Genomic DNA, 56,179 nt, shown 5'->3' on the forward strand with positions numbered 1-56,179 from the left:
CGTACCAAGCCAGGCTGGTTGATGGTGAACAGGGCGTCGTCGATCGGACGGTCGTCGTGCACAGAGGTGGCTGCCGACAGCCGGACCGACGGGTCGAGCGCGTTCATTCCGGTGGCCAATTCATCGAACGGGTGGGTTCCGGTGCGCTTGCGCAGCGACGGCACGGTGACCCGCAGCGCGACCGGGCAGCCTACGATCTTCCCGATGCAGGGCTCATGAAGAACGATGCCCAGGAACAAGATTCGGCTGATGACGGTCTGCAACCGCCGTCGCACCGCTGGCATCGGATCGTCCTTGTAGTGGCGCAGCATGTTGCCCGACTGCTGGGAATTGATGCCATAGGCCAGGCAGGCCACGAGGTCGGCGATGCCGGCGGTCGATATTGCGTGCTGACAGCGGTAGCAGCGGTTGTAGCCGTCAACGGGGCCCCGGCAGACCGAACAGGTCACGGTCGGGATGTGAAGAGTGTTGTGCAAGTACCCCCCGGCGGAACTGATCAGCTCTGTACGTGTGCGATTGACGAGTTCAACGCGACTTGCGGACGTCATGGCTATCTAAGGTCCCTCAAGCTCGGTGCCATCGTTGAGGTGTTGACGGGCATATCGAGGATGTCGTCGATGATGCCGAGCACTTCGGTGACACTGCCTGCCTCGTACACGCCAGGTCGGCCGAGCAGGGACTTCCCCCAATCAGTTTTCTGCACTACGAGATCACTCAGGACAACCGGTCGGCCGTGCTCGACCGCCACTCGTGCCTGTATGCGGGCACCGCTTATCTCCGACGCCTCGACCACGACCGATGCCCTGCCCAGGCCAGACATGGTGGCATTGCGCATCGGAAAGGTCTGCTTGTTTGGTGGCGCGTCGGGCCAGAACTGCGACACCAGCGCACCCGATTCCGCCACCTGCACGTGTAACTGCTTGTTCTGGGCGGGATAGGTACGGTTAATCCCTGTGCCGATCACACCGATAGGACGACCTCCGTGGTCGATTGCAGCCTGGTGAGCGGCAGTGTCGATGCCTGCGGCTAACCCTGACAGAACCGCGATCCCCCGGTCGGCCAGCCCGTGTGCGACGCGGCTTGCGATATCTAGCCCGCGCGGCGAAGCCTGTCGAGAACCGACCACCGACACCCCGATCTGCGCAGGATCGAGGCTGCCCCGGACGAACAGGACTGGAGGCAGTTGGTGGATCTCTCGTAGCGCCAACGGATAGTCGGCGTCGAGGACGGTGACGAGTGTGAAGTCGGCGTCGGACCACTCGGCGAGCTGCTTCACAGCGGCGGCGATGTGGCCGTCAGGGTCTGAGTGGGCCTCGTGGCCGCGAGGATAGTGTTCGTCCCACAGGGCCGTAGCCGATCGTCGCAGCGCCACATCCGAAGCGATCTCGGGCCATCGCATCTTGGCCGGGCGGGCGTTGAGCAGCGCGAGCAGAACCGCTGTTTCAATGTCGGTGTGCGCCACGACGGTCAGCATAAGGTTCTGCGTCGCGGTCTGAGGGGCTCTTGCCGGTGTCGGACGAAATATGTTGCTACACAGAAAACTTCGCCTCGATCAGCTCCAGTAGCAGTGGTGGTGTAACCCGAGGCAACGTGATCGGTCTAGCAAAGGTTACGAAACTCCAGCTCAGAGCAGCCTGCGACGATCTGAAGCAGCCGCGATGCCGAGTAGCGCCGCTGCGGCTGTGAGGTGCCTGCGCCCGAGCGCTGACACCTCTTGATCACTGATGCGGAGGCGTGGTTTTGGGTGCGAACGCGAACCCCATTCGCCCTGATCACGCCGGCCTCGCTGGTTCTCATCCGATCTCGCCAGTGGGGCCCGGCGATAACCGCGCTGCTGCCTCATCTGAAGCGGTGGGTGTGCCAAACTCGCGATGGCCAACTCGCTACTCGTGACCCAAATCGTTGTCGCGGTCGTACAACCGCCGGTCGACAGTGTCACGCCGGAGCGGGTGGCGCCTTGGACGACTCGGGCCTGTGAGTAGTCGACGGCGCCCGTTCCGCGAATCGTTAACGCGGTTCGTTCGAGGGCACAGGCAAGCCATCCATAAGCTTTCCTGGCGTGGTTTCCAGCCCACTAGCGAATTTCATGATGTTCTCCACGCGTGGGCTGCGCCGACCGCGTTCGACCTGGCCAAGGTAGGTCCAGTGAACACCGCAGGCGTGGGCAGCCGCTTCCTGACTCCAACCGAGCTCCGTCCGCCGGGCACGCACCCGCGCTCCGAACGCCGCAGCGGTCGGATTGAGCGGAGCCTTGCCTGGGCTGGACATACCGAGCCAAGCAAAAACGTCCCGCGCGTAATGATCCAGAGCGTAATCGTCCTAGGCTCTTCCATCTCATGTGTAAACGTCGTACTATGCTCGACTTGATCGCCACGTGCGGCCCTCTCGACCGGACCATTCATCGGTCCGCGCAACCGGAGCTCGGCGCGTGGCGGTCTTTCGAGCTGCTCGCACCGAGTGAATGTCCACCTCACACGAGATCGGAGCTCGAGCATTGTCCACAGTGATATTGAAAGGTCGGCACGACGGCATCGACCCCGCAGCCGAGACATGGCTGGCAGCAACAGACTTGGCGGGAGATATCGACGCGAGTCTCCGGCTGTCCCGCGCCGCCGACCCAGCCCGGTATGGCTTCGTCAAGCGCGAGCCGCTAGACCTGACCAGCTGCACCGGCCCGGCTGCGGCGACAGTCATCGCCTTACTGAAAGCTGGCCAGGTACCCACTCCTGATGCCATCACAGCTGCCGAGGCCAACCCGCCGAACACCGACACACTCGAAGCCAAAGCAGCATTGGCCGCCGAGGCCAAGCGAATCGAGTCGATTATTCGCACCCACCAGGATTGGCTCGGAGAGGTTCTGTCATCGACTGTTGCGATGCACTGGGTCAGCTATGGGGTAGGGCCCACATGGCAGGAAGCCTGGCAGTCCGACAGGGTGTCGACCTGGTGGATCGCGGCCCATGGCGGCGTGCCCGACTATCGCGTGGCGCACCAAGCGATGTTCTCGACGCTCGAAAAAGCTGGATGGATTGCCTCGAATACCACCGCGCGTTCGCTGTGTCCCGGCCGACGCTTCCATATCCACTTCTTCGGCGACCACGTCTCACAAGAGCCCGCACACAGCATTGGCTACCTGGTTGCCCGCTATATCGGGGTCTACCGACGTCTCCATGATGACCGCAGCCCAACATGGGCCGAGGTCGCCACATCCACAACTGACGCGAAAGGAGTGCCCCTGTTCTTCAACAGCTACGACGCCCGAGCGCAGCAAGAGTGGTTGGAAACCCAAGGATGGATCCGCGTCGAGAACAACCAACTCCGCCGCGGCGAACGGGCCAAAGCGGAAACTCGTCGACGCGCAGATCTCAGGAAAGCTGCGGCCTCTGGATCGCATGCAGCCTGACACCTTCCAACAACGAGTCGCGGCGCCACACAAGAAGCAGCCGCACGGGGACTCCTGCTGAGCGGTTCTGCGGACCAACCCCGCAGAGAGCAACTCACACATTAAGTGCTTCTCGATCAGCGAGCTGTTCTAGCTCAAACGGCGGGCAATGGACCCCGAACAATGTTCGGGGTCACCAGCTCCCCGCCAGTCTTGATGCGAGGTTTCCCGCGAGAACCGACGACACCGCAGCCGAGCAGGGTCAACCGGCTGGCCTTGGCCGAACCGAGGCGCCCTCACCTGGATGGGTGACCGCGTTCACGCGCTGGAAGCCGTCGCCCTGCACCGCTACGGTGTGGACCTTGCCTTCGCCTGGCTCCGCCTGTGGCTTCTGTTCCCCCACACCACCCGCACCGAGATCACTACTGCGCACGCAGCATTCGCCGCCGCCGTGGCTACCGTGATCACGGTTTGCCGGAGGCAGCTTGTGTAGGTCACGGCTGTCTTGCGGGCACCGATGCCGCCGTGTGGGTGAGCATTAGCTGCGAGACCCACTGCAAGGTCATGTGCGAGAACAGGATTGGGCAGCCCTGCGAAGGGTGTTGTCAATCTGCTGTCATCGGGAAAGACGAACTCTGCTCGCACCTGTGGGTGTATCACCGACTACCGCGTGCGATGCAGCGGCAACTGCAAACCCGGTCACGACTCCGACGGCAGCGCATTCATGATCTGCCAGAAGTGCCAGTTCTTCACGTGCATCCAATGCTCGGGACCGATCACCTCGGCACTCAAGTTCTGCGATGGCTGCACCGAATCGTTCATCTACGAGGTCGACGAGCCACCACCGGATGCCTACCTGGATGATGATGGGAAGCTACGCGATGACGATGAACTGCGTCTCGCAGGTACAGGGTCCGGCCCATTTGTTGTCCGATCCGCCTCCGTTCTGAGCCAGTCGCGACCCACCGCGAGCAGCATCGGACCGCGCTGCTGCTCTGACCAATTCAACAACACCAGATTCCCAGGACTCCAACGGCGAGCGTTGACCGGCGGTGCTGGGCAATGATTGTGTTCGTCCAATTACGGCGTTGCAGTTGTCAACTCTGTCCCCCGCGGGATCGGGACCGCGGAACAATACGACTACCTGTCGGCGGCCCGATACGTTCGATCGGCTTGAAGCCACTTGGCCCTTCCAGGCATTCCGTACGTGTGGAAGACACGTGTCAGTCGAGCGGCATCGGAGGGCGGGTACAGAATGTCAGATCTCACTGTGCGCCAACGTGGTTCGGCCAGCCTGCAAAATCGGTGAGCGTGTTCGTAAGGGTCGTCAGCGAACACCAGTGGACCCGCGACCCGCAGGACCGCAGCCATAACCAGTCGTTCGTCTGCGGGCTCGATTCGTATGTGATCCATTCGGGCTGATTGGACTGTGAGAACGGCGTCGCGCTGGCGGCAGAACCGCGCGAATGCGGCGTGCACATCCGGGTCAGCATCCTCGATCAGGCGTTCCGACCCTACCTGGAGCATCAGTTGCATCGCCCAGTTGAGTTCGGGCGCTTCGATATTGGTGAGGCGTTGATCTATCTGCTGTTGGACAACGGCGAAGTAGTGGTCGTCCATCGCGATTGCGGGCAGGTCGGCGACGAGGCGCCCGCATCGGCCTCGGCGGCCATGATTAGAGGACTTGCCGACGCATGCCGTCCGGCTGTCGCTGCCGCGCTGGATCTCGTGCAACCGGCGCCCACAGACGCATTGACTAACCAGGTAGCAACGATGCCGGGGACAAGCCGCGGTCACGGCCAATCTCTCCAATTGAGCTGCCAGCGCCCGCCAGTCTCGGCAATGCATCGCGGGCATGCCGGACTGTGGTTTTCCACGAACTGCGGCACGCCGTTGTAGCGGTATCGACCGCGCCCTTCCAAGAAACGCTTGGCCAGTCCGGAGGCCGCGGTCATCGCGGTTAGTTCAGCCACCGTGAGCCCGGTCCGCCCCTCCACGTAGGGCAGGTATTGGTGGCCGATGCGGTCCAGCTGATTTGCCCCCGGACCGAAGCCCAGCCCCATCTGCTGAGTGACGTCCGTGCGGGATAGACCGAACAACGAGCTGGCGCAGTCGATCCAGCTCAACAATGACTCGCCTGGAAGTGGGCGCGGACATATCGCCAACCTCGGAGGGCGTGCAACTGGCCGTGACGCGCGTATCTGTGTCACGGCGACAGATTTTTCCACGATGCGGACGACGGTCTCCGAGATCGACCGATCATCGTCAGCTGCCTGTTCGGCGCCATCCCAACACCGCGCAGAAGTGGGGGCCGATTCCGGGCGAGGCCGGTGTGTTGCGCTGCATGGTGGTGCTGCTTTCCCTGTTCGCAGGGTCGCTGAATAGCGCGGACCCGCCCAACGGGGTCCGCGCTGCTTGTCGTCTGGGGTGTCGCGCCTAGGAGGCGGTTTTCCTACTTAGCGGCGGGTCTCTTTGGCGTCACGCTTCGGCGGCGCCTTCGTCGACCGGCTGACCGTCTTTGTCGAGCCATTGGCCCGTTTTCGGGTCTCGGGTCCAGCCCTCGAATTCGGTGCCCGACAGATCGTCGGAGAACCGGCCGCCGAAACCCGGTGATGTCCCTTCGGGTGCGATACCGGCCGCCGCGCGGGCCTGATCGAACTGGTCGAACATCGCTTGATTGCGTGCCCGTTCCTCTGCGGTGTACACCATTCCCAGTTTTTCGGCTTCTTCGTCGGTGTAGAAAAGTTTGCCACCGATTTTATCTGGCATGTCTGTTGCTCCTATAGCTCTGCCATGCGGATTACCCACCGCCCCGCGGCCTCGTTGAATACCTTGCTGTGGACAAAGAAATCTGTTCCCGATGCGAACAGAACCTCATCCGGAGTGCCGTACTGGCTAAAATCACGGCCGGTCTTGCTGATGATCTGAAACTCGACATTCGAGCTGTTGACGATGAGCTCGTTCGCGCCTTTCGGATTGGGGGTGGTGGAAGTGAACCCCAACTCTGTGTTTGGTTTTCCCTCCACGTATCGGGCCAGCTGTTGTTCGGTGAGCTGGGTGTGCCGGACCACCGGCCCCTCATGAGCAGGCAGCTTGGCCAATGCCGAGTTGAGCGCGTCTATCTGGCGTTGCTGCTCTGGAGTCACATGGCCTTCCCGCAGGGCCGTGGTCAGTGAGTTGGCGCGAGAATCGCTCGGGCCTTGCCGCAATATCCCCATCTCCTCCGCGCTCAGCCCCGGCCGCGTCGGGTCTGTTTTCGGTCTGAGCCGCCCGCCCGGCGCGAGGTCTTCGAGCCGTTCCATTTCCTTGACGTGCCGCGCGAGGTCTGCCTCCATTTTGACCCCGGCCTTGATACCGCGCGCTTGCTTCCACGCCTCGATGCTCAGTCGCATCGGGCGCGCGTAGCGGGCCGCGATCGCAGCAGCACCGGCCGCGCCGATAGCGATGCTGGTACCAAGGGTGATCCACGATGACGCGATGGCAACCGCGGCATTGATGGCCAGCTCCGTCAGCAGCGCTTCGCTGCACGCCACCAGCTGCTGGCGTAGATTCTCGCGGAGTTCGTCGAGGGCCTGGCGGTGATCACGGCAGGACACGGCGAGTTCGCCCATGGCCGTAAGGACAGCCTCTGCGGCTGCCTTGACCGCGCGCAGATCCTCGTCGATGAAAGCCGAGTCCGGCGCGGTGATGGCTTCGAACGCTACTGCGGAAGCTTCCAGTGCAAGGGGGAATCCGGCCACGTCGGCGGCGGTGCGGATGCGGTCCCAGGTGTCGGCGGCGTTGCTGATCGTGGTGGCGTTGCCGTCGGGCACGGTCAGCCCGATCTTCTCGACCAATCCCAGGCCGGAATCGAGCAGTCCGGACCCGGGGCCGCCGGCCGATGGCAGCGGGATCCGGCACAAGAACACAGGCGGCAGCGGCGCGGCCGGACGTTCGGGGGCGGCTCCGGCGTCGATGGTGGCTATCCACTCAGCGGTGGCGTGGTTGTAGCCGATTTCCTGCAAGATCAGGGCATATCCGTGAGCGGCGGTCGCTGCTTTGGTGACCATGCGCAGAATCTCGGCAGAGCGAGTGTCGTAGGTCGCGCCCCAGGCTTTACCTTCCTCGTAAGACCCCGCCATGTCAGTGGCTTTGGCCAGTTCGGGCCACTGCGCGTCGACCGCAGCCCACCACGCCGCAGCTGCGTCGGCGACCTTGATGGCGGTGTCGTAGTAGACGTTGACGTCTACATCGAGGACGGTCACTGTGTGGCCCGGTCGCCGCGCCCGAGCATGGTGATATCGGCCGTCGAGGTTTCCTTGTAGGACCGGTGCGCTTCGGCAGCGGTGGCGGTCCATTCGGCGTGCGCGTCGGCGACCTGTCCGGTCCAGTTCGTCTGGATTGTGGCTATGCGCTCCTCCAACTCGGTCAGTGAGGTTTCGATGGCAGCGGTGGATAGGGCGACATCCAGGGCGGTAGTCATGCTTGCCCCAGCATCCGCAGGTTGGCGGCGATGCCAGCGGTGTAGGCACCGTGGGCGGTGGCCGCGGCTTTGCGCATGGTCTCGATGCCATCGTGGACATCAGCTGCGGCTTGCGCCCATTCCCTGTGCGCTTCGGCGTGCCGGTCGGCGGCCGCGCCGCTCCAGGTGAGGTGCATGGCGGTGACCCGTTGATCGACACCGGTCAACGACTCCTGAACGAACCCTTGCAGCCCCGCAATGCGCGTGGTCACCTGGTCGAGGTGGTCGAGGTCGACTCGAAATCCCATCGGCCCGCCCCTCACAGATCCAGGGAGAACGTCGGCGAGGCCGTGACGTCGGCGCGGGCCTGGTCGAGGTCGACGACCTGCGCCACCGCCACACCCAGTAACTCGCCCATGTCGTGCAGCGCCTCGAGGATCTGCACCGCACCACGGCGGGTTTCCTCCCAGCCCGCAAGGTATGCGGTCGCGGCCGCCCCCTGCCAGGAAGTCATGAGCCCGGATACTTCGGCGTCGGCCGATCGGATGCCGTTGATGAGTGCTGTCGCGGTCTGCTGCACGTACCGACCGGCGTCGGTCACCTCAGCAGGCACTAAAGAGAAGTCCTGCACCGCAGGGGGATTCGACACTGTCCGTCCTTTCGCCCCCCCGGGTTGTTGGTCCTGATCTCTTCGACGCGCGCTGGCGCCGTTTGGTTCCATCCGAACTGAAACTTGCGCAACGGATTTCGCTACCAGCGAGTAGCAACCTCGATATCTGGAATGAAACTCGACAGAACCAGTTTCTCACCCGGTGATGGCTAATCTTCGGCGCATCAGCAAGTAGCCGTCGCCCTGGTGCGTCCGCTGGCCATTGATCGACCGGCGGGCGCACGACATCCCACGGCACCCAGTGACGCAGCGTCACCGCGGTCACGCCTGCATGAGCTGATGGAGGGAGTGGTGACGGGCGACCGAGCACCAGAAGAGGTGGCCCTCCCGCATACGGCGCCCACTGTGGCATCCAATTGCGCTGGGCAGCAGGCACGGTAGGGTCTGCCGCGCCATTCGGGGAACCATAGCCCCGACGCTTATCGAATGGTTGTGACGATCTTGATGGATGCACGAGGGCTTTGCGTAGTCGCGGTGAGTGTGGCGGGTGGGCTGACAGGATGCGGGTCCGAGGCTAAGCCAGTGGAGACACCGCTGTTCAGCGGCATGTCTGATTCCTCCGCAAAACTGGCGGCACCGGCCATGGACGCCATCCGGCAGTCCACTGGCAAACTCTTCAGCGTGGACGTCGCGTTCGAGGATGAGGGCAACCAGCCCGCGTCGGAGCCCGGCCAGTCGGTAAAGGTCTGTGGCACATTGTATTTGGCCCCCCACACACGTCGGGGCCCAGTTGATCAATGCGGCGGAACGCCCCTTCATCACCTTGACGTTCTCGCTCCATTCCGACGATGAAGCGGTCGCCTCCGCCAAGCGCCAATTCGGTTTCGTCCGTGACCAGGTCAAAGGCCGCGGCTGCCTCAGGCCTCGGCAACGAGTCACTCGAAGGTGCAAACGGAAGCGTCAAGGTCACCCGAGCCATCACCGCCTTCCGCAAAAGCAACGCGGTTGTCGACGTGGCCGTTTCCGGATTGGACAGTTCCGGCAAGGACGTGGACGTTTCCGAACGCGTGCCCGGATCACGCACGATCGCAAGGGCATTGGCCGACAACATTGGCGCTGCCCTCAACCTCGAGTAGCCCTCCGCCGAGCCACAGCTGAGCCAGGCTAGGGCCACAGTGGTGCGGCCCTAGCTTATGTCCGGCGCGGTGTGCCATTGCGGTACGGCGGGTTTCCAAGTGACAGTGCGCACCGCCGATAAGTGAACCGAATCGGAGGCTTGCCCGCGAACGGCGATGCGCTGGCGATTTTTTCGCGAGAATCGGGCGATGACGGGGAGGATAAGTCGGGGCCGTACATCGATCGCCCACGCGGCACGAAGGACGTCCAAGTCCGCCCAGGCGGCTTCGCGCCGCATCGCCGCGAATGGACTGTTGTGGTCGATCATCGTGGCGCTGGTGCTCGGGTTCGTGCTCGCGGTGACCGCACAGTGGATGCTGAACCGACTCATCGAGACCGGCGGCCAGCCCGCCGCACCGATCGACATCACCAAATTGTCGCTGACCGTGGTCGCCGGCGTCGGCGGTGTCGTCGCCCTGGTGGTCGCCTACCGCCGCCAGCGTGACCTCGAGCAAGGCCGGTTCGTCGAACGGTTCGGTGCCGCCGCCGCCCAGCTCGGCGCCACCGACGTTGCGGTCCGCATCGCGGGTGTGTACGCAATGGCTGGTGTCGCGGACGAGTCCCGGGGGCTGCGCCGTCAGCAGTGCATCGATGTGCTGTGCGGCTACCTGCGTCTGCCTTACACACCCGAATTTGGCGGCAATCATCAGAACAGAAGCGTTCGAAAGCGGCGCGGGCGCGGCGGTGCGGGTGAGAACGAGGATCACTTTGATTACCGCCAGAACGACCGCGCCGTCCGCGACACCATCGTCCGAGTCATCGCCGCCCACCTGCGCCCCACAGCCGAACGTAGCTGGACTACAAACGACTTCGACTTTCGCGATGCCTATTTCGAAGACGCAGACTTCCACATGACGACGTTCTCCAGCGCCGCCAAGTTTGAAGGCGCCACCTTCTCCGGCGCCACGGAGTTCAGAGGTGCGACCTTCTCCAGCGAAGCCGGGTTCGACCGTACGACCTTCTCTGGTAGTGCCGTGTTCGACCGTACGACCTTCTCCGGCGAAGCTTGGTTCATCGGCGCAACGTTCTCCGGCAACGCCTTGTTCGGGGGCGCAAGGTTCTCCGGCATCACCCGGTTCAGTCGCGCGAGGTTCTCCAGCATCGCGGATTTCGACCGCACGACGTTCTCCGGTGTCACCTGGTTCCGCGACGCGAGGTTCTCCGGCGAAGCTTGGTTCGCCCGCACGACGTTCTCCAGCACCGCCTGGTTAGGGGGCGCGAAGTTCTCCGGCACCACCAGGTTCAACCACGCGAGGTTCTCCGGCGCCGCCTCATTCGAGAAGGTGGACTTCGGCACCAGCCCCATCTCGTTCGGCAGCCCGAAGCAGTGGGGTCCTCCGGCGCCGGTATTCGACTGGGACCAAGATGTCAGCCAGAAGCCCGCCAATGTTGAGCCACAGGATTGGCCACCTGCTATGGCACCAGCCTTGTAACCCACATATTGGGGTGTCGGGAATCGTTCGTTTGTTGAACACCGGCCCGGTAGGACAGAATCGGCAGGATATCCGCGCCGGAGCGGTGTTCAACAAACGTGTCGAAAATGGTTGGTGTTCAACAAGTCCTGTCGGACCTTTCTCGTACAGTCACGGCCCATGACCGCAACGACCGACCAACCCGATGCGCTCGCGCTCGACGGTGATGCGCTCGATCCGATCGGCGGGGGTGGTGCCCTCGTCGGCTATGGACGGGTCTCGACCAAGGGCCAGCTGCTCGATCGCCAGATCGCCGCACTCGTCGCGGCCGGATGCCAGCGGATCTTCACCGACAAGAAGTCTGGCAAGAACGCAGAGCGAGAAGAACTGTGGGCGTGTCTGGACTACCTGCGTCCCGGCGACACTCTCGTGGTGCCGTCACTGGATCGGCTCGGCCGCTCGCTGCAGGACCTCATCTCCATCGTGGCCGGACTCCGTAAGCGCGGCATCGGATTCCGATCCCTGCACGAAGCCCTCGACACCACCACACCTGGTGGGCGCTTGGTGTTCCACGTATTCGCCGCGCTCGCCGAGTTCATCCGCGAGTTGATCGTCGACGGCACCAACGAGGGCTTGGCCGCCGCCCGCGCACGCGGACAACGCCTCGGCCGGCCACCGGCCATGACCGCCGAACAGATCCGCCAGGCCCGCGCCATCCTCACCCGCCCGGAGGAAACCGTGTCGTCGGTAGCGCGGCTGCTCGGAGTCTCACGCGGCACCCTCTACAAAAACATCCCCGAACTCGGCAGCCGAACACGCGTGGCCATCGAGAGCTGACCACCCCCGCTCACGACTGCTCGAGCATTCATGAGCGGGTTGGCGGCTGCTCGCGCGATCCTTCCGGCCCATCCCCTCACGCGGCGTACAGGGCTCCGGTGATCTTGCTGGTCATCGCGGCCACAGTGGGGCTGGGCTGGCTCTGGTGGCGGGTCGCGGCGTCGACAGCGACGAGGACGGTGCTGCGGAAGTTCTCGGCCTCGGCCGGATCCTGCTGCCCGAGAAGGCTCATGGCCGCGGTGAGGGCCGGCAGCACCTGGTCGGCGAGTTCGGCGACGTTCTTGCCCTTCAGGTTGATGTCCTTGGACTTCGCGGCGAGTACGTGCCCGACCTGGCCGGTCGCGGCGTACAGGGCGTTGCTGCCGTTGGTGGCGGCCTTGTGGGGCTTGCCGGTCGCGTCAGCGGCGGCGATCAGCGAGACGGCACCGTAGGCGGCGGTCCGCAGCGTGGCCTTGTCCTGGTCGGTGAGGGTGATGGTGATCGACATGGTGGTTGCTCCCTTGAATCTGTTGCGTTCGAGTCGGCGTATGTAGTACTCGCCGAACTGATTACGGAAGCAACAATCGCCCGCTGTCCTGACACCAGACTGATCCCGGGCTGACACGACCGCTGACACAGCCCACATGAGGGCCGGTGGCGGGAAAAAGGCCACGCTCGGCGAGACCCCTCGTGCCATACCCTGCTCGCCGACAAGGTCGCCGACAACGAGATCCGCACCGTCCGACGTCGATCCGACGAACCGGCAACAGCGATAAGACCGGCCCATACCAGCGTGCCAAGCCATATCCGCCCACAAAATTCGGCCGATGCTACGGCGACCCAAGCGGTTGACAGACCCGACCAGATAGCAATCGGGGTTCCGCTGCGCAGCGGAACCCCGATTGCATTGTTATCTTTCAGCCCTTGGACGAGCTGGGGTCGTTGCCCGGCGGGATGGTGTCCTGACGGCCGATAGTGCCGTCGAGGCGGCGCACCTGAAGCTCTCCTCCGCCGCTTTTGCCGAGAATGTCGCGGGCGCGATCAATGCCGGCCGCCTGGGTCGGAACAACCGCGCTGGCGCGGTCGGCGCCCGGTGCGCGAACCTCCCAGTCGCCGTCATCGCGCTTCTGAACGATGCGCTTGTTGGTCATAAATCCTCCTGAAGGAGTCGAGCTTCCGCCCATTCAGGATCGTGAACGCAGACGCATTCGGTGTCGACCACGTGGGCCGACGTCGAATGTCCTACCATCGGAAGAGTCTGGCCAAAGACAAATCCGAGGTCCTGCCCGAGTCCACGCTCTGGCAGGGCCTCGGCGTTTATCACGGAGATCCCAATCCCCGCCCGCCCCATTGAGAACGGTCTCTCGATCATAGATCTGGTGGGCGACAAGTCCGTGCAGCACAACACCTTGTGTCGTGGCCGGAAAATGTCGACCTGCGAGAACGGTCGGCAACACGCGGCGACTCGCCGATCCGCGTTATCGAAGTGAGCTGACCGGGACCCGCGAACTGGTTGACGGTATGGACGCTCAACCACACCGTTCGCCCTGGGTTGTAGGGCGAACGCATGCAACTACTTCGGGGCCTCGGAAGTCGTGGATGCGATGGCCGCGTTGATGGTGACCTCCGGAACGGGCGCGCCAGGCGCCGGCGGGGTCTGGATCTGATCCACCATCGGCGCCAACGTGTCGTAGACGGTGGCCGCCAACGACCTATCGGTGGCAAACGCTCCGCCGTGCGCGTTGTAGTCCAGCAGCTTGAGGTAGTCGACCATCTGCGGACCGGTCAACTCGATGGTCGCCGTCGTCCCGTTCGGGTCTTCGGCCAGACTCCGCGGCTCCCCGACCCCGAGGCCGCCGGACTGCCGACTGGTTCGGCTCCACAAGTCCTTGGCCATGTGGAGCTTGAACACCTGCACGCTCGCTGCTTTGCGTTCGCGATCGGGTTGCTCCTTCGGGGAGTCGGTATCACACCCCGTGATAGTCAAGACCAGAACCGTCGCAGTGACGGCACCGGCGAGAATTCGACGGACCGACGCGCTCTGAATGACCATCCCCGCACCCCTTTTCGCAGATTGATCTCCACGTTCGATCCGCTCAGCGTACGCAACACCACCGACAACCGGCCTGAATATCAAGGCGAAACCAGTTGGTGCGCCACGGCATTCGAGACATCGCGCTCAGCTCGCGCGCGGGTACGACAAGGGTTCGTCCTCGGCGGCGGCGCACCGGCGATGGCCAACGCAGTCGGTGCAGGTCGAACACCCGTCACACCACGCCATCAGGTGGTGTCCGCGGTCGGGACTCCACTCGTCATCGAAGGTGACCAGGTGCGCGATCAGAGGGCGCCCTGGTCGTACGGGCGAGGCTCATACCCGAATCATCTCCGCACCCACCGACAACCCTGCACGACCGCGGGCCTCACTTCGCCCAACGGCTCGGCGCCGGCCATGACGGCCACAGCCACCGGCTTCGGCCGCCACCACATCAATCAGCGCCACGCCTCCTCGCCTGATCAACAGAAGAAGGCCTCACAGGTTCCCGAAAACGGGTGCCTGTGAGGCCTTCTGTCGTGTGGCGGGTCCGCGGGAACGGACGACGCCAGCTCCCGGTTGCTCGGCCATCTCAAAAGCGATCATCCGGGGGGCTTATGGGCCGCGCCTCGAAATTACCCGTGGGTAACAGCGGCTTTGTTGCTATAACTCTAGGCCACCGAACATGTCCATAGTGTTCACGGGACCCTAAATTTGGGCGTTGAACAGGCAAGGGGCCAAAACGAACAAGGTAGCCAAGGGTGTGGCTTAAGTCACAAACTGTCCAGCAAGTCGCAGGCTGGAAGGGTTGTTGAACATCAATGAGACACCCATCTGACGGATGGACACCATATTTTGCGGCACCGACAATTCTGGGCGACTGACCAGTTGGACGCGAAATTTACGAATTTTCGCCGTGCGGGCGCAGACGTTTCGCAATCGTCGTGTGGCGGTGCAAAATGGGCACCTGCTGACCCCCTATGTGAGGGCCAGTCCTCCTCCGAGCGGGAACTCGGAGACGGGGGAGTCGTGGCTTGCTCTTCAAAGTCTCGGCCATCTCATTGAAGTGGTAGCCCGAGGAGCAGGCCAGCCCTGCCCCGACGGTCGAAGTTCCGAGCGTGTGTAGGGATGTCGGTAGACCGCCTGCTCCCCGGGCTACCGCCAGAGCGAAAGCGCGAAGTGTTTTGACCCTCTATGCATTCCGGCGGCGACGCCTTGCTCAGCAGATCGCTGAGCCTCCAACTGTTAGTCCTCCTCCTCTTGCGAGCTCGCCGCCACCGTCGGTGTCATGGCCTGCGGCGTTCTTGGCATCGGTCATCGTGGTGGCTGGCTTCTGCTACCACTACGCGCTGATGAATCGGGGCATCCCTCCGATGCAGGCCGTTCAGTACTTGATGGTGATCGAAGTTCCTCTCGTGGCACTGGTGTTGCCAGCCAGTTCAATTGGTGCGGCTGCGCGGTCGATGTGTCGACTGCTGAGCGCAGCGTTCGCAACCCTGGGCGGCGGAGGGGCTCGGTGACGACCACTTCGACCTCGCTCAGTCGAGAACCTGAAGGCACACCGGAGGATCCAGCTGCCGCCTACATGGCGATGCTGCGCCGGATCCACGCACTTTCAGGCCGGACCGCCGGGCAGATCGCTGCCACCTCCAGACTCCCCCGGTCGACGGCATATCGGTTCATAGATCCGAAGAACAACGCGCTACCCAAGAACCGTTCTCAGTTGCGAGCGTTCCTCATCGGATGCCGACTGCCCGATGAGACGGTGACTCACATGCTGCAGCTGTGGGGCGAGGTCAGTGGCAACACGGTCAAGCAGGCCATCGCAGCCACGCACGCCCCCGAGGCGCTGAGCGCTGCACCGATCCCGCCGCACGCCGACAGGGCAGGCCTGGTCATCCAGGACCGGAGAGGGGGCATGCGTGGCCGCCGGGACGAAGATGCGCTGCAGATACGGGAACTGGCTCTGCCTGAGTTCCTGAACCTGAAGTTGCTCATGGCGCGGCGCGAACCCGATATGACGCTCGCAGACCCGACTACCTGCCCTCATCCCGGCCACTGCCGCGATTGCCTAGGCCTCGGGACTCAGCAACCGGAGATTCACTCTCGGAGAAGGTCTTTGACCACGATCCAAGCTGGGGTGGCCCGCGCCTTTCCGCTGATGCTGCTTGTCATCACCCTCTACCCGATGGCAATGACGGTCCTGCTCGGCCACGTCTTCACCGACAAGTTCGTCGGCGTCTCAACGACGGGCTCACTTGTGTTGATGCTGTTGTTCGTCACCTCGAGGTGGGTGCACAGCCCCTACTCGCCGCGGCTGCTGACTCCGGTCCGTCTGACTGCGGCGGCACTGGTCGGCGTCAGTGTCGGAGTGCTCGCATGGCTGGCTGTGGCGTCCCCACTGATCGGCGTGCTGACCGGATTCACGGTGTTCACCGTGACGCCGTTGTGGATCGACATAACCAAACTGTCCGGCATGACCACCAACGCCCGTGGCTTGTTCGTGGTCACCGCCGCAACATGGTGCGGAATCACGCTGGGCTACGCCGTATTCCTCGCCGAGTTTCCTCCGCTCGGGTCCGTCCTTGTCGGGGTAGGCGGATCCGCAGTGGCCGTCACATTGCTGTCCAACAACGTCCTCGACGAACCAGATCCCAAGGGGACCAACGTATGACGCATTGAGATAGACGCTGGCGTCTCGGGAGATTGGTTACATGTGCCGGTCCGGTCAGCGGCGTCGCTTGCTGGCCCAGGTAGGGCGAAACGTCACGTTCCTCGATGTGCCATTTGGTCGGCGGGTACAGCTGCCGGACAGTGGCCAGGGGCTGGGCTCAAACTCTGAGCTAAATCCATCCCCTCAGCTCACCTTCAGGAGGCGTGCGCGGGCCCGGCGGTCAACCCGTAGCGGTCGGTACCGATATGCCGGATCGTGTCGGACTCTCGCGCCATACTGACGGTCATGGGGTATGAGGCCGTGCGGCGGCATTCTCGCAGGGGACGGATAGGCGGAAGCTACGCGAGCGAGGGTGGGCAGCCGTGAGCGCCCGCGCACGGCCGGGGCGTTACCGGTCCCTGAACTACCACGGCGTCCGCAGTGCATCGCCGATCCCGATCCTGTGGGGTCTCGGGGCGGTCGTGGGCGGTGTGATGCTCCTGCTGGTCGTGCTGACCCTCACCCACATGGGGTCCACTGACAGACCTGCCGACACCGCCGTGGTGTCCTCGACCGTCGCGCCCGTGCAGCCGACTGCCCCACCGCAGCCGTGCTTTCCGTTCCAGGCGTCCTCCTGCTGACCTGGGTGATCACCCACAGATGGATCGTGTATCAGCTCGCCGACCCGGATATCTCGGACATAGCCAGCCTTCGCTGGTTCCGGTCGGATTGAATTCGATTGGACCAGTGGCGATCTGGCCTATCGTAATGCCGATGGATATCGATGCCCTGCGAGTGGCACGTGAGCAGCTGCACTACGCGATGGTTGCCAACTCGGTACCGATGACCTTGGAGATGCGGTTGCAGCTGGGCCTGCTCGCCGCACAGGTCGCCCTGGCCGAGCGCCTACCACCGCGAACCAACGGCACGCTGCAGCCCGGGAGCATCGCCGAAGAGGACAAGTTCGTGTGGGACGAGGTCACGGTACGGCGGTTCATAGGCAATCTCGGCCCAACCGGCCTACAGGCAGTTCGAGCATTGGTAGCTGCCGGGGGCACTGCGACACCGGACCAGCTCAAACGAGCTATCGGCGCCAAGAACCTGGGAGGGATGACCTCGAACATGCGCCGCGCCGGCCACCGCACATCCGACAGGGTGCCGCGGCCGTCACTGGTCGAGTCGCGGCATGAGGGCAATTCGCAGGCCGAGCCGATTCGGGAATACCGCCTCGCCGCAGAAACTCTGCCACTGGTCATCGCGGCACTGGAACAGCTCGGCGACTGACCGGGACACGGGAGTAAATCCGCCGAACTTGCACCAAGCGGTGGTTCTGCGGCAGGTACTGCACCCGAGGGATCGCCAGGGTTCGGTGGCCGATCAGAAGACGTCATCATCGGCCGCGCCCACATTCCGAGTGTGTTCCTCGCGCAGCGGCGGGTCAGGCGGCCTGGGCGCGGTCGTTGCAACCGTGGCAGTACCAGGCTGGCCCGCTGTCGATCCGCGCCGCGTGCCGCAGCTCTCCGCATTCGGGGCACAGGGATTCCCGGGCGTTGGCCCACTCGTCGATCACCACGACGAGCGGGCCGCCGGCGCCGTCGACCGCCAGCAGTTCCGCGGATCGGTCGTAGATCCGGATCTGCTGGGTGTGGAGTTGGTCCTGCAGCACCCAGAGCCGGGCGTGCTCGATCAGGTCATCGAGATCGGGCAGTTCGAGCCGGATGGTCAAGGTGCCGTGACCCGGTATCGGGGCGTGGGCTTCCAGACGAAACCGCGCCATCACTCACCTCCGGTGTCCGCATCCGCCGCGACGAGCTCGGACACACGCGCGCTCCACCGGTAGCGGCCTGGTGCGTCCTGGGCGGACTCGACGACCGCGTCGTCGCCCTCGATCTCGACGACCCGGAACACCGATACGCCACCGGCCACCAGCAACACCTGATCGCCAACCTTCACCATGCCCACAGCCTATCTCTAACAAACCGCGCGGTATGTGGAATCATCGAACTTATGTTCGAGTATTGGAGTGAGGATTTCACAGCGTCGCTCCGCCACGTCGTCGACCCGCCGACGCCGGTCCGCGTCGACCTGAACACCGCGATCTCGCCCCAGGGCGCATTCCGCAAAGACGCAGTGTCGATGCGCGTGAAGGCCGGCGGGCTCGACCTCACGACCGCCGTGCCCGGACTGCTCTACGCCTGGGCCCGCTGCACCGACGGCTCCTGGATCGGGTTGATCGGGTTCGCCATCCCCGCAGGCCAAAAGGGCAAGGGCGAGTCGAGACCAAGCAGTGGTGCGCGAGCCGAGCGATATCCGAGCGAGACGGCCCGAACCGGCGCCGCCGGTAGCCCGACGTTCAATGGGTTCTCGAGTATGTGCGCACGCGGGCACGCGCTTACGCGGGCACGCGCGTACGTACGGAGGTGTACGCGTCCACTCGTACACGCGCACGGACGCACGCTCGTCAGCGCGTCCTCCCGCACGGGTGCTCGCGAGTGTGCGATCGTGCTCCTGACGGCGAGTCACCGAATACCCGCCCGGGCGACAAAAGCGAAGTCGTCCAGGCCGGTCCGTGAAACAACACGGGCAAGAACGGCCTAGGCGAGCTTCTCTAGATCACGAGATAGCAGTCGACCCCGCTTCCTCTGCAACCCCAACGGCTCCACGGCCTCCCTACGCGTGATGCCGAAACTGACGCCCACGTGATCAACCCAGCTCAGCAACGACTCACCGGGCAGCGGCCGCCAGCTGATCAACGGAACCGCCGAACGAGGGATGCGTCTCAAAGCCCAAATCCGCATATTGCCACCACACTGACCGAAAGACCCAGTTACTGAACTCTTTCTGACAGGCACTGAACTTTTCACTGTCCTGATCAATGACAGACTGTCCTTTTCGATGACGTCTCACAGGGCGGGTTGCATCACATCATGGTCGCCGCACGCGACGAGGAGGTACACCTCCGCCCCTGAGCGGGGCCGGATCTGTCTCAAAACCATGGCCAATTGGCCATCGAGTGGCCACGCTTTTTGAGATTTGGCCACGACTTTTGAGACCCTACAAATGCGCCTATCCGCGGGCCATATCCACAAACCGGCTCAGGTGCAGTTGGTGCGCGACAGTGATGGTTGCGGTGGGGCCGTTACGGTGCTTACCGAGAATCAGATCGGCCTCGCCGCCGCGTGGGTCGTCCCGTTCGATTGCGTCGGGGCGATGCAGCAGGATGACCATATCGGCATCCTGTTCGAGCGAGCCGGATTCGCGCAGGTCAGAGACCATGGGGCGCTTATCGGTTCGCTGTTCGGGACCACGGTTCAGCTGACTGATGGCGACGACGGGTACTTCGAGTTCTTTGGCGAGCAGCTTCAGGTTTCGCGAGAAATCCGAGACTTCCTGCTGTCGGGATTCGACTTTTTTACCGGACGTCATCAGTTGGAGGTAGTCGACGACAACGAGTTTCAGGTCGTGGCGTTGCTTGAGTCGACGCGCCTTTGCTCGAATTTCCATCATGGTGAGGTTGGGTGAATCATCGACGAACAACGGCGCCTCACTGATCTCACTCATCCGCCGCGCCAACTTGGTCCAGTCGTCATCACTCATCCGACCGGAACGCATATCGCCCAGCTTGATCTTCGCCTCGGCCGAGAGCAGACGCATGACAATCTCGGTACGGCTCATTTCCAAGGAAAAGATGACACTTGGTAGCCCATGTTTGATGGAGCAGCTGCGCATAAAATCCATTCCCAGGGTCGATTTGCCGACGCCGGGTCGAGCCGCGACGATGATCATCTGGCCGGGGTGCAGGCCGTTGGTGACCTCGTCGAGTTCGGTGAAGCCGGTGGGGACGCCGAGGGAGATGCCGCCGCGGCTGGCGATGGAGTCGATTTCGTCCATCGTCGGCTGGAGGAGTTCTTCGAGCGGGAGGAAGTCTTCGGTGGTGCGGCGTTCGGTGACCTCGTAGACCTCGGCCTGGGCGCGGTCGACCACCTCGGCGATGTCCTGGCCGTCGGCGCCCGCGTAGCCGTATTGGACGATGCGGGTGCCTGCCTCGACGAGGCGGCGCAGGATGGCCTTCTCGGCGACGATCTCGGCGTAGTAGCCGGCGTTGGCGGCGGTCGGGACGGTTTGGGTGAGGGTGACGATGTAGGGGGCGCCGCCGATGCGCTTGAGTTCGCCGCGGCGGTCGAGACCCGCGGCGACGGTCACCGGGTCGGCGGGTTCGCCGCGGCCGTATAGATCGAGGATCGTATCGAAGATGGCCTGGTGGGCGGGACGGTAGAAATCTCCTGGCCGTAGCGCCTCGATGACGTCGGCGATGGCGTCCTTGCTGAGCAGCATGCCGCCGAGCACCGACTGCTCGGCCGCGAGGTCGTGCGGAGGCTGCCTGCCGAAGTCTTCGCCGGGCGGCTCGGAGTATTCCGCGTGTCCGCGGTCGTCGACGACTGCCACCAGACTCGACCGTCCTTTCCCCACCGGGATTCACATATCGATGACTCGTTGTACTCCCGGGTACCGACACGTTGGGCGTGCAGCAGCGGGTGCGCTGCCACCGTTCGCGGGCGCCGTCAGCGGGTTCCAGCAACCGTTGCGGCAAGGTACCGAATCATGACGTTCCTGCTGGTTCGTTCATGACATTGCGACGAACCTAGGCGACCGGATGGGCGGTCGCCAAACCGGACTGTGCACACATCTGTGGATAAGTTGGGGACTGTTTACTCAACGGTGTGCACCCCCTGTGTACTACTTGGGGAAAACCCAGGTCACTGCATTCAAACGCGCTGATAGATATTGATTTCCGAATCTATCCACGTGTGGATGAATCTCGGGTCGGCGTGTCGGTCCAGTTGAACAGCCGGGCGTGTTGAGTAAAACAGTGTGGATTACTGATATGGCCTAGGTCACATTGCGGACGGTTGGTTTTCTCGACGATCCACAAGTGGAATAACCGGAGGTAGAACCGTTGCGGCGATTTGCCGAGAATGACCCAGATCACCCTTTTGCCGAGTGGCAAACATTTAGCTATTACAATCGAAGGCCACTCTCGTGCCGAACACGAGAGTGGCCTTCGGAGCGAACTCAGTTCGCGGCGACCTGAAGGTCGAACTTGGCGATCACGTCGGGGTGCAGGTGCACCACAACGCCGTGCTTGCCGGTCGACTTGATGTGCGACTTCGGCAGCTCGATGCTGCGCTTGTCGACAACAGGGCCGCCCGCCGACTTGATGGCCGCGGCGACATCCGCCTGGGTCACCGAGCCGAACAGCTTGCCGGTGCCCGCGGTCTTCACCGACAGCGACACGGCCTCGAGGCCTTCGATGGCCTGCTTCAGCTCGTTGGCGTGATCGAGGTTGCGCACCTTGCGGGCGTCCTGCGCCCGGCGGATGCCCTCGACCTGCTTCTGAGCGCCTCGGCTGGCAACGATCGCCAGGCCGCGGGGCAGCAGGTAGTTGCGGCCGTAGCCGTCCTTGACTTCCACGGTGTCGCCGGGAGCACCGAGGTTGTCCACATCAGCAGTCAGAATCAACTTCATTGCGATGCCTCCCTGTCTCAGCGAGCCGTCGACACGTAAGGCAGCAGTGCAACCTCACGCGAGTTCTTCACGGCAACGGCGACATCGCGCTGGTGCTGCACGCAGTTGCCGGTCACCCGGCGAGCGCGGATCTTGCCGCGATCACTGACGTACTTACGCAGCAGCTGCGTGTCCTTGTAATCGATATTGACGGTGCCGGTCTTGGCTTCCTTGCAGAAGGTGCAAGCCTTCTTCTTCAGCACCTTCTCGCGCGCTGGCGCTTTAGGCATGTCTTACTCCGTAATCATTGATGGCCCAAGTGGATCCGGGCCGATGAATGCCGTTCTCAGAACGGCGGTTCGTCGTCTACGCGGCTGTTGCCCCCGAAGGAACCTGCCGCAGGTGCGCTGCCCCAAGGGTCGTCCTCGGCGCCGCCGGAACGCCCTCCGCCACCACTGCCACCGGCAGGGGCGAAGTTGCCACCGCCGCCACCGCTGCCGCCGGAACCGAATCCGCCGCCACCGCCGCCGCCGCGATTGGCCTTGGCGACCTTCGCGGTGGCGTAACGCAGCGAGGGACCGACCTCGTCGACCTCGAGCTCGACGACCGTGCGCTTCTCACCCTCGCGGGTTTCATAGGAGCGCTGCTTCAGTCGTCCGCTCACGATGACGCGGGAACCACGTGTCAGGCTTTCAGCGACATTTTCCGCAGCTTCACGCCAGATGTTGCAGCGCAGGAAGAGCGCTTCGCCGTCTTTCCATTCGTTCGAATTACGGTCGAACACGCGGGGAGTCGAAGCGACGGTGAAATTCGCCACCGCTGCGCCCGCGGGCGTGAATCGAAGCTCGGGGTCGGCCGTCAAGTTTCCGATGACGGTGATGACCGTGTCGCCTGCCATGTGGTTCCTCCTGCTCGGTTGCAGTCCGCAATGCACTCGCTGTTGCGCTAGAGCCTAGAGACAGGCTCCGACGCAATCGAGAGTCACTTGCCGTGGCGCAGAACCTTGGTGCGCAGCACCGACTCGTTGAGGCCCAGCTGGCGGTCGAGTTCCTTGACCGTGGCGGGCTCAGCGGTCAGATCGACCACCGCGTAGATGCCTTCGGCCTGCTTGGCGATCTCGTAGGCGAGACGACGGCGGCCCCAGATGTCGACCTTGTCGACCTTGCCGCCTTCGGTACGAACCACGCCGAGCATGGTCTCCAGGGACGGGGCTACGGTGCGCTCGTCCAGGCTCGGATCGAGGATAACCATCACTTCGTAATGACGCACGGACCAATCACCTCCTGTGGACTAGGAAACGGCCACGGACTTTCCGTGGCAGGAGGGTCGTTGCGTCAGCAACCCGACAAGGCTACATGAGCAGCTGCTGAGCGCCGAAACGCCCCCACAGCTGCCTGGGTCCCGCGGATTTTGCCCTGGTGTGGGTGGTGCGCGGGCGATCGCATCCGCGGGGGACGCAAACGTGGCCCGGCCCGGCCACTTAGGGTGGTCGTCATGCCGACCGGACTGGCCGCCAGCGACAGGATCGCAGGCCGCGTGACGCGCACTGCGGCGCTCTCCGCCGTGGTGGTGTTGCTGTGCGGGCTCACGCTGGCGCTCGCCTACCTGAACAAGGCGCGCTGTGCGGGTGCACCGTTTGCCGAGGACGGTCGCAGCTCGGTGTTCGACGTGCTCAAGGATTCGGATGTCTGTTATTCCGATATCCAGTTCCTGTGGCTCGGGCGCGACATCGACAACCATGTTTTTCCGTATATCGACGGCGGCATCACCGAGGACGGCATGCTGACCGGGGGTGCGGTCGAATATCCGGTGCTCAGCGGTGTGCTGATGTGGCTCGGTGCGGTCGGAGCCCACAATGACGCCGAATTTCTGCTGCACTCCGCGCTGCTGCTGGCGCCGTTCGCGCTGCTGACCGCGTGGTTGCTCGTTCGACTGTCCGGACGTGCGGCGCTGCTGTGGGCGGCGGGGCCGCCGTTGGTGCTGTACGCATTCCACAACTGGGAGCTCCCCGTGGTGTGCACGGCGGTGGCCGCCGTGTACGTGGTCACCGCGATGACCCGATATTCATTGCGCACCAGGGGAATACTGGCCGCGGTACTGCTCGGCGTCGGGTTCTGTTTCAAGCTGTACCCGGGCATCTTCGTGCTGCCGTTGCTGGCCTATGTGCTCACCGGTGGCCGGCGCGAGGTGGAAGATCTCGAGCCGGCGCGGCTCGATGTGCGCGGCGCATTGATGGCGGCTGCCGCTGCCGTCGGCACCGTGGTGGCGGTAAATCTGCCTTTCGCACTTGCCGGTTACGAGGGCTGGCGGGCGTCGATCACCTTCCAGCAGTTGCGTCAGGCCGATATCACCACGAATTCCATTTGGTACTGGGGACTTCGGCAGCTGTTCGGGCAGGACGCCGACAGCGAGACGGCCTTTCAGCATGCGGTGTCGATCGCCTCGCCCACCCTGGTGCTCGCGTCCTTCGCGCTCGCGATGTGGTTGGGCTGGAAGCGATTCACCAGGACCGGCGCCTTCCCGTGGATCGGGGTCAGCGGCGCGATGCTGTGTGGATTCCTGTTGTTCCACAAGGTGCATTCGCCGCAGTACACGTTGTGGCTTGTTCCGTTCCTGGTGTTGCTCGAAGTGCCGTGGTCGGCGATCGGCGCGTACCTGGTGGCCGACGCGGCTATCGGCATCGGGGTGTTCCGATACTTCTATTCGATCGGTTCCGGCACCTCGGTGGATCTGATGGAGAACGTGGTCCAGTTCGGCGTCTGGGGTCGCGCTGTTCTGCTCGTAGTGTTCTTCTTCCTGTTCGCGCGGGCGCTGCCGCGCGGGTTCCGACCTGCGTCGCCGCCGATCTCGCGTTTGGACCGCGGCGACTTGGTGCCGGTGGCCTAATGGCACCGTCGGACGTAGTCCGCCGACAGCCGCGCCGGGCTGAGCGAAGGCGAGGCAGCCGCTTAATAGGCATTGTCGGACGTAGTCCGACCGCAGCCCGCGCCGGGCCGAGCGAAGGCGAGGCAGCCGCCTAATAGGCATTGTCGGACGTAGTCCGACCGCAGCCCGCGCCGGGCCGAGCGAAGGCGAGGCAGCCGCCTAATAGGCATTGTCGGACGTAGTCCGACCGCAGCCCGCGCCGGGCCGAGCGAAGGCGAGGCAGCCGCCTAGTCGGGCAGTCGGGTGGGTTTGCTCAGTCCGCGGCGTGTCTGGCGCGGAATGCGGCGCTCTTGGCGCGATTGCCGCACTGGGTCATATCGCACCAGCGGCGCGACTTGCCGCGTGAGGTGTCCAGGTAGAGGCGGGTGCACACGGGGCGGCCGCATGCCTTGATCAGCTGCCGCTCTGGTCCACCGAGCATTTCGACGGCGGCACGGGCGATGGCCGTGATGGCGGCCTCGGGAGTTCCGGTGCGGATCAACGTGGCATCGGATTGCAGTGTCAGACGGGGCAGTTCGCCGACTGCCAGCTCGTTGACGATGCCGCGGTCGGTCTCGGCGAACGGTTCATCCTCGGCGGCGGCAAGGGCCAGTCGGTAGGCGGCTTCGCGCAGGCGCACGGCACGGTCGAATATCGCTGTGTCGCAGTGTGGTTCGCCGTCGAGCAGATCGGCGGCGACGAGCCATTCGTCGAGGTCGGCCGGTGTGCGGAGGTAGTCGTCGAACGTCGTGGCTCGGGCTTTGACCGTGCCTGCGAAGTCCAGGGCGAGGTTACCGCTTACGAAGGCGAACACCCTTTCATGGTAACCGTCTTGACAGGTTAGTAAAGCAGGTGCGACGGTAGTAACCGCTTTAGCCGGTTGCATCGGGAGGACTCGTGAAGGATCGCATCGCGACGGCGGCCATGCAGCCGCTCTTTGTTGTGCTGTGGAGCAGTGCGTTCATCGCAGGGATCATCGGAGTCGGCGCCGCGCCGCCGCTGATGGTGTTGTTCGTGCGGTTCGCCATCGCGGGCCTGTTGCTCGCGCTGTACGCGCGAGCGGTGGGGGCGCGATGGCCACAGGGTGCCGAGCTCCGGCATGTGGTCGTTGCGGGTCTGCTGATGCAGATCGTGCAGTTCGGTGCGTTCTATACCGCGATGAGCCACCATGTTTCGGGCGCTGTCGTCGCGCTGGTGCAGGGATTGAATCCGGTGGTCATCGCGTTGTTCGCCGGGTTCATCGGCGAAACCGTCACGGTGCGGCAGTGGTTCGGCTTCGGGATCGGCGGCGTCGGTGTGGGGTTGGCCGTGCTGGACCAGTCGGCCATGTCGAGGCTCGGGCTACTGCTGTGCGTGGTCGGACTGCTCGGCCTGAGCATCGGGACGGTGTATCAGAAACGGTTCGTCCCGCAGGTTGATCCACGCGCAGCGACCGCGGTGCACGTGGTGGCGAGCGCGCCGATCGCGGGTGTATCGGCTTGGGCCAGTGGGCAACTGCATATCTGGGATATGGGCCGCTTCGCGCAATCACTGGCCTGGATGGTGTTCATGAACTCGATGGTCGCGTTCCTGCTGCTGAACCACATGCTGCAGCGCTGGGATGCGACCCGGGTCGGCCGACTGTTCTTCGCGACGCCGGTGGTGACCGCGACCCTCGCGTGGCTGCTGGTCGATCAACCGTTGCGGCCCTTGACCGTTGCCGGACTCGCGGTCGGCGTGATCGGCATGGTGCTCGCGTCGCGGCGACCTGTTGCTGCGGTCGAACAGCCGCACGTGGTGGCGGTGGGGGCGCGCTGAGCTACGTGCTCGCGCTGTGCCAGTCCATGCCCCACCGGTAAGCCTCGTCGATGGCGCGCTGGGCGCCCTCGACATAGTGGACCTCCCGGTGCACAGTGATGCCGGTGCCCTGATGCTGCAGCAGCGCAACAGCACACGAGTCGGCGCCTTGCACCGGGGCGTCGAGGTGAACCTCGATCTGCGGGCCGGATGTGGGGAACAGGGTGACAACGCCATTGGCGGCGGCCCAGTTCGGCACGCCGTCGGAGCCGGCGGCGAAGATCAGGACGCGCCGAAACAGTTCTGGCCTCGCGAGATCGATGTGCAGGTTCGCGCCGGCGTTCGCCGCATCGCTGCGATCGTCGCCGTCGAGGACGATGTGCGGCTCGGAATCCAGTGCGCCGAAATTGTTTCCGATCGCCGCAATCACACCTTTGGCCCCGTTGGACAGCTCATAGAGGCAACCGAGCTCCAGCTCGACGGGCTTGGACTTGCGGAAGAAACCCTTCGAACCGGTGGTCCAATTCAGGTTCACCCGCATGACTCCGGGCTGGTCACCGGGTTTGACGAGGGTGGTGCTCGGCGTAGCTTTCGACAGCGTCAACTTCGACTGGTTGACGCCGCCGGGAGTGTTGTCCTTCGCCATCGGAGCGATTCCCCCTCGTACACAAAGAAAGCGGCAATGGCTGAAATACAGCCATTGCCGCTCGAAGTTCGTCGACTGTCTGCCGAATGTCAGCCTACCGGCGTCGGTTCCCGTTCGCTCTTCACTTCTTCGGCATCATCCTCGCGACCGTTGCGAACGATGCTGGTGATGAAGGCAGCACCGATGAACGCGACACCGACAAGGCCGGTGACGAGGTCGTTGATGTGTACGCCGATCGAGACCATCAGGATGATGGCCAGCGCACCGATCGCCCAGTGTGCGCCGTGCTCCAGATACACGTACTCCGAGAGCGTGCCCTTGCGCACCAGGTAGACCGTGATGGAGCGGACGAACATGGCGCCGATCAGGCCGAGGCCGAGCGCGATGATGATCGGGTCGGAGGTGATGGCGAAGGCGCCGATCACGCCGTCGAAGGAGAACGACGCGTCGAGCACTTCCAGGTACAGGAACAGGAAGAACCCGGCCTTGCCCGCGGCCTTGGCGAGTTCCGAAGGACCGTCGGTGTCCTCCTCCTCGGTGTGGAACATCGAGCCGAGTCCGTCCACCATGATGTAGGTGAGCATGCCGAGCAAGCCGGCGAGCAGGACGGTGGCGCGCTCTTCTTCGGTTGCGATGAACTCCGCGGTCAGGATCAGTGCGACACCGGAGACGACCACCGAGAGCATGTCGAGCTTGCCGAGCCGGGCCAGCGGCCGCTCCAGCCAGGACAGCCAGGTGATGTCGCGTTCCTCGAAGATGAAGTTCAGGAACAGCAGCAGCAGGAACATACCGCCGAACGCGGCGATCTGCGGGTGTGCGTCGGTGAGCAACGTCTCATAGCTCTTGCTGCCGTCCGGGAAGGTCGCGGCGTCGTCGGCGGGCGGGTTCAGCGCCAGATCGAAGGCCTTCACCGGGTCGAGGCCCGCGGTGATCCACACGATCGCCAGCGGGAAGACCAGGCGCATACCGAACACCGCGATCACCACACCGATGGTGAGGAAGATCTTCTGCCAGAACTCGCTCATTCGTTCCAGCACAGTCGCATTGATGACCGCGTTGTCGAACGACAGCGAGACCTCGAGGATACCGAGGATCGCGGCGAGCGCGAACGCGGTCGGTCCGCCGTACAGGAACGCCACGATAAGCGAGACCACCGTGACGATGAAGGACATGCCGAAAATGCGCAGGACCACGCGGAGACCTTTCCTATGCGGCGACTCGGACTTTCGTCCGAGCACGTGTGAATGAAGAGACCGGGTTGGTGACGGCTAGTTCCAGCGTGGCTGCTGAATCGGCGGTTGTCCAACGGTGTTGCGTGCGTCTCGGCGCGTTGTCGCGCGAACAGGGGGCCCGTCGCCGAGCCCCCTGACAAGCAAGGTCGTGCTTAGACGTTCACGCCGTAATCGCGGGCGATACCGGCCAGACCCGAAGCGTAGCCCTGGCCGATGGCGCGGAACTTCCACTCGGCCCCGTTGCGGTACAGCTCACCGAAGACCATCGCGGTCTCGGTGGAGGCGTCCTCGGTGAGGTCGTAGCGGGCCAGTTCGGAGCCGTTGCTGCGGTCGACGACGCGAATGTAGGCGTTGCGTACCTGACCGAAGGACTGCTGACGGCCGTCCGCGTCGTAGATCGAAACCGGGAAGAAGATGCTCTCGATCGTCGGCGGGGTGGCCGCCAGGTCGACGTTGATCACCTCGTCGTCGCCCTCGCCCTCACCGGTCTTGTTGTCACCGGTGTGCTCGATGGCGCCTTCGGGGGACTTGAGGTTGTTGAAAAACACGAAGTGCTGGTCCGACAGCACCTTCTTGTCCGCACCGGTCGCGATGGCGCTGGCATCGAGGTCGAAGTCGGTGCCGGTGGTGGACCGCAGGTCCCACCCGAGACCGACCGCAACGGCGGTAAGGTTCGGCGCCGCCTTGGTCAGCGAGACGTTGCCGCCCTTGGACAAACTGACACCCATGCGGAAATCCCTTTCAATAGACGTTTGAGGTTCCCAGCATGTCCGAATCGCCGGGTACGACTTACGACAGTAGTAGGTTTCGGCGAAGTTGCGTAGGAACCCGTACAACCCCCGGCGAACTGGAAGATCGCCGGATGGTGCGCAGTCTTGCGCTCGGGCAGGCACACACGAGTCCACCGCCTACCATCGGGGCGTGGCAGGCCGCAGGCGTGGATGGTTCCGGTCATCGGGGCACAATGAATGGATTCAGCAGGCCCGACCGGCGCTGACTGCTGGCTTCCTCGATATGGATCAGCGCCAGAGCGCGGCCGAGGCGGCCGTGCACGCCGCCGAGCAAGTGTTCCCGGATCGACGGATGAGCGCGCAATGGGAAACGGTGCGCAGCCGGTGCTATGACGCGGCGGGCGCGTACCTGGCGTTCAACGACGAGTTGGATACGGCCGAGCGCGACGGCACTCCCGTCCCACAGGGCCAGGCCCGCGCCGATGCGCTGGTCCGGCAGCTGAATGCGGCGGCAGTGGCGGTGGACGAGTTCTATGGCGGCAATCAGACACAGCTCGAGCGCGCCCTTGCCGTGTATCGGACGGTGCCGCAGCTGGCCGAACAGGTGAAGATCACCGCGGCGGGTGTTCGCCGGCAGGCGGCCGAGTCCGACTACGCCGGCTACCCGTCGGTACGACAGGCCGCGGCCGCCGTCGATGAGGCTCTGATCACACTGGAAGCCGCAGGTCCCGAGGCTGCCGCGACCGTCCGAGCCGCTGCCAATCGCCTCGAAGCGGCAACCAAGGAATTGACAGAAGCATTGGCGCAGGCCCCATCTCGCGAAGGGGCCGCGACCACCGCGATCAGCTCTGCGAGCACCAGGTTGGCGGCCGTGCGTACCAGAGCCGAACGGCTGGCTCCGGCCTTCTCTACGCTGCTGCGCGAGTTCAATGCTGCAAGTTCCGCGGATCTGGCTAACAATGGGCGGGAAAGCCAACGGGCCATCGATGCCGCGGACGTAGCCCTGGTACAGGCGCGCGTGGCATTGGCCCAGAACAACCCGGAGTCTGCACTTGATCTGACCACATCCGCGCGCGGGTCTCTGACCGAGGCCGAGCAGCAGGTCGACGCCGTGACCAAACGGCTCACCATGCTGCGCGAAGTTCGGGACAATCCGCAAGAGAAGGCCAAGGCCGTACGATTTCGGCTGCGGGACGCACAAATGCTCGCGGTGGGCCGGGGGCTCACCGCCGAATGGGGATCTGTGCTCGATGCACAGGTGGACCGAATCGACCGAATCGCCGAAACATTGTCGGGGCGACACCCCGACTACTGGGCCTATGTGACGGAACTGGATTCCATCACCGAATTCATAGCCGGGGTAGTGGATCGAATGAGAAAACAAGCAGGACCACGACGAGAATGAGGATGGGGCAACGATGACCGCAGGCATCGCCGTCCCGCAGGCGGTTTCGCTGCGGAAACGACTGCCACTGCGCCATTTTCGGCAGTTGCACGGCCCGGAGGCACGGCATCTTTTCCATCGGCAGCCCGAACCTTTCGGCGACCACGCCGATCGGGAGCTACTGGCGATCGCACTCGGCGCCACCTTGTATGCACCCGCGACCCGGCCGGATCTGGCCGTGACGATTGCCAAACGCGCCGAGCGCGGCGTGTGTTCGATGGTGATCGATCTCGAGGACGCGGTCGCCGACCACGAGGTGGAATTCGCCAAGCATCAGACGGTGGCGACGCTGGATCTGCTGGCAGGCAGCGAGGATCCGAATCCGCTGCTGTTCGTCCGGGTTCGCGACGCGGACGCGATCACCGAGATCGTCGAGCAGCTCGGGGCGGGTGCGGCGGTGCTCACCGGATTCGTCTTCCCCAAATTCGACAGCACCACGGGAACCAAATATCTCGACGCGCTCGAGACCGCCGCGGAGCTGCTCGACCGGCCGATATACGGGATGCCGGTGCTCGAATCGGCGGGACTGGTACATCGGCAGACCCGCGACGACGAGCTGACCCAGATCGCGACGTTGCTCGCCGAGCATCGGGAGCGGGTGCTCGCGGTGCGGGTCGGCGCGACGGATATGTGTTCGACCTTCGGCATCCGGCGTGACCGGGATCTGACCATCTACGACGTGCGGGTGGTCGCGGATGTCATCGCCGACATCGTGAATTACCTTGGGCGAGCGGATGGTACGGGTTTTGTCATCACCGGCCCGGTATGGGAGTACTTCGCCGATCACGAGCGGATGTTCCGGCCGTTGCTGCGCACCGCGCCCTTCGCGGAGTCCGATGCGGTGCCGTTCCGGCAGTACCTGGTCAGCCGGGATCTGGACGGGTTGCTGCGTGAGATCACGCTGGACCGGGCCAACGGCATCCAAGGCAAGACGGTGATCCACCCCTCGCACGTGGCCGCCGTGCACGCGCTGTCGGTGGTGACGCACGAGGAGTACTCCGACGCACTCGACATTCTGCAGGTCGACGTGGGTGGTGTTGCGGCATCCGGCTACCGCAACAAGATGAACGAGATGCGGCCGCACCGCAGTTGGGCGCGGCAGACGCTGCTGCGGGCGCGGGTGTTCGGTGTGGCGAATAAGGGAGTTTCGTTCGTGGATCTGCTGTCGGCGATGGTGAAGGTATGAGTGGCGCGTCTGCTGACCTGATCGGGACTGCTATCCCCTGGGCGACGAGGACGCTCGGTATGGCGCTGTTCCACGATGATTCGTACGGACCGGTCGATCCCGACGTGGCGACCAGTGCGTTACCGGTAGAACTGTCGATCGAGTCGCTGATCCAGCCGGGCCTGCGCCGCAACCCGCGACGCGCGCATCTGCTGGTGTCGACGGTGCTCGGCAAGCATCTGCCGACGGACCCACGGGTGGTGCTCGATGCGGGCAACCGGCTCGGTGACCTGGTGCGCGGAGTGCTCGGTGACCGGGAAGCGGTCGTACTCGGGTTCGCCGAAACCGCAACAGGTCTCGGTCATTGTGTGGCGGCGCGGATCGGTGCGGGCTGCTACCTGCATTCGACCCGGCGAGACGTCGCCGAAGCGGAGACACTCACCGGGTTCGAGGAGGGGCATTCGCACGCCACCTCGCACCAGCTGCAACCTGCACCGGCCGATATTTTCGCCAACGACCTCCCGCTCGTGTTGGTAGACGACGAGATATCCACCGGCGCTACGGCTCTCGATGCAATCCATGCGCTGCACGCGTTCTCGCCGAGGTCGCACTACCTGCTTGCCTCGCTGGTGGACATGCGCACCGAGGATGATCGCGCCGCTTTCGATGCGGCGGCGCAGCGAATCGGCGCGCGGATCGACACGGTGTGCCTCGCGTCCGGCCGCACCGCATTGCCGGACGGATTGGTGGACGCGGTCGCCGCGCTACCCGAACCTGAGCTGAATCCCATTGCTGAGCAGCGAGGTTCGTTCACGCGAATGGAACTACCGTGGCCCGCGGCGGTGCCGGAGGGCGGTAGGCATGGGATTCTGCGTTCGGACATGACCGCGTTCGATTCCGCTGTCACCGCTGCGACCGAGGTGGTGCGGACGAAGCTCGATGCGGAATTCCCCGGCCGGCCGGTGATCGTGCTCGCGCACGAAGAGTTGATGTACATGCCGCTTCGGATGGCGGCGCAACTCGCCGAATCCGGCATGCCGACCCGGTACCAGACCACTACGCGGTCACCGGCGTACGTGCTTGACGAACCCGGTTATCCACTGCGTCGTGGATTCCGTTTCCTGGCACCGGAGGTCGGTCAGGAGCAGCCTCGCTACCTTTACAACGCGCATTGGGCCGAGGAGTTTTCCGGCGCGCGCGATCCGGAGTCGATGCAGCGGTCGAGCCGACTCGTCGGCACCGACGAAAGCCTCGGCAGCCAGTCGGCGAATTCCACAGCGGGCGGCGCAGCGGACGGCGATCCGGTCCTGGTTGTCGTCATCGATTCCCCTGCCGACACCGCCGAACTCGTTGCCGACGGTGGGTTGATCGATGTGCTCACCGCCTCCGGCGCCGATGCCGTCGTCGCGGTGTTGCCCGGTGCTGATCCGCGCATGCTGCACGCAGGGCGGGTCGATCAATTGCCGTCGGGTACGGCAGTGCCCGACACGGACGCCATGATGAGGTCAGCTGCTGTGAATACCGTCCCCGCAGTGGAACTTCCCGCTCCGCTGCACGGTCCGGACTTCGGATCGTATGCGCCCGAAGAGGTTTCCTGGCTGCTGAAGGATTTGTCCGACGTCGACCTCGAGGCGGACGTCGCTGAGCGGGAGCGTCGGATCCAGGCGGGAGTCGCGCATTACGCCGAATCGCTGCCGGTCGAATATCAGCCGGATGCGGCCTATCGGTCGTTGTTCGACGAGGTGCTCGAGGCCAGTGCCGAGCGGCTCGCGCTTGCCGTCGCGACGGTGGCGGAGCTGGTTGTCGCCGAGCGCGGCAACGATATCGTGCTGGTGTCGTTGGCTCGTGCCGGCACTCCAGTGGGTATCCTCATGCGCCGCTGGCTGGCCGCCGGCCGTTGCGGCGACCTGCCGAGTCTCGAGGTGCCGCATTATGCGGTGTCGATCGTGCGTGATCGCGGCATCGATGCCGTCGCATTGGACTACCTTGCCAAGCATCATGATCCGGCGTCGGTGGTGTTCGTCGACGGTTGGACCGGCAAGGGCGCCATCACCAGGGAACTCACCGAAGCGCTCGACGCGTACCACGCCGCGGGTGGCGCTCGGTTCAACGACGAACTGGCCGTACTCGCCGATCCGGGGCATTGCGTGCGTACCTACGGCACCCGCGATGACTTCCTTATCGCGTCGGCCTGCCTGAATTCGACCGTCTCCGGGCTGATTTCACGCACGGTATTGAACGACACCCTGATCGCACCCGGCGATTTCCACGGCGCGAAGTTCTATCGCGAGCTGACCGGTGACGATGTCTCCGTGCGTCTGCTCGACGCGGTGAGCGGCGCTTTCGACGCGGTCCGAGACCGGGTGCCCGCCGAGGTCGCTGCCATCCGCGACAGCAACCGGACACCGACCTGGTCGGGCTGGGCCTCGGTGGAGCAGGTGCGTGAGCAGTACGGCATCGGTAGCGTGAATTTCGTGAAACCCGGTGTCGGCGAGACCACCAGGGTGCTGCTGCGTCGCGTGCCGTGGCGGGTGCTCGTCCGTGCGGCCGATGCGCCCGAGCACGCCCACCTGCGCTTGCTTGCCGCGGCCCGCGGTGTCCCGGTGGAGGTCGTGGGAGACCTCGCCTATTCGTGCATGGGATTGATCAAGGACGTACAGCAGTGATGCACCTACGAAGCCTACGAAGACAGACGCTGGTAGCCACCGACCTGGACCGGACGATGATCTACTCGCGCAACGCTTTCAGCGCGGCCACCGCGGTGCCGACGGTGTGTGTGGAGCATCTGGAAGGTGAGCCACTGTCGTTCATGACGACCACCGCGGCCCTGCGGATGCAGACCCTGACCGAACCCGCCGCCGTCATTCCGACGACCACCCGCACCATCAAGCAGTTCGAACGCATCCAATTGCCAGGCGCCCCATGGCGATACGCGATCACCAGCAACGGCGGCAATATCCTTGTCGACGGTGTGCCCGATATGCGCTGGCGCATCGATATCGACGACCAGGTTCGCGCGGGCGGTGCGACGCTGTCGGAGATCAATGCCGAGCTCCGTGCGCGCATCGATGACAGCTGGGTCACCAAGTTCCGTGTCGCCGACCACCTGTTCAACTATCTGGTGGTCAAGCCGAAAGAGGTGCCCGAGGGTTTCCTCGCCGAATGGGACGGCTGGTGCCGCACTCGCGGGTGGTCGGCCTCCCAGCAGGGCCGCAAGATCTACACCATGCCGACGGCCGTCTGCAAGAGCCACGCCGTCCAGGAAGTTCGCCGCCGACTGGTCGAGAACGGCGAGCTGTCCCATGCCGCAATGACTCTCGCGGCCGGCGATGGCGCACTGGATGCCGAAATGCTCCGCACGGCCGACTCGGCCATCCGACCCCGCCACGGCGAACTCGAGCAACTGAACTTCACTCATCCCAATCTCACCATCACCCGGGCCTCGGGCATCCTCGCCGGCGAGGAGATCATCAACTGGTTCATCAAAGCCGCGCCGCTGTCCGCTGAATAAGGGGTGACCGGGAAATCACCCATCTTCCTGCTACTCGCCGCTCCGGTAGCCCTACCGGAGCGGCGCGGTGGCATCACTCGACTGCGGTTCCCTCGAGCTCGACCATCTGGCCGGGGATCGCCAGCCGGGTGACCCCGAGCATCGTGGTAGTCGGCGTCACCCCGGCAGCGCCCAACCGCGACGCCAGCACGCCGTAGTGCTGGAAAAGCAGATCGACGTCGGTGGTGTAGACGTTGAGCCGGACGAGGTTCGCGAGGGACATGCCGGCCTCTCCGAGCACGGCCTCCAAGTTGTCTAGGCTCAGCGCCAACTGCGCAGCCATGTCACCGGCATGCTGGGGCTTGCCGTCGGCGCTCATCGCGGTCTGCCCGGAGCAGTACAGGGTCCGGGTGTGCCCGGAGACGAGCTCACCCTGGTTGAATCCCATCTCCACCGACCACGTCACCGGGTTGACTGCCGTTCGTTCCACTACCACTACAGCTCCCATTCGATTTGTTGAAGTACGGACGTCCAGCGGCCCGGTAGCCGCTGTCTGTGACGCCGTGGTGGTAAGCCTCCCAGCGAATCACGACATCCTGTGTCGTGTATTCGGTAAAGTTTTCGTATGCGCGCCGACCGGTTGGTGTCGCTGGTGCTGCTGCTGCGCCAGCGCGGTCGGCTGACTGCGACCGAGCTGGCCGACGAACTAGAGGTGTCCACCCGCACCGTGCTGCGCGACATCGAGGCGCTGTCCGCGGCCGGTGTCCCGGTCTTCGCCGAACGCGGCCGGTGCGGCGGTTTCGCGTTGTTACCTGGGTTTCGGACCGAGCTCACCGGGCTGAACCACGACGAGGCGCTTGCCTTGCTGGTGGCCGGATCGCGGCGCGGCGCACAGGCATTCGGCCTCGGCTCGGCGCTTGCTTCGGCGATGCTCAAGGTGGTTGACGCGCTACCCGAAAGCTATCGGGACACCGCAGCTGACGTGGCCGAGCGATTGCTCATCGACCCGGAGACCGATCTGCTGTCGCGTCGGCTGGTCGCTGAGGAGGTGCCCGGCACCATCTTGGCCGAGGTCCGGCGCGCGGTGTTCGCCGGAAACAAGCTGCGCATCCACTACGCGGCGCTCGACCAGACCCCGAAGTGGCGCACGGTGGACCCGATCGGCCTGGTCATCGTTCGCGACCGGGGCTACCTGCTGGCCACGAGATCTGGCGCGGACCGTACCTACCGGCTGTCGCGGGTGTTGGCTGCAAAGGAACTTCCCGAACCGGCACAGCGACCAGACCGCGTCGATCTGGACCGGGCCTGGCAGGAACGCAGCACACAGTTTCGGACCAGCGGCGACCAAATCGCCGTGCTGGTACGGGTGAACCCGGCGCGGCGGGAGGACCTGGTGAGCACCGCGCTGGCCGTCCACACCGAGGAACCGGACGCAAACGGCTGGCTGCGGCTGGAGGTGACCTTCCAAGATTCACGACACGCCGAATGGGCGCTGTGGCAGCTCACTACGGACGCGGAAGCCCTGGCCCCACAGTCGTTGCGCACATCCCTGCGCAACCGCGCCGCCGTGATTGCCACCCGCTACGCAGAGTCATCCTGAGAGTTGTCGCCGCGTGCCGAGCCGCTGCCGACGCGATTCGGACCGTTCCATATTGGTAGATGCAAGCCCACCGAACCACGCGTGCGCAACGCGCAGTGCTGCCTGGTGTTGTGGACCGTCACCAATGTCCCACCCCGTAACACCTTGCCGTCGGGGCCCTGGTGGGATTGTTCACCTCGGTGGTGTGAGCTTCCGGAGTCCTGAAGGTAATTGTCTTTGAACAACTTTCACCTTCCAGATAGTTCCGAAACCGAGATCCGCGCGGTGTGGCGACCGTCGGCCGCCGACGCTTCGCGCGGACTCCAGGCTCTCTGGTGGACCGTCGATAGAGGAGGGCCCGAGAACGGCACCACAGCTCGTCCTTCCGGTGAGAGGGCTGGTTGTGGTTGTGTTGTCGGGCAGTTGGATGAGTTCAGGTGTCGGCTGTTCTGTTATCTGGTGCGTACTTCGGTGGCCGATGTGCAGTCCAGGGCTCGGGCTGCTGCCTGTCGGCATTCGGTCAGGTCCAGGTCGCGGACCGCCGCCTTGACCAGTGGGATCGCGGGTGGGGCGACGCTGAGTTCGTGGACGCCGAGTCCGAGTAATAGTGGGGCTGCTACCGGGTCGGCGGCGGCTTCGCCGCAGACCGCTACTCGTGCGGATCCGGCCGATTCGCAGACCATGGCGATCAGCCGGAGTACGCCGGGGTCGAGGGGGTCGGCGAGGGTGCTGAGGGCTTCGTTGCCGCGTTCGGCTGCGAGCGCGTACTGGGTGAGGTCGTTGGTGCCGATGCTGAAGAAGTCGACGTGATCGGCAAAAATTGCCGTTTTCGCTGCTGCCGCGGGCACTTCCACCATGATGCCGACCTCCGGTGTGATACCGGGCGGGGCGACTTCTTCGAGGATGCGGCGGGCGGCAAGCAGCTCCTCCAATTGCGTGACCATGGGGAACATCACGCTCACCGGATGGTCGGCGGCGACTCGGCAGATAGCGGTCAGCTGGTCGCGCAGCAATGCGGGGCGGGCAAGGGCGAGGCGGATGCCTCGGACGCCGAGGAAGGGGTTGGCTTCGGTCGGTTGATCGATGTAGGGGAGCGGTTTGTCTCCACCGACGTCGAGGGTGCGCAGTACGATGCGGCGACCACCGAATGCCTCGGCCACCGCGCGGTATACCTGCTCCTGCTCATCGATGGAGGGCGCGTCGTCACGGCCGAGGAACAAGAACTCGGTGCGCACCAATCCGGCCAGGTCCGCGCCGTTGCGCACGGCTTCGGTCGCGTCGAGGTCGCTGCCCACATTCGCCGCGATGTGAATGGTCACCCCGTCACGGGTGATCGCGGGTTTGTCGGCCGCTGCCTCGGCGGCTCGACGTTGTTCGCGTTGCCAGATCGCGAGCCCGGTGAAGGCCGCGAGGGTTGCCGCGTCGGGCTCGATCACGAGTCTGCCGGTGCCGCCGTCCACTGCGATAACAGTCCCGTCCTGGACCGCGAGCACATGGGCACCCGCACCCACCACGGCGGGGATGCCGCGCGCACGAACGATGATGGCGCTGTGCGAGGTCGGGCTGCCCTGGGCGAGCACGATTCCCGTGACGAGGTCGCGGTCGAGTCCGGCCGCCTGGGCAGGCGTCAGGTCCGCCGCGACGAGAATTCCTGCGCGACTGATCATCTCGGTGGAGTGGCCCAGCATCGCCGCGAGCACCTGGTCGCGTATGGCTCGCAAGTCGGCGGCGCGGGCCCGCTGGTAGTCGTCGGTGAGCCGATCCAGGTCGGCGGCAGCCGATTCCAGCACCTCGGACCACACCCCGGCAGCAGAGCCCGCGGCATCGATGCCCTTATGGACGGCGCCGATCAGCTCGTCGTCATCGAGTAGCAGCAGGTGCGCCTCGAAGATTTCGGCCTCCGCACCCGCATGCGCGTGAGTTCGCTCGATGTCGGCACGCACGGCCGCGATGGCCGCATCGAACAGTTCTCGCTCTACTTGTGGTGGGCCGGAGGGAGTTTCGGGCACATCGAATTCAGTCTGCCCGATCCGCCAAGCACGCCCGATACCAATGCCCGCAGACGCGGGAACTGGGCCTGCGCTCTGTCCGGTGGGTGTGGGAGTCGGGCCTTGACCGGTGGGCGAGAGCATTGAGCCCACGCGCTGACTAGGCGAGGGGTTTAGGCCTGTGCTCTGACTGGTGGGCGAGGGGATTGGGCCTGCGCTCTGACCGGTGGGCGAGGGAATCAGACCTGCGCTCTGACCGGTGAGCGTGGGAAAAGGACCTTCGTCATGACCAGTGGGCTTGGAAAATTGGCCTGTGCCGTGATCCGTCGGCGCGGGAATTGGGTGATCGGCAGGCGCCGGATACGGGCCGGCTCCCTTGCTGGTGCGGATGGAAGACCCGGCAGTGTCAGGTTCAGCGATGGCCCGACCGGCCGTCTCGTCGAATCGGCGAGCGGCAAGGGCGAGTACGCGGTCCACCGCATCCTTTGCGCTCGGACCTGTTGCCACGACCTCGATTTCATGGCCGGAGAGCGCACCGAGGGCGGCGACCCGGCTCAAGCTTGTTCCCGAAGCAGGCCCGGCGCCGGTCGACAGATTGCGCAGTCGGACGGTCGCCGCGAGGCGGCGTATCTCGGCGACGAGGCGTGCTGCCGGACGGGCATGCAGCCCATGGTCGTTCGTGACGACAAATGTGCCGGTAGCGGTCGGCTCCGCGCTGCTGGTGCCCGGTTCCATAGCGGCCGACGCTGTCGAGTCGCTGCCGGGCAGTGTTTGCGGCGCACCGCGCACACCTTCGGCCGCAGCCGACATCAGCTCAGGCGCACTGTCCGTGATGGCTTGCGGTTGCTGGAGGTGAGTTTGCTTGCCCGCCAATGCGTTCTCGGCCTCGTCCGCGGCTTCCGCGAGCCCCGCGCCACCGGCCGCCGCGACGGCGGCCGCGATCAGGCCCTCCACGAATGGCGCCGAACACAAGCGCACCTGATGCGGCGAAGTGAGCAGATCCACCGCGAGTTCGGCGGAGAGCACAGCGCTGCCGAGGTCCATCAATACCAGTGCGCCGTCGCCGGAGTCGGCGTCGGCGATCGCATCGGCGACGGCGATCGCGTCGGTGCCGAAGGTGTGCTCGTCGAGCCCGGCCGCCACCTCGATGCGGATCGGCTGGTCGTGCAGCATCTCGGTGGCCAGCGCGACAGCGGCGGTGGCGAGGGCACGGCTGTGTGAGACGGCGACGATGCCGATCATCGAACCGCCTGTCTCGCGGCGAGCACCAGCAGTGCCGCACTGGTCGCGCCCGGATCCTGATGCCCGACACTGCGTTCGCCGAGGTAGGAGGCGCGGCCCTTGCGTGCGAGCATGGGAATGGTCGCGTCGCGTCCGGCCTCGGCCGCGGTTACCGCGGCCTCGAGTGCCGCGGCGAGATCAGCCCCGGCAGCGAGGCGCTCATCGAGCGCGTCGGCCGCGGGCGCAAGCGCGTCGAACATCGTCTTGTCCCCGGATTCCGCCTTGCCGCGTGCCACGATCCCGTCGAGCCCGGCCCGGAACGCCTTCGCGAAACCGGCTGCGTCGAAGTCGGTTTCGGCTGCGGCGGCCGCGCAGCGCAGGAAGAATGTGCCGTAGAGCGGCCCGCTCGCACCGCCGATCGTTCGAATCAGCGTCATGCCGACCTGTTTCAGCTGTTCGGGCGGTGTTGTCGGCGCGGACTCGGCCAGCGCCGCGACGACCGCTGCCGTCCCGCGCTGCATATTGCTGCCATGATCGGCATCGCCGATGGCCGCGTCGAGCTCGGTGAGTTCGTCGGTGTGCTCGTCGATCAGCTCGGCGAAGCGGCGCACCCAGTGGATCGGATCGATCATCGTCACACTCCCCAGCGCAGGGCGGGCGTGCGCACCGGCGCATCCCACAGAGTCAGTAGGTCGTCGTCGACCTTGGTCAATGTCACCGAACATCCCGCCATCTCCAGCGAGGTGATGTACGGGCCGACAAGGGAGCGGGCGATCCCGATCCCGTGGCCGCCCAGGATGCGGGCCACCTCGTTGTACATCACGTACAACTCCAGCAGCGGCGTGCCACCCATCCCGTTCACGAAGCAGATCACGTTGTCGCCCTTGGTGAACGGCAGATCGGTGAGGATGGGCTCCACCAGCATTGCGGCGATCTCCCGCGCGGGCGCGAGCGGCGCGCGGTGGCGGCCGGGTTCCCCGTGGATGCCGACGCCGATCTCCATCTCGGTCTCGCCGAGCTCGAAGGTCGGCTTACCGGCAGCGGGGACGGTGCAAGAGGTCAGCGCCATGCCCATACTGCGTGAGTTGGCGTTCACGGTGCGGGCGACCTCGGCGACCTCGGCGAGCGACCTGCCCTGTTCCGCGGCGGCGCCCGCGATCTTCTCCAGCACGACGGTGGCGCCGACGCCACGGCGGCCTGCCGTGAAGAGGCTGTCCTGCACGGCCACATCGTCGTTCACCACAACCGCGGTGACCGCGACCCCCGTTTCGGCGGCAGCAAGCTCGGCAGCCATCTCGAAGTTCATGATGTCGCCGGTGTAGTTCTTGACGATGTGCAGGACCCCGGCACCGGCATCGATGGCCGTGGTGGCACCGAGGATCTGGTCCGGGACAGGGGAGGTGAAGACTTCCCCGGCGCACGCGGCGTCGAGCATGCCCGCGCCGACGAAACCGCCGTGCATCGGTTCGTGCCCGGAGCCACCGCCCGACAGCAGCGCCACTTTGCCCGGTCGCGGTGCGTCGGCGCGAAACACGACCTTGTTCTCGATGTCGACCCGCAGTTCGGGGTGGGCCGCGGCCATGCCCGACAGCGCTTCTCGGACGACATCGGCCGGATCGTTGATCAGTTTCTTCATCGATTCTCCTGTTATGCGGCGGTTTCGAGCGCGTCGTGATTTGCGCCTGCCGAGGTCTTGATGTGGGTCAGGGCGCGGGCAGCGAAGGCGGCGGCGACACCGGCGAGAAATTCGGCGGCGAGATACACCGGCGCTTGGCTCCAAGCCACCTCCGCGCCCCACACCTGCTGTACGAGCATCGGCCCGAGCGTCCGCGCGGGGTTGATGGACGCGCCGGTGGCGGGTGCGACAGGGATGATGGCCGCGAACACCACGAGTCCGATGGCAACGCCTGCGAAGCCGGGCGCCGCGGCGCGATGCACGACGAGCAGCACGGTCAGCACGAGAATGAAGGTGCCGACGAACTCGGCGATGAACGCCTGCCCTGCGCCGACGCCTTGGCCGTAGGCGGCGACACCGAGGCCGACCGCGCTGGCACGGTCGCCGAGCACACCGATGATGGCGAACGCGCCGAGCACCGCACCCGCAACCTGGGCGGCGAGGTAAGCCGGAACCTGTCGCCACGGGAACTGCCCGTTCAACGCGAGCGAGAGGGTCACCGCAGGATTGATGTGGTTTCCTGAGACGTGCCCGAAGGCGTACACGGTGGCCAGGACCACGGTGCCGAAGGCAAGCGAGATCATGCCGAGGTCGGCCATGGTGAACGGTGCGTCGCCGTTCACCATGAGCGTGGCAGGTACCGATCCGACGCCGATGAAGACGAGGAAAGCCGTGCCGAGCACTTCCGCCGCAAGTTTTTGCGGCGTCCGCAGTCCATCCATGGGAGACTCCCGAAATTGTTTCGAACGAGATTCGACAATGTCGAATGTGATTCGTAGAGTACGTGGATGTAGCGCAGGTCACAAGAGTCAGTGGGATTCGGCCGCCTGCGACTGCTTGCAGGTCGCTCGAAAGCACAGGGAGGAAGCCGCGTGATCCAGTCGGTCGACCGGGCCGTTCGCATACTGTTCGCACTGCAGGGCGCGCGGCGGATGACCCTGTCCGAGCTCGCGGCGGAGCTCGGACTCGCGGCGACAACGGTGCACGGCATCGTCCGGACGCTCGCCGCCCACGGTGTGGTCGTGCAGGAACACGGCGGCGGGCGCTACCAGCTCGGACCTGCCGTGTTGCGGCTCGGCAACGTCTACCTCGACACGCTCGACCTGCGGGCCAGGGCCCTTACCTGGTCACACGAACTGGCGCGGACCACCGGACTCGCCGTCCGGGTCGGCGTGCTCTTCGGCGACGATGTGGTCATCATCCATCACGAACCCCGACCGGACGGCAGTAGGCAAATGCCCGAGGTCGGCATCGAAATACCGTCCCACGCAAGCGCTCTCGGCAAGGCCATGCTCGCGTTCCTGAAGCCGCTCGAGGCGACGACGCTGCGTAGCATGACCGGCGAAACGATCACCGATCCCGCGGCCTTCCTCGAACACCTGCAACCGGTCGCATCGTCGGGTCTCGCCTACGAATGCGACGAGGCGGTGCTCGGCGAATCCTGTGTGGCCGGAGCCATTTTCGATCGCACCGGCAGCGTCGTCGGCGCGGTCGGCGCAGTCATTCCGACGCCGGATTGGCCCGCCTCCGACGTCACCGTCGACGCAGTCCGCACCACCGCGCGCACCATCTCCCGCGAACTCGGTTCCACCCGCTGGCCTGCCACCCCGGATCGGTGATCCGGCGCTGCTTGCTCGTCTATTTACCGCAGTCCAATTCTCGCGGTCGCCGGCGTCCGAATGGCCTGGGCTTCAGGGGTTTCGAAGGTGCTCTTGAAATCGGGGCATTCGACCAGCGGCTCGTGGGTGCAGGTCGATGCGTGGCGGAGGCTGTCGCGCATTCGGATGAGCCGGGCGATGTCGTCGTCGAGGTCGCGGGCTTTGTCGGCCATGCGGGCACGCAGTTCGGTGTCGCTGGGGGTGGCTCGGATGAAGCGGGCAATTTCGGCGATGGTGAAGCCCGCGCCGCGGGCGCAGGCGACCAGGGCGAGGCGGCCGAGGATGTCGGGTCGGTAGGTGCGCCGTAATCCGTTGCGACCGTCGGCGGCGATGAGGCCGCGCTTCTCATAGAAGCGCAGTGCCGATGGGGCGAGCCCCGCGCGTTCGGCCACCTCGGCGATATCCAGCAGGGCGTCGGCCATGTTTCTCCTCGGCTTGCAGGCGCAGACTTGAATTGCGCTTCAAGTCAGAGGTTACACCGAGTTCGCGTGCGCGGCCGGCGCGGCTGCAACAATCGATCATTGTGGCTATCTCAGGTGCCGAAGCCGTCCTTTTCGATGTGGACGGAACGCTCGTCGATCATGAGGCTGCCGCGGAGGCGGCGGTCTGCGCGGGCTTCCCGTTCGTCCCCGATCGGGATGCGCTCGTGCGCCGGTGGCGGGAGTTGGAAGCGTGGGCGATGGATCGCTACCTGGCGGGTGCGCTGACTTTCGCCGAGCAACGACGCCTGCGGATCAGCCATCTCGCCGACGAATTCGGCCAGGGAGCCTGGTCGGAAGACCGTGTGGACACCTGGTTCTCGGAGTATCTCGTGCAGTACGAGGCGGCGTGGCGGACCTATCCCGATGCGATGCCCACCCTTACCACGCTCGCTGCCGAGCACGGCGAGCTACGGCTGGGCGTGATCACCAATGGCGATTCGGCTCAGCAGCGCCGCAAGCTCGCGAAGGTCGGTCTGGCCGACCTGTTGGAATCCGTGACTGTCTCCAGCGAAGTAGGCGTCGCCAAGCCGAACCCGGCGATCTTCCAGGCCGCATGTGATGCGCTGCGGATGCCGTCCGCGCGGATTGTCTACGTCGGCGATCGGTTGCGGACCGACGCCGAAGCGGCGATTGCTGCTGGGCTGCAGGGGATTTGGCTGGATCGAGACGAAACCGGCGTCGCCACCATGGCCACGCGCATCACGAGACTGACCGAGCTGCCGCCGCTGATCCGCGGGTAGTCCCGGAATCGGCTGTGGATCAGCCGCGGTCGTGTCTCCCGACCGGACCGCCGGGCTCAGTCGTAGTGCTGACCACCCAACTGCTGGGCGATCACACCTTGCAATCGTTGCAGGCCACCGACGGTCATGCCGCTCTGCAGCTGACCCTCGATAGTGCGCACCAGCATGGAGTCGCTGAGCACCTTTTCGCTGGATTGGATCAATACCGTTCCGCTGCCGGTGAAGTCGAACTGTCGTTCCTCACCGGAGTTGACGCCGAACCGGGCTGCGCCCGCCGCGAGGAAATTCGTCACCCACCGCTGGTCGTAGTGATGGCTGGGCGAAGGGCAATCCGCCCAGCCGACAAGGGATTCCGGGTCGACCCGTAGCGGCGGCTCCGCGAACATGACGGGGCCATTGGACGAGGCGAGGAACTTACCCGTGCCGATCAGCGTGAGGAAGCCGGGGACGATGGACTGGTTGAGCGACAGACCCGGCTCGAAGGCGAGCAGGTTCGCCGCACGGATGGTGAGGTTGCCGTTGTCCTCTAGGTCATAGGAATTGATGTCGTAGCCGCGGTCGCCGATGATGAGCTTGCCGTGGCCTTCTGCGACCACATAATCACCGGTGAACAACGGCGCGGAGAACTGCTGGGACACCATGTGCAGCAGTCCACCCTGCAGGCCGTGGGTGAGCATCTGGAAGCGCATATCGCCGTAGTAGGCGATCATCGCGCCCTTGCGCATGAACCACGGCTTGTTCAGGTCGATGCAGTAGGCGTAGCTGTTTCCCGGAATGTTGTCGCTCTCACCGAGATTCAGCGGATTCAAAATCTGGGACATGGCTCACAACTTCTCTTCTGAGGCCTGCACGTACACGACACCCTGTCCGACGCAATGCAATTGCATCGCCTCGCCGGCTCCACGTCCTACCGCGTCGCGCCAGCTCATCGCCGTCTTCAGCTCGGTCTGCACATTGCCATAGGTGGCGACGAAGGCCTGCGGATCGACCACGATCGGATTCGGCCCGCCCACTTGCAGTTCCAGGAATCCGCCGTGCGCGAGCAGCACCGCCGAACCCTGACCCGCGAGCTGGGTGGTGAACATGCCCTGCCCGGTCAGCGCGCCGCCGGCGGCGCCGCGCAGCGCACCCATCAGGCCGCCGCCACCGCCGCCGCCCGAACTCATCACCGACACCACCGAACTCTGCAATCCGGCAGTGTTGGCAAGCAGACGCGAGGCCTCGACGCGCAGCGTCGCCCCCTGCTGCATGTGGACCACGTGCACCTCGAGCCCGGCGAATCCGTAGTGCACCGCACCGGAGCCCTGGGCCAACATGGTGCGCTCGTGCTCACCGGCCATCATGCGGCCGGCCATCCGCATCAGCCCGCCGCCACTGCCCATGCCCTGGCCGCCCGGAATCTGGTGCGGCGCAAAGGAGACATCGCCGGTATAGAACAGCATCGCGCCGTTGCGGGCGACGACACCGCCTGCCATGCCGACATCGACCTTGACGACTTTGCCGTTGACCTTCTCGAACATCGCCCGTACCTACCGTTCCGCCGGCTGGATCAACACCACGCCCTGACCATCCCAGCGCAGCGAAAACGCCTCGCCTGCGTCCTGGCCGACGAGGCTGCGCCACGACACGTCGGTGACGAACGAGTGGTTGAGATTGCCGCGCGCCGCGACGAAGGCGTCGGGGTCGACGACCAGCGGGTACTGCGGCGACACCTCGAGATGGATCAGCGGCCCGCCCGCCGAAAGCAGCGCGACCTGACCCTGTCCCGACACCGTGGTGGTGAACAGCCCCGCTCCGGTGGAGGCGCCGCGCACCCCGGCGAAACGTACATCGGTGCGCAGATTGCCCGCGAAGGCGAGCAGCTGCTGCGATTCGACCTGCAGCGTCTCGTTGTTGAGGTTCACTACGGTGACGTGCTGGCCGTTCACCGCGAAGAAGACCCTGCCGTGCCCGTTGCACTCCATCAGCGACAGCTTCTCACCGGTGGCACGCCGCTTGAGCCCGGCAATCACACCGTCACCGCCGCCGAAACCGGCAGATTTGAACTGCACATTTCCTTCGTAGGCGATCATCGAGCCGGAGATCGCACGGATACTTGTTCCGGCGAGGTGGGCCTCGATCACCTTTTTCGACTGCTCGAAAAGTTGCGCCATAGGGGAGTTTGCCTGCTGTCTCGATCGGGAACATGGGAGTATTCGCCACATTCCAACTGCCTGCGGTCACCTTAACGGACACAGCCGGACGCAGTCCGTTATCGACTCGTGCAGCCTCGCTTTCGCGGAGCCGGTGTCATGGCGGCATCCGTTCGGTTCGTTTCTCGTAGAGTGGCAACGTACGCACCGACAAGCGAAGGGTCGACCTTGTCCGCAACACTCGCCAAGGGCCAGAACGGTCCACTGGCCACCAACGACGTGGTGATCTCCATCCAGCTCACGGCACCAGCGGATCTGTCCGCGCTGCTGGTTACCGAGCGGGGCAAGGTCCGTTCCGACGCGGACTTCGTCTTCTTCAACCAGCCGAACGGGCCTGGTGTGAACCTGCAACCCGCGCCGCAGGGACAGCCCATGTCGCTGGCGGTGTCGCTGAGCGCGGTGCCCGCCGATATCGATCAGATTCGCGCGGTGATCACCCTCGACGACGCGTCGAGCAGCTTCGGCCGCTTTCCCGCGCCGACCGCGATCGTCTCGGATTCGTCCGGTAATCGGTTGTACGAGTACCAGGTCGACGGTTTGCAGAGCGAGTCGATCGTGATCGCGCTCGAACTGTATCGGCGGCAGGGTGCCTGGAAGGTGCGCGCTGTCGGACAGGGGTACGCGGGTGGGTTCGCGGCACTGGTCACCGACCACGGCGTGACGGTCGACGACGCCCCTGCCGCGGCGCCGCAGGCTGCGCCTGCGCCGCCCCCGGCCCAGCCCGCACCGAATTACCCGCCGCCGACCACCCCCGCCTACCCGGCCCAGCCCGCGCCGCAGTACGCGCCGACCCAGGCGGCCCCGCCCGGACCCGGTTACCCGCCGCCGCCGGCCGCGGGCTACCCGCCGCCGGGGCCCGGTTACCCGCCGCCGCCCGCACCGGGGCCGGGTTACCCGCCGCCCCCGCAGCAGGCCGCGCCGCAGCAGGCGCCCGCCGAGGTGAGCCTGAGCAAGGATCGTCCGGTCAGCCTGCAGAAGGGGCAGCGGGTCACGCTCCGCAAGGAAGGCGGCGCGGCGCTGACTTTCGTCAAGATGGGTCTCGGCTGGGATCCGGTGCAGACACGAGGCATGTTCGGCAACCGGACCGTCGATGTAGACCTCGACGCCTCGGTCGCGATGTTCGCCGACGCGAACCTCGTCGACGTCGCCTACTACGGTCAGCTGACCTCCAAGGACGGCTCGGTCCGGCATCAGGGCGATAATCTCACCGGTGAGGGCGAGGGTGACGACGAGGTGATCCTGGTCGACCTGACCCGCATCCCGGCGCACGTCAGCACGCTGCTGTTCATGGTGACCTCCTACAAGGGGCACACTTTCGAGCAGGTCCAGAATGCGTTCTGCCGCTTGGTCGACGGCGCCAACAATGCCGAACTCGCCCGGTACACCATGGCAGGCGGCATGCGGTTCACCGCCATGGCGATGGCCAAGGTGTACCGCGTCGGCGGCGACTGGAAGATGCAGGCCCTCGGTGAGGGCTTCCAGGCCAAACATCCGGGCGAGGCGGTTCCGCAGCTCGGCCGGTTCCTCTCGGCCGGGTGATACGACAGCACGAACAACGGGGGCAGACAACGTGATTCAGCTCAAGGCCGGTCAGAACACGCCGCTGACCGGTGATATCGTTCGATTCAGCGCGAAAGCCGGTGCTGCGCTGGATGTTTCCGCACTGGTGGTGGCGCAGAACCTGCGCGTGCTCGCCGCCGAGGACTTCGTGTTCTATGACCGGCCGCGGACCCAGGGTGTCACGCTGTCGGACGGCTCGGTGGCGATCCGGCTCGCCGAGGTCCGCGCCGATGCCAGCGCGGTGCTGCTGGTGGTCAGTGCCGATCCGGCTGTGCCCGCCCAGCCGGGCGGCCTCGGGCCGGTGACCGCGGAGTTGTTCGAAAATGATGTGGTCGCGGCGGAATTCGCGATCACCCCGTTGGCCGGGGAGACCGCGCTGATCTGCCTGGAGGTGTATCGGCGCGGCAGCGGATGGAAGCTGCGCGCGGTCGGTCAGGGTTACGCGGGCGGACTCGCGCAGCTGCTGACCGCGCACGGGGTCGAGGTCGACGGCGTGGTGGACCAGCCCGCCGCGGCCGCGCCGCAGGCCGGTCCCGGTTCGCCGGGCGCGCGATCGGATGGTCAGGACACCATTCCCGGCCCGGGGGCCGATTCCCGCGCGGCCGGACCCGTGCCGGTGGAGGTCGCGCACGGGCTCGACCGGCTGTGGATGATCTTCGAGGATGCCGCACGTTCGGCGGCCGCGCTCATCTCGGCACGCGACTATGCCGCCCAACGGCTCGATCACGAATTGTCCGCCGCGGTATCGGATCCCACCACGAGGAACACCCCGGCCGCCGAGGCAGCGCGGCAGGCCGCGCACCGCCGCAGCGACGAGCTGATCGCCGTCGCCGAGGGCAACCACCACCGCGACAGCCAACACCTCCTGCGCGAACTCGCCGACGCGGACCGGCTGCTGCCACCGTCGCTGGCGTCCTGGGAATCGCCCGCTTGGGACGGTACGCCCGCGGCGAGCGACGGCATCCGGCTCGGTGAGCTGCATGCGATCGAGCGGGGGCCGCTGCGGGTGCCGTACTGCGTGCCGGTGCCGTTGAATCGGCCGCTGTGGATAGACACCGAATCCAGCAGTGCGGCGGCCCCGGTCGTCGGTGCACTGCTGGCCCGGCTGCTCGCGGCCGATCCCGGGCGGCGCGTGCGCGTCGACATGATCGATCTGACCGGGGCGTTCCGTGGGCTCGTCGGACCGCTGACACCGGTGCTGAACGGACCGCCGGTCACCGACCATGCCGAGATCTCGGCGCGGTTACAGGCCTTGGTCGACGCGGCGGAGCTGGCCGAACTGGCCTATGAGGGCGGGGTTTTCACGCCCCCGGTCGAACATCGAGTGCTGCTCGCCGCGGATTTCCCGCACGGCTACCAGGCCGCCGATGCACAACGCATCGGGTCGCTGATGGTGCGTGGCGATCTGATCGGGTTGTCGACCATGATCGTCGGCAGCGACGAATCCGATTCCAGCGATCCCGTGGTCGCGGCGTTGTCGCAAGCCTGCAGGCATCTTCCGACAGTCGACGGCACACCGCTGTTCGATCCGTGGACCGGCAGCCCATGGCAGCTGGATCTGGACCTGTTGCCACGAGAGCCGGAGCGGCAGGCGCGCTACCTACGCGTGCACCAATGACGCCGCGGCGGTCCGCACCCGGTGTGTTCAGGTGCGGGCCAACGCAATTCGTGGGCGCAGTGGTTCGGGCAGCCACGGCAGCAGCGGGTCCGGTGTTCGATCGACGATGCCGCCGACCGGGTCGTCGATGAAGTCGCGGCGCACCAGGTCCTCCTCCGGCCGATAGATCTGTCGAATGATCAAGGCACACAGGGCGAGCACCGCGAGATCGCGCAGCACGACGGTGCCGGTGAACCACTCCTCGGGCAGGCCCTTGTGGTCGAGGCCGAGGTAGTAGAACATCCGTGGGACCCACACCAGCGCATCAACCGTCATCCACGCCAACAGGATCCGCCGGTGCGGCAGCGCAAGCGCAGCCAGAGGTACCAGCCACAGCGAATACTGTGGGCTCCACACCTTGTTCGTCAGCAGGAACGCGGCTACCACCAGGAAGCACAGTTGCGCGAGCCGCGGCCGGCGCGGCACGGTGAGCGCGATATAGCCGATCACCAGGCAGGCGGCGACGAACACCAGCAGTGACACCGCGTTCAGGATGGTCGGCTGCTGGTTGTGCGTGAGCTCCCCGTCGAAGCCGAGCCAGCCGGTGAACGAGGTGATCACGTTGTAGATGGAGTCGGGGTCGGCGTGCCGGGTGGTGTTGAGCCGGAAGAATTCGCGCCATCCGGTCGGGTACAGCAGGGCGATCGGCAGATTCACCGCCAGCCAGGTCCCGGCCGCGGCCGCGGTGGTCAGGGCGGCGGCACCGAGTGGGCGTGAGCTGAGCAACTGCATCCGGTCGCGCAGCCAGGCCAGTGCGGTCCGCGGACTGTCGATATCGCTTACCCGGAGTCCGGCCTGCGCGCTCGGCACCCGGTGCAGCGGGTCGGCGCGCAGGCACAACACCACGATCGGTCCGAGCAGCAGTAATGGGTACAACTTGGCCGCACCGCCGAGTCCGAGCAGCACGCCGGCCAGCAGCGGTCGTCGCCGGGCCCAGGCGAGCAGACCGGTCGCCGCGAATGCCGTCGCCAGCGCGTCGAAATTCGTAAAAGCGTGCACGATCACCAAGGGTGAAACCGCGATCATCGCCGCGTCCCAGATGCGGCGCCCGGCCAGTTGGGCCGAGGCCCACACGGTGACCAGCCAGGCCATAGCGAGGCCGAATGCGACGACATTGAAGTAGATGACCACCTGCAGCGCACCGGGCAACGGCAGTGCGTCCCAGGTTTTGGCGATCTCCATGGATATGTATTGATAAAGGCCCGACAGCACCGGGTACTCCATGTACCTCGTCTCGGTGCCGCCATCGGATGTCTGCTCGGACCAGGACTTCTTATAGGGGAACGCGCCCTCGTTCAGGCGCTCCGCCCCGTACAGCGGCACAGTGTCCGAATAGCACATGGCTGTGTATTGGCGGCCGTTGTTCCAGTCCAGGGTGAGCGAGCCGTCCGCGGTGCTGGTCTGCTGGATGCAGGGCGCCTTGGCTGTCCAACCGAGGGCGAGGAAAACCAGGGTGACGGCCAGCAGCACCCGCATCGGGGTCCAGAACCGGACGCGGCCGATCAGTGCGTGATCACCGACCGGGCCGCCGATCACGGTGCACAGCTGCGCTGTCAGGGAATCGTTGCGGCTGGGTCGGTCTCGCCCGTCGGCCGACCGCAGATCCGGCGCGAGCGGGGCCGGGGCTGTGTAGTGCGGTCCGGCGGACTGTCCCCCGCTGAACTTCGGCGCGCTCCCGTTCGTCGCCTCGTCCATCAGTTGCTGATCGCTCACGGCATCCGAGGCTACCGGCCCTGGCTGTCGGTCCGGATCGAGCGGGTGCTGTTCGCCCATGGTGGATCGCATCCGTCGGGGCTCTGGATGGCTGGAGATGCACCTTTTCGGCAGGTCGAGCGCTGTAGTATGCCGTTGATCGACCGGTGGTTCAGGGGGAGGTCGATTATTAGATGTGTAACAGATGTTACCAGGATCGAAAATGATGTTCGGCATTCGATAGTGCATTTTCGGATTCGTATTCTATTTATCTGTGAATCTTTACGGAATATTGCAGTGAAATCAACGTCGGTTTCAGACTGAGCGGCTGAGTATCGTGTTTGTGTAAAACCTGTCAGTGTTTCGATTATCGGGCCGAGCCCGGATTTCCTGGGCTACTCGCATCACCAACGAAACCGTGACTTCCAGTAGGCCACGGAGACAGAGGTTTGAATGGGAATGCAGTTGCGTTTGTCGCGACGGTCGTTCGTGCACTCCGCGGGTATCGGTGCCGGAATTGCCGCGACCGGGCTGACCAACGCCGTGGTCGCGGCAGCACCGCCGATCGCTCGGCGCGCTCCGGGACTTCCCGATGCCGCGAGCATTGCGGCGACCGATCCGGCGATGCTGTCCGCAGTGGAGGCGGCCAGCCTGCTGCAGGCCCGAGAGTTGCACCCGGTAGAGCTATTGGACGCTTGCATCGAGCGAAGCTCGGCGTTCGACGGCGCGACCGGGGCGTGGGTCCGTACCTACCCCGAGCTCGCCCACGAGCAGGCCGAGCGTGCGGCGGATCGGCTCTCGGCCGGGAACGCGCCGCTGATCTGCGGTCTGCCCATTGCGGTGAAAGACCTGTATGCCGTTGCCGGACTTCCGCTCACCGCATCGAGTCGCATTCTCGACGGCAATATCGCCGCGGGTGATTCGACGGTCTGGCGGCGTCTGCACGATAACGGCGCGGTCTTGATGGGGCACGTGCACAACGATGAGTTCGCGATCATGACGGACACGCTGCAGGTGGGGAATCCGTGGAACATCGACGAGTCCGTCGGCGGGTCCTCCGGCGGCAGTGCGGCCGCACTGGCCGCCAGGTTCGCGCCCTTGTCGATCGGCACCGACACGGGTGGTTCCCTCCGGATCCCCGCTTCCCGGTGCGGCGTCAGTGCGATCAAGCCGACCTTCGGGCGGTGCAGCAAATACGGCATCATTCCGGTGGTGTGGACCAGAGACCATCCTGGGCCGCTCGGACGCAGTATCGCCGACGCGTCGCTGCTGTTGTCGTACATGACGGGAGTCGACGCGTTCGACCCGGTGACAGCTATTGCGCCGCCGGTGCCCGACGGCGGGTTCCCGATCGCCGCAGTGGGGGGCGATCAACCGTTGGCGGGCAAGAAACTCGGTGTGCCGAGGGGGGTCACCGAGATGCTGCCCGACGCGCTCGCGACCTTGTTCGCACGCTTTCTGGACCTGTTCACAGCGTTGGGCGGCGAGACCCGTGATGTCACGATGCCCGCCGAGCCCGAAGGACTGCTCAGCAAGGACGCCGTGGAAGTCGGTTTGTATCACCGACAGTGGGCCGATCGGCTGCCGTCCTACCAACCGCCGACCGCCGCGATCGTCGGGTTGGGTCTCGCCGCCCTGGCCTCGCCCGCCGTGGACTGGTGGCAGCTGGCACGAGCGCGCGCGAGTTATCAGCGTGACTACAACCGAATGCTGGAAGACAGCGGATTGGACGCGGTGGTGTTGCCCGGTGCGATCACCGACGGCCTGCCGCGCAGCGCAGCCGCGGCCGTCTCGATCTTCGGGGCGAGCACCGTTCCCTTCGCGTGGGCGAACTACACCGGTGTTCCGGTGCTTTCGCTACCAGTCGAACGCTCGGCCGTGACCGGGCTGCCATTCGGTGTCCAGCTCGGTGGACGCCCATGGGCGGAAGCGGAGCTGATCTCGATCGGACTCGAACTGCAGGCAGCTGACCCCGTCTGGCGTGACATTCCACCGCTCTCGCCCAATGCGCGCGCATTGCCCGAGGTGTCCGTGTGCGCCCCCGGGCCGGGCCCCGATCCGACGAACACGGGCGCTGCGGCGCCGTCGTTCAGTTTCGTCCCGACGACGAGTACCGCACCGATTTAGGACGCGAGGCATCGCATGAGTCGGCTCGAGGAGGCGATCGGGTTGCTCAACTGCTCGTACCGCGCAGTTCGGAGTCGGCGATGATCTGCTGCATCGAGAATGGTATGCGGTGGTTTATTCGGCGCCGAAGGCCGTTGGTTGAAGCGAACATGACCGCGCTCGAATCGATGAACCTGGATCTGAGCGGCTATGTGACTTACTCTCGTCCGGATATGCGCGTGCATCACCCTTTTGTCGCCGATTCAGGAGTGTTAATATCGTGCTGGCTGGCTATTTATGAAGAATAGCCGACTATTCGCTGAATAGGGGTGGGTATGTTTACGAGATTCGTTGCTTCGGTGGCTGTTGCTGGTGCGACGCTGGTCGGGCTCGCCGGAAATGCGGTAGCCGGACATCCGTCCTACGCGGACTGTCTCGGCGGGAAAGGGGTGGCGGACAAGTGTATTCAGATATCGGACGGCTCCTGGGTTGTCCTCCGGGGCTACTGGTCGTTTACTGACTGTTTGAGCGATGCCGGTGCGCGGGAGAAGTGCTATCAGGATCCAAATGGCTTCTATTATAAGACGCCCATCTGATATATCACCCGACGAGGCCCTGGATTTGTCCAAGTAATTCTGGCCCCGGCTGACTGCCATTGGAATTGCAACGTTCGCAATCTAAGCAAGAGCAATCTGATCGAGTTCGAATCTCGCGATGAACTGTATCGTTCTCGATTCGAACTCGATCAGATTCGTATGTTCGGACTACCGGCCGCGCGTCGGCTGGGTGCCGTTACCCGACTGTCCTTCATCCGAGTTGCCATAGCCGTTCCCGTTCGGGCGCGGTGCTCCGGTGGCCGTCGGTGCCGAGCCGTCGGTCGGCGCCACCGGCTGCCCTGGCAGCGGTCCCGGTCCGTTCTCCTGTCGCTGCTGCGGCCGTTGTTGTGGCTGCGGCTGCGGCTGCACGCCGGGCACCGGGATGGTGATGCCGGGCAGGATCTCGACCTGGCTCGGCACGACCACAACGGGCGGCAAGAACGGTGCATCGGTGGCCGACGGTGCGGTGTAGGGGGCGCTCCACTCCGGCACGCCGGCTTGGCCCTTGATGGGGGCCGGCTTCGGGAAGGTCTCGTTCGAGGTGCCCTGCAGGGCGCCGTCCATGGTGGCCTTCCAGATGTCCGACGGTAGGCCGGAGCCGTAGATCATGCCACCGCTGTAGTTGCGCAGCCGTGTGTTGTCGACGCTGCCCACCCAGACCGCGGTCGACAGCGATGGGGTATAGCCGACCATCCAGGCGTCCTGGTTCTCGCCGGTATCGCCGAGCTGCGCGGTGCCGGTCTTGGTCGCCGACTCGCGTCCGTTCGCCAGGTTGTGGTTGCGCGACCAGGCGGCGATGGGCTTCATCGCCGCGGTCACGTTGTCTGCCACAGCTGCGGAAACTCGGCGCTCGCCTGCGACATCACCGCGGTCGAGCAACACCTGGCCCTCGGCGGTCACCACCTTCGTCACGAAGTGCGGTGCGTGGTAGACGCCGGAGGCCGCCAATGTCGCATAGGCCGAGGCCATGTCGAGCGGGCGCGCCTGGTACTGGCCGAGCACGATGCCGTTGTTCGGGCCGGAGCCGTCCGACTCGGTCAGTGTCTTGCCGACGCCGGGGATGGTTTCGGGGATGCCGAGCTTGTGGGCCATGTCGGCGATCTTCTGCGGGCCGTTCTGCATATCCATCTGCATGCGGTAGAAGCTGGTGTTGAGCGAGCGCTTGAGCGCCTCCGCGATGGTGCACATGCCGCACTGCTCGCCCTCGACGTTGGTGATCTTGATGCCGTTGACCGTCACCGGCGAGCTGTCGTACATCTGCGACAGCGGGATACCGAGCTCGAGGTTCTCCGCGAGGCCGAAGACTTTGAACGACGATCCCGGCTGCAGACCGGCATTGGCGAAGTCGTAGCCCTGACCGTCGTTGCCGCCGTAGTACGCGCGCACCGCACCGGTGCGCGGATCCACCGACACCACTGCCGTCCGCAGCTGTTCCGGCTCACCCTCCATCTTCTTGGTCGCCGCATCGACGGCGGCCTGCTGCGCCTTCGGATCGATCGTGGTGGTGATCGAGAGGCCTGCGGTATTCAGCTGCTGCTCGCTGATGCCCGCGCTATTGAGCTCCTTGAGCACCTGCGTCTTGATCAGGCCCTCCGGCCCGGTGTCCAGGGTCTTGTCC

The 56,179-nt window shown here is 65.0% G+C and carries 56 protein-coding genes (2 of these 56 cut by a window edge); 21 read left to right on the forward strand and 35 right to left on the reverse strand.

Annotated features, from left to right (window positions below; genetic code table 11):
- From ACLMAL_RS26450 to ACLMAL_RS26460, 3 genes are all read right to left on the reverse strand, one after another.
- A protein-coding gene (locus ACLMAL_RS26450) for a ComF family protein (RefSeq protein ID WP_412001552.1) crosses the window boundary here: on the reverse strand, window positions 1-449 show its 5' portion. It extends 223 nt beyond the left edge of the window; only the first 449 of its 672 coding nucleotides appear in the window; it begins with the start codon at window positions 447-449; the stop codon falls past the left edge of the window.
- A 101-nt stretch (window positions 450-550) separates the two neighbouring features.
- Window positions 551-1,462: a DNA-processing protein DprA gene (locus ACLMAL_RS26455; RefSeq protein WP_412001553.1), complete on the reverse strand. Its 912-nt coding sequence runs from the start codon at window positions 1,460-1,462 to the stop codon at window positions 551-553.
- 545 nt (window positions 1,463-2,007) lie between these two features.
- Window positions 2,008-2,268: a helix-turn-helix domain-containing protein gene (locus ACLMAL_RS26460; RefSeq protein ID WP_412001554.1), complete on the reverse strand. Its 261-nt coding sequence runs from the start codon at window positions 2,266-2,268 to the stop codon at window positions 2,008-2,010.
- A 226-nt stretch (window positions 2,269-2,494) separates the two neighbouring features.
- Between ACLMAL_RS26460 and ACLMAL_RS26465 the strand changes: the two genes are divergently transcribed.
- Together ACLMAL_RS26465 and ACLMAL_RS26470 are read left to right on the forward strand one after the other, a co-directional pair.
- Window positions 2,495-3,403 carry a hypothetical protein gene (locus ACLMAL_RS26465; RefSeq protein ID WP_412001555.1) on the forward strand — a complete coding sequence of 303 codons (909 nt, stop codon included), beginning with the start codon at window positions 2,495-2,497 and terminating at the stop codon, window positions 3,401-3,403.
- A gap of 283 nt (window positions 3,404-3,686) precedes the next feature.
- A complete protein-coding gene (locus ACLMAL_RS26470) occupies window positions 3,687-3,875 on the forward strand; it encodes a hypothetical protein (protein ID WP_412001556.1) in 189 nt (62 codons plus the stop codon).
- A 206-nt stretch (window positions 3,876-4,081) separates the two neighbouring features.
- Here ACLMAL_RS26470 and ACLMAL_RS26475 read toward each other — a convergent pair whose 3' ends face one another.
- Window positions 4,082-4,204, reverse strand: coding sequence for a hypothetical protein (locus ACLMAL_RS26475; RefSeq protein ID WP_412001557.1), 123 nt, complete (start codon window positions 4,202-4,204; stop codon window positions 4,082-4,084).
- A 600-nt stretch (window positions 4,205-4,804) separates the two neighbouring features.
- Here ACLMAL_RS26475 and ACLMAL_RS26480 point away from each other — a divergent pair.
- Window positions 4,805-5,281 carry a hypothetical protein gene (locus ACLMAL_RS26480; RefSeq protein WP_412001615.1) on the forward strand — a complete coding sequence of 159 codons (477 nt, stop codon included), beginning with the start codon at window positions 4,805-4,807 and terminating at the stop codon, window positions 5,279-5,281.
- Here ACLMAL_RS26480 and ACLMAL_RS26485 read toward each other — a convergent pair.
- The 6 genes from ACLMAL_RS26485 to ACLMAL_RS26510 form a co-directional block, all read right to left on the reverse strand.
- Window positions 5,176-5,610 (reverse strand): TniQ family protein, encoded by a 435-nt coding sequence (locus ACLMAL_RS26485; RefSeq protein WP_412001558.1) that lies wholly within the window; start codon window positions 5,608-5,610, stop codon window positions 5,176-5,178. The two genes, ACLMAL_RS26480 and ACLMAL_RS26485, sit on opposite strands and share 106 nt — an antisense overlap.
- Window positions 5,611-5,860: 250 nt before the next feature.
- Window positions 5,861-6,151, reverse strand: a complete 291-nt coding sequence (locus tag ACLMAL_RS26490) for a hypothetical protein (protein WP_412001559.1) — start codon at window positions 6,149-6,151, stop codon at window positions 5,861-5,863.
- A gap of 11 nt (window positions 6,152-6,162) precedes the next feature.
- A complete protein-coding gene (locus ACLMAL_RS26495; RefSeq protein WP_412001560.1) occupies window positions 6,163-7,626 on the reverse strand; it encodes a hypothetical protein in 1,464 nt (487 codons plus the stop codon).
- Window positions 7,623-7,844, reverse strand: a complete 222-nt coding sequence (locus ACLMAL_RS26500) for a hypothetical protein (protein ID WP_412001561.1) — start codon at window positions 7,842-7,844, stop codon at window positions 7,623-7,625. Before ACLMAL_RS26500 ends, ACLMAL_RS26495 begins: the two co-directional genes overlap by 4 nt.
- Window positions 7,841-8,131 (reverse strand): WXG100 family type VII secretion target, encoded by a 291-nt coding sequence (locus ACLMAL_RS26505; protein ID WP_412001562.1) that lies wholly within the window; start codon window positions 8,129-8,131, stop codon window positions 7,841-7,843. Before ACLMAL_RS26505 ends, ACLMAL_RS26500 begins: the two co-directional genes overlap by 4 nt.
- 11 nt (window positions 8,132-8,142) lie before the next feature.
- The gene (locus ACLMAL_RS26510; RefSeq protein ID WP_412001563.1) at window positions 8,143-8,472 is read right to left on the reverse strand and encodes a WXG100 family type VII secretion target; all 330 of its coding nucleotides are present in this window, start codon (window positions 8,470-8,472) and stop codon (window positions 8,143-8,145) included.
- Between the two features lie 851 nt (window positions 8,473-9,323).
- Here ACLMAL_RS26510 and ACLMAL_RS26515 point away from each other — a divergent pair.
- From ACLMAL_RS26515 to ACLMAL_RS26525, 3 genes are all read left to right on the forward strand, one after another.
- A complete protein-coding gene (locus tag ACLMAL_RS26515) occupies window positions 9,324-9,569 on the forward strand; it encodes a hypothetical protein (RefSeq protein ID WP_412001564.1) in 246 nt (81 codons plus the stop codon).
- A gap of 414 nt (window positions 9,570-9,983) precedes the next feature.
- Window positions 9,984-11,042 (forward strand): pentapeptide repeat-containing protein, encoded by a 1,059-nt coding sequence (locus tag ACLMAL_RS26520; RefSeq protein ID WP_412001565.1) that lies wholly within the window; start codon window positions 9,984-9,986, stop codon window positions 11,040-11,042.
- A gap of 159 nt (window positions 11,043-11,201) precedes the next feature.
- Window positions 11,202-11,858, forward strand: a complete 657-nt coding sequence (locus ACLMAL_RS26525) for a recombinase family protein (RefSeq protein WP_412001566.1) — start codon at window positions 11,202-11,204, stop codon at window positions 11,856-11,858.
- A gap of 76 nt (window positions 11,859-11,934) precedes the next feature.
- Here ACLMAL_RS26525 and ACLMAL_RS26530 read toward each other — a convergent pair whose 3' ends face one another.
- The 3 genes from ACLMAL_RS26530 to ACLMAL_RS26540 all read right to left on the reverse strand — a co-directional run bounded on the left by ACLMAL_RS26530 (window position 11,935) and on the right by ACLMAL_RS26540 (window position 13,890).
- Entirely contained in the window at window positions 11,935-12,345 is a 411-nt protein-coding gene (locus ACLMAL_RS26530; protein ID WP_412001567.1) for a hypothetical protein, read from the reverse strand.
- A 409-nt stretch (window positions 12,346-12,754) separates the two neighbouring features.
- A complete protein-coding gene (locus ACLMAL_RS26535) occupies window positions 12,755-12,988 on the reverse strand; it encodes a DUF2188 domain-containing protein (protein WP_412001568.1) in 234 nt (77 codons plus the stop codon).
- Between the two features lie 422 nt (window positions 12,989-13,410).
- Entirely contained in the window at window positions 13,411-13,890 is a 480-nt protein-coding gene (locus ACLMAL_RS26540) for a hypothetical protein (RefSeq protein WP_412001569.1), read from the reverse strand.
- Between the two features lie 1,495 nt (window positions 13,891-15,385).
- Here ACLMAL_RS26540 and ACLMAL_RS26545 point away from each other — a divergent pair.
- The 3 genes from ACLMAL_RS26545 (at window position 15,386) to ACLMAL_RS26555 (ending at window position 17,806) form a co-directional block, all read left to right on the forward strand.
- On the forward strand, window positions 15,386-16,543 hold the full coding sequence (locus ACLMAL_RS26545) for a hypothetical protein (protein ID WP_412001570.1): 1,158 nt from the start codon (window positions 15,386-15,388) through the stop codon (window positions 16,541-16,543).
- 362 nt (window positions 16,544-16,905) lie between these two features.
- Window positions 16,906-17,163, forward strand: a complete 258-nt coding sequence (locus ACLMAL_RS26550; protein WP_412001571.1) for a hypothetical protein — start codon at window positions 16,906-16,908, stop codon at window positions 17,161-17,163.
- A gap of 133 nt (window positions 17,164-17,296) precedes the next feature.
- A complete protein-coding gene (locus tag ACLMAL_RS26555) occupies window positions 17,297-17,806 on the forward strand; it encodes a hypothetical protein (protein WP_412001572.1) in 510 nt (169 codons plus the stop codon).
- Window positions 17,807-17,960: 154 nt separating this feature from the next.
- Here the strand turns inward: ACLMAL_RS26555 and ACLMAL_RS26560 are convergent, their stop codons facing one another.
- The 7 genes from ACLMAL_RS26560 to rpsF all read right to left on the reverse strand — a co-directional run bounded on the left by ACLMAL_RS26560 (window position 17,961) and on the right by rpsF (window position 23,296).
- Window positions 17,961-18,299 (reverse strand): hypothetical protein, encoded by a 339-nt coding sequence (locus tag ACLMAL_RS26560; RefSeq protein ID WP_412001573.1) that lies wholly within the window; start codon window positions 18,297-18,299, stop codon window positions 17,961-17,963.
- Complete coding sequence (locus ACLMAL_RS26565) at window positions 18,299-18,478, reverse strand: hypothetical protein (protein ID WP_412001574.1); 180 nt, start codon at window positions 18,476-18,478, stop codon at window positions 18,299-18,301. Before ACLMAL_RS26565 ends, ACLMAL_RS26560 begins: the two co-directional genes overlap by 1 nt.
- A gap of 1,110 nt (window positions 18,479-19,588) precedes the next feature.
- On the reverse strand, window positions 19,589-20,968 hold the full coding sequence (gene dnaB / locus ACLMAL_RS26570) for a replicative DNA helicase (protein ID WP_366530188.1): 1,380 nt from the start codon (window positions 20,966-20,968) through the stop codon (window positions 19,589-19,591).
- 627 nt (window positions 20,969-21,595) lie between these two features.
- Window positions 21,596-22,048: a 50S ribosomal protein L9 gene (rplI, locus tag ACLMAL_RS26575; RefSeq protein ID WP_412001575.1), complete on the reverse strand. Its 453-nt coding sequence runs from the start codon at window positions 22,046-22,048 to the stop codon at window positions 21,596-21,598.
- 17 nt (window positions 22,049-22,065) lie between these two features.
- Window positions 22,066-22,317: a 30S ribosomal protein S18 gene (gene rpsR / locus ACLMAL_RS26580; protein ID WP_328407495.1), complete on the reverse strand. Its 252-nt coding sequence runs from the start codon at window positions 22,315-22,317 to the stop codon at window positions 22,066-22,068.
- A gap of 56 nt (window positions 22,318-22,373) precedes the next feature.
- Window positions 22,374-22,925 carry a single-stranded DNA-binding protein gene (locus ACLMAL_RS26585; RefSeq protein WP_328407493.1) on the reverse strand — a complete coding sequence of 184 codons (552 nt, stop codon included), beginning with the start codon at window positions 22,923-22,925 and terminating at the stop codon, window positions 22,374-22,376.
- A gap of 83 nt (window positions 22,926-23,008) precedes the next feature.
- Window positions 23,009-23,296 carry a 30S ribosomal protein S6 gene (gene rpsF, locus ACLMAL_RS26590; RefSeq protein ID WP_328407491.1) on the reverse strand — a complete coding sequence of 96 codons (288 nt, stop codon included), beginning with the start codon at window positions 23,294-23,296 and terminating at the stop codon, window positions 23,009-23,011.
- Window positions 23,297-23,521: 225 nt separating this feature from the next.
- Here rpsF and ACLMAL_RS26595 point away from each other — a divergent pair, with 225 nt between their 5' ends.
- Complete coding sequence (locus ACLMAL_RS26595) at window positions 23,522-24,913, forward strand: hypothetical protein (RefSeq protein WP_412001576.1); 1,392 nt, start codon at window positions 23,522-23,524, stop codon at window positions 24,911-24,913.
- 292 nt (window positions 24,914-25,205) lie between these two features.
- On the opposite strand, the gene ACLMAL_RS26600 is transcribed toward ACLMAL_RS26595, so the two are convergent.
- Window positions 25,206-25,745, reverse strand: coding sequence for a CGNR zinc finger domain-containing protein (locus tag ACLMAL_RS26600; RefSeq protein ID WP_412001577.1), 540 nt, complete (start codon window positions 25,743-25,745; stop codon window positions 25,206-25,208).
- An 83-nt stretch (window positions 25,746-25,828) separates the two neighbouring features.
- Between ACLMAL_RS26600 and ACLMAL_RS26605 the strand changes: the two genes are divergently transcribed.
- The gene (locus tag ACLMAL_RS26605) at window positions 25,829-26,728 is read left to right on the forward strand and encodes a DMT family transporter (RefSeq protein WP_412001578.1); all 900 of its coding nucleotides are present in this window, start codon (window positions 25,829-25,831) and stop codon (window positions 26,726-26,728) included.
- Between the two features lies 1 nt (window position 26,729).
- Here ACLMAL_RS26605 and ACLMAL_RS26610 read toward each other — a convergent pair whose 3' ends face one another.
- From ACLMAL_RS26610 to ACLMAL_RS26620, 3 genes are all read right to left on the reverse strand, one after another.
- Window positions 26,730-27,353: a Tellurium resistance gene (locus tag ACLMAL_RS26610; RefSeq protein WP_412001579.1), complete on the reverse strand. Its 624-nt coding sequence runs from the start codon at window positions 27,351-27,353 to the stop codon at window positions 26,730-26,732.
- An 89-nt stretch (window positions 27,354-27,442) separates the two neighbouring features.
- Window positions 27,443-28,546, reverse strand: a complete 1,104-nt coding sequence (locus tag ACLMAL_RS26615) for a DUF475 domain-containing protein (RefSeq protein WP_412001580.1) — start codon at window positions 28,544-28,546, stop codon at window positions 27,443-27,445.
- Between the two features lie 191 nt (window positions 28,547-28,737).
- The gene (locus ACLMAL_RS26620; protein ID WP_328407479.1) at window positions 28,738-29,313 is read right to left on the reverse strand and encodes a TerD family protein; all 576 of its coding nucleotides are present in this window, start codon (window positions 29,311-29,313) and stop codon (window positions 28,738-28,740) included.
- 193 nt (window positions 29,314-29,506) lie between these two features.
- On the opposite strand from ACLMAL_RS26620, the gene ACLMAL_RS26625 reads away from it, so the two are divergent.
- Genes ACLMAL_RS26625 through ACLMAL_RS26640 form a run of 4 tightly spaced genes read left to right on the forward strand, consistent with a single transcriptional unit; the run spans window position 29,507 to window position 35,436 of the window.
- Entirely contained in the window at window positions 29,507-30,721 is a 1,215-nt protein-coding gene (locus tag ACLMAL_RS26625; protein WP_412001581.1) for a hypothetical protein, read from the forward strand.
- Window positions 30,722-30,734: 13 nt separating this feature from the next.
- Window positions 30,735-31,946 carry an HpcH/HpaI aldolase/citrate lyase family protein gene (locus ACLMAL_RS26630; RefSeq protein WP_412001582.1) on the forward strand — a complete coding sequence of 404 codons (1,212 nt, stop codon included), beginning with the start codon at window positions 30,735-30,737 and terminating at the stop codon, window positions 31,944-31,946.
- Window positions 31,943-34,591, forward strand: coding sequence for a phosphoribosyltransferase (locus ACLMAL_RS26635; RefSeq protein WP_412001583.1), 2,649 nt, complete (start codon window positions 31,943-31,945; stop codon window positions 34,589-34,591). Before ACLMAL_RS26630 ends, ACLMAL_RS26635 begins: the two co-directional genes overlap by 4 nt.
- The gene (locus tag ACLMAL_RS26640) at window positions 34,591-35,436 is read left to right on the forward strand and encodes an HAD family hydrolase (protein ID WP_412001584.1); all 846 of its coding nucleotides are present in this window, start codon (window positions 34,591-34,593) and stop codon (window positions 35,434-35,436) included. Before ACLMAL_RS26635 ends, ACLMAL_RS26640 begins: the two co-directional genes overlap by 1 nt.
- Window positions 35,437-35,509: 73 nt before the next feature.
- Here ACLMAL_RS26640 and ACLMAL_RS26645 read toward each other — a convergent pair whose 3' ends face one another.
- The gene (locus ACLMAL_RS26645) at window positions 35,510-35,905 is read right to left on the reverse strand and encodes a RidA family protein (protein ID WP_412001585.1); all 396 of its coding nucleotides are present in this window, start codon (window positions 35,903-35,905) and stop codon (window positions 35,510-35,512) included.
- A gap of 135 nt (window positions 35,906-36,040) precedes the next feature.
- Between ACLMAL_RS26645 and ACLMAL_RS26650 the strand changes: the two genes are divergently transcribed.
- Window positions 36,041-37,015: a helix-turn-helix transcriptional regulator gene (locus ACLMAL_RS26650; protein WP_412001586.1), complete on the forward strand. Its 975-nt coding sequence runs from the start codon at window positions 36,041-36,043 to the stop codon at window positions 37,013-37,015.
- Between the two features lie 431 nt (window positions 37,016-37,446).
- Here the strand turns inward: ACLMAL_RS26650 and ptsP are convergent, their stop codons facing one another.
- Genes ptsP through ACLMAL_RS26670 form a run of 4 tightly spaced genes read right to left on the reverse strand, consistent with a single transcriptional unit; the run spans window position 37,447 to window position 42,600 of the window.
- The gene (ptsP, locus tag ACLMAL_RS26655; RefSeq protein ID WP_412001587.1) at window positions 37,447-40,224 is read right to left on the reverse strand and encodes a phosphoenolpyruvate--protein phosphotransferase; all 2,778 of its coding nucleotides are present in this window, start codon (window positions 40,222-40,224) and stop codon (window positions 37,447-37,449) included.
- Window positions 40,221-40,835, reverse strand: coding sequence for a dihydroxyacetone kinase subunit DhaL (gene dhaL / locus ACLMAL_RS26660; RefSeq protein WP_412001588.1), 615 nt, complete (start codon window positions 40,833-40,835; stop codon window positions 40,221-40,223). The genes ptsP and dhaL overlap by 4 nt, the downstream gene beginning before the upstream one ends.
- Window positions 40,836-40,837: 2 nt before the next feature.
- The gene (dhaK, locus tag ACLMAL_RS26665) at window positions 40,838-41,839 is read right to left on the reverse strand and encodes a dihydroxyacetone kinase subunit DhaK (RefSeq protein ID WP_412001589.1); all 1,002 of its coding nucleotides are present in this window, start codon (window positions 41,837-41,839) and stop codon (window positions 40,838-40,840) included.
- An 11-nt stretch (window positions 41,840-41,850) separates the two neighbouring features.
- Complete coding sequence (locus tag ACLMAL_RS26670) at window positions 41,851-42,600, reverse strand: MIP/aquaporin family protein (protein WP_328407458.1); 750 nt, start codon at window positions 42,598-42,600, stop codon at window positions 41,851-41,853.
- A 150-nt stretch (window positions 42,601-42,750) separates the two neighbouring features.
- Between ACLMAL_RS26670 and ACLMAL_RS26675 the strand changes: the two genes are divergently transcribed.
- Window positions 42,751-43,497 (forward strand): IclR family transcriptional regulator, encoded by a 747-nt coding sequence (locus ACLMAL_RS26675; protein WP_412001590.1) that lies wholly within the window; start codon window positions 42,751-42,753, stop codon window positions 43,495-43,497.
- Between the two features lie 23 nt (window positions 43,498-43,520).
- Here ACLMAL_RS26675 and ACLMAL_RS26680 read toward each other — a convergent pair whose 3' ends face one another.
- Entirely contained in the window at window positions 43,521-43,958 is a 438-nt protein-coding gene (locus tag ACLMAL_RS26680) for a MerR family transcriptional regulator (protein WP_412001591.1), read from the reverse strand.
- A gap of 101 nt (window positions 43,959-44,059) precedes the next feature.
- On the opposite strand from ACLMAL_RS26680, the gene ACLMAL_RS26685 reads away from it, so the two are divergent.
- Window positions 44,060-44,758, forward strand: a complete 699-nt coding sequence (locus ACLMAL_RS26685) for an HAD family hydrolase (RefSeq protein ID WP_412001592.1) — start codon at window positions 44,060-44,062, stop codon at window positions 44,756-44,758.
- 56 nt (window positions 44,759-44,814) lie between these two features.
- Here the strand turns inward: ACLMAL_RS26685 and ACLMAL_RS26690 are convergent, their stop codons facing one another.
- The 3 genes from ACLMAL_RS26690 to ACLMAL_RS26700 are packed head-to-tail and all read right to left on the reverse strand — an operon-like array spanning window position 44,815 to window position 46,911.
- Entirely contained in the window at window positions 44,815-45,579 is a 765-nt protein-coding gene (locus tag ACLMAL_RS26690) for an AIM24 family protein (RefSeq protein WP_379059424.1), read from the reverse strand.
- A 3-nt stretch (window positions 45,580-45,582) separates the two neighbouring features.
- The gene (locus ACLMAL_RS26695) at window positions 45,583-46,278 is read right to left on the reverse strand and encodes an AIM24 family protein (protein WP_412001593.1); all 696 of its coding nucleotides are present in this window, start codon (window positions 46,276-46,278) and stop codon (window positions 45,583-45,585) included.
- A gap of 9 nt (window positions 46,279-46,287) precedes the next feature.
- Entirely contained in the window at window positions 46,288-46,911 is a 624-nt protein-coding gene (locus ACLMAL_RS26700; RefSeq protein ID WP_328407445.1) for an AIM24 family protein, read from the reverse strand.
- 207 nt (window positions 46,912-47,118) lie between these two features.
- Here ACLMAL_RS26700 and ACLMAL_RS26705 point away from each other — a divergent pair, with 207 nt between their 5' ends.
- Together ACLMAL_RS26705 and ACLMAL_RS26710 are read left to right on the forward strand one after the other, a co-directional pair.
- Window positions 47,119-48,489: a TerD family protein gene (locus ACLMAL_RS26705; protein WP_328407443.1), complete on the forward strand. Its 1,371-nt coding sequence runs from the start codon at window positions 47,119-47,121 to the stop codon at window positions 48,487-48,489.
- Between the two features lie 31 nt (window positions 48,490-48,520).
- The gene (locus ACLMAL_RS26710; RefSeq protein ID WP_412001594.1) at window positions 48,521-50,128 is read left to right on the forward strand and encodes a TerD family protein; all 1,608 of its coding nucleotides are present in this window, start codon (window positions 48,521-48,523) and stop codon (window positions 50,126-50,128) included.
- A 27-nt stretch (window positions 50,129-50,155) separates the two neighbouring features.
- Here the strand turns inward: ACLMAL_RS26710 and ACLMAL_RS26715 are convergent, their stop codons facing one another.
- On the reverse strand, window positions 50,156-51,862 hold the full coding sequence (locus ACLMAL_RS26715) for a glycosyltransferase family 87 protein (protein WP_412001610.1): 1,707 nt from the start codon (window positions 51,860-51,862) through the stop codon (window positions 50,156-50,158).
- A 456-nt stretch (window positions 51,863-52,318) separates the two neighbouring features.
- Here ACLMAL_RS26715 and ACLMAL_RS26720 point away from each other — a divergent pair, with 456 nt between their 5' ends.
- The gene (locus ACLMAL_RS26720; protein ID WP_412001595.1) at window positions 52,319-53,986 is read left to right on the forward strand and encodes an amidase; all 1,668 of its coding nucleotides are present in this window, start codon (window positions 52,319-52,321) and stop codon (window positions 53,984-53,986) included.
- Window positions 53,987-54,729: 743 nt separating this feature from the next.
- Here the strand turns inward: ACLMAL_RS26720 and ACLMAL_RS26725 are convergent.
- On the reverse strand, window positions 54,730-56,179 hold the 3' portion of the coding sequence (locus ACLMAL_RS26725) for a transglycosylase domain-containing protein (RefSeq protein ID WP_412001611.1). Its footprint extends 1,007 nt past the window's final position; 1,450 of the gene's 2,457 nt are visible here — the last part of the coding sequence; the start codon falls outside the window, past its right edge — the gene reads right to left on this strand; its stop codon occupies window positions 54,730-54,732.

Source organism: Nocardia sp. CWNU-33, from assembly GCF_046764895.1.
Classification (GTDB): Bacteria; Actinomycetota; Actinomycetes; order Mycobacteriales; family Mycobacteriaceae; genus Nocardia.

Excerpts from the sequence above, each read along its gene's own strand:
- ACLMAL_RS26460 (WP_412001554.1), bottom strand. The coding sequence starts at position 2,268 with ATGTCCAGCCCAGGCAAGGCTCCGCTCAATCCGACCGCTGCGGCGTTC.
- ACLMAL_RS26470 (WP_412001556.1), top strand. The coding sequence starts at position 3,687 with ATGGGTGACCGCGTTCACGCGCTGGAAGCCGTCGCCCTGCACCGCTAC.
- ACLMAL_RS26475 (WP_412001557.1), bottom strand. The coding sequence starts at position 4,204 with ATGAACGATTCGGTGCAGCCATCGCAGAACTTGAGTGCCGAGGTGATC.
- ACLMAL_RS26490 (WP_412001559.1), bottom strand. The coding sequence starts at position 6,151 with ATGCCAGATAAAATCGGTGGCAAACTTTTCTACACCGACGAAGAAGCC.
- ACLMAL_RS26500 (WP_412001561.1), bottom strand. The coding sequence starts at position 7,844 with ATGACTACCGCCCTGGATGTCGCCCTATCCACCGCTGCCATCGAAACC.
- ACLMAL_RS26505 (WP_412001562.1), bottom strand. The coding sequence starts at position 8,131 with ATGGGATTTCGAGTCGACCTCGACCACCTCGACCAGGTGACCACGCGC.
- ACLMAL_RS26525 (WP_412001566.1), top strand. The coding sequence starts at position 11,202 with ATGACCGCAACGACCGACCAACCCGATGCGCTCGCGCTCGACGGTGAT.
- ACLMAL_RS26530 (WP_412001567.1), bottom strand. The coding sequence starts at position 12,345 with ATGTCGATCACCATCACCCTCACCGACCAGGACAAGGCCACGCTGCGG.
- ACLMAL_RS26535 (WP_412001568.1), bottom strand. The coding sequence starts at position 12,988 with ATGACCAACAAGCGCATCGTTCAGAAGCGCGATGACGGCGACTGGGAG.
- ACLMAL_RS26540 (WP_412001569.1), bottom strand. The coding sequence starts at position 13,890 with ATGGTCATTCAGAGCGCGTCGGTCCGTCGAATTCTCGCCGGTGCCGTC.
- ACLMAL_RS26555 (WP_412001572.1), top strand. The coding sequence starts at position 17,297 with ATGGATATCGATGCCCTGCGAGTGGCACGTGAGCAGCTGCACTACGCG.
- ACLMAL_RS26560 (WP_412001573.1), bottom strand. The coding sequence starts at position 18,299 with ATGGCGCGGTTTCGTCTGGAAGCCCACGCCCCGATACCGGGTCACGGC.
- ACLMAL_RS26565 (WP_412001574.1), bottom strand. The coding sequence starts at position 18,478 with ATGGTGAAGGTTGGCGATCAGGTGTTGCTGGTGGCCGGTGGCGTATCG.
- rplI (WP_412001575.1), bottom strand. The coding sequence starts at position 22,048 with ATGAAGTTGATTCTGACTGCTGATGTGGACAACCTCGGTGCTCCCGGC.
- rpsR (WP_328407495.1), bottom strand. The coding sequence starts at position 22,317 with ATGCCTAAAGCGCCAGCGCGCGAGAAGGTGCTGAAGAAGAAGGCTTGC.
- ACLMAL_RS26585 (WP_328407493.1), bottom strand. The coding sequence starts at position 22,925 with ATGGCAGGCGACACGGTCATCACCGTCATCGGAAACTTGACGGCCGAC.
- ACLMAL_RS26595 (WP_412001576.1), top strand. The coding sequence starts at position 23,522 with ATGCCGACCGGACTGGCCGCCAGCGACAGGATCGCAGGCCGCGTGACG.
- ACLMAL_RS26610 (WP_412001579.1), bottom strand. The coding sequence starts at position 27,353 with ATGGCGAAGGACAACACTCCCGGCGGCGTCAACCAGTCGAAGTTGACG.
- ACLMAL_RS26620 (WP_328407479.1), bottom strand. The coding sequence starts at position 29,313 with ATGGGTGTCAGTTTGTCCAAGGGCGGCAACGTCTCGCTGACCAAGGCG.
- ACLMAL_RS26630 (WP_412001582.1), top strand. The coding sequence starts at position 30,735 with ATGACCGCAGGCATCGCCGTCCCGCAGGCGGTTTCGCTGCGGAAACGA.
- ACLMAL_RS26635 (WP_412001583.1), top strand. The coding sequence starts at position 31,943 with ATGAGTGGCGCGTCTGCTGACCTGATCGGGACTGCTATCCCCTGGGCG.
- ACLMAL_RS26640 (WP_412001584.1), top strand. The coding sequence starts at position 34,591 with ATGCACCTACGAAGCCTACGAAGACAGACGCTGGTAGCCACCGACCTG.
- ACLMAL_RS26650 (WP_412001586.1), top strand. The coding sequence starts at position 36,041 with ATGCGCGCCGACCGGTTGGTGTCGCTGGTGCTGCTGCTGCGCCAGCGC.
- ptsP (WP_412001587.1), bottom strand. The coding sequence starts at position 40,224 with ATGATCGGCATCGTCGCCGTCTCACACAGCCGTGCCCTCGCCACCGCC.
- dhaL (WP_412001588.1), bottom strand. The coding sequence starts at position 40,835 with ATGATCGATCCGATCCACTGGGTGCGCCGCTTCGCCGAGCTGATCGAC.
- dhaK (WP_412001589.1), bottom strand. The coding sequence starts at position 41,839 with ATGAAGAAACTGATCAACGATCCGGCCGATGTCGTCCGAGAAGCGCTG.
- ACLMAL_RS26670 (WP_328407458.1), bottom strand. The coding sequence starts at position 42,600 with ATGGATGGACTGCGGACGCCGCAAAAACTTGCGGCGGAAGTGCTCGGC.
- ACLMAL_RS26680 (WP_412001591.1), bottom strand. The coding sequence starts at position 43,958 with ATGGCCGACGCCCTGCTGGATATCGCCGAGGTGGCCGAACGCGCGGGG.
- ACLMAL_RS26690 (WP_379059424.1), bottom strand. The coding sequence starts at position 45,579 with ATGTCCCAGATTTTGAATCCGCTGAATCTCGGTGAGAGCGACAACATT.
- ACLMAL_RS26695 (WP_412001593.1), bottom strand. The coding sequence starts at position 46,278 with ATGTTCGAGAAGGTCAACGGCAAAGTCGTCAAGGTCGATGTCGGCATG.
- ACLMAL_RS26700 (WP_328407445.1), bottom strand. The coding sequence starts at position 46,911 with ATGGCGCAACTTTTCGAGCAGTCGAAAAAGGTGATCGAGGCCCACCTC.
- ACLMAL_RS26715 (WP_412001610.1), bottom strand. The coding sequence starts at position 51,862 with ATGGACGAGGCGACGAACGGGAGCGCGCCGAAGTTCAGCGGGGGACAG.
- ACLMAL_RS26720 (WP_412001595.1), top strand. The coding sequence starts at position 52,319 with ATGCAGTTGCGTTTGTCGCGACGGTCGTTCGTGCACTCCGCGGGTATC.